Genomic DNA, 40479 nt, shown 5'->3' on the forward strand with positions numbered 1-40479 from the left:
GGCAAATATCGTCATCAGATAGGCAGCAAACAGCGCCAGGTGCGCCGCGCCGTTTAACACGTTGGTGCGTCCGGTAGAGAACGAGATCTGGCACAGCAGCAGCGAGGCCAGCATCACAATCATCTCCGGCCCGCCGAGGGCAAAGACCAGGTCGTTGCCGGTCGCCCAGGCAATCAGCGTTACCACCGGCACCGTCAGGGAGATAGTCGCCAGCACCGAGCCAAAGAAGAGGTTCATCGCACGCTGCACCTGGTTATTCAGCACCGCTCTCAGTGCACCCAGTCCCTCAGGAGAGAGGATCAGCAGCGCCACCAAGAAGCCGGTAAAGGCCACCGGGGCATTCATCTCCGTCAGCAGCGCCTCCAGCGGATTGGCGTTCATCTTCGTTACCGCAATTACCGCCACCAGATGGACAATCAGCCACACCGCATGCCAGAGGCTGCTATGCGCCGACGGCTTGCCGTGGTGCGGATCGCTGTCGTCTCCCTCATCTTCATGTTCATAAACAAACAGGCTCTGGTGAGTTTTGGTCTGGATCAGCAGGAAGACGCCGTACATGGCCGCTGAAATCAGGGCAACCAGCAGCGCCTGGCCGGTGGAGAAGTTGGCCCCTGGCAATGCCATCGGGAAGACCAGTACAATCACCGCCAGCGGAAAGAGGGCGATAAGATACTGTTTGATACCGAACAGGTTCATATACTGGGTGGCAAACTTTTGCCCGCCCAGCAGCAGCGAGAAGCCTACCAGACCGCCGGTAACAATCATGATGATGGAGTAGAGGGTGTCGCGCATCAGCGTCGGGGCTGCGTCGCCGGTGGCCATCAGGGCCGAGATAAGGCTAACTTCAAGGATCACCACTGAGAGACTTAAAATCAGCGAGCCGAAGGGTTCTCCCAGTCGGTGCGCCAGCACGTCCGCATGACGGACTACGCTAAAGGCACTGCTCAAGATCCCCACCAGCGCCAGCAGGTTGATCCCGATTACGGCTGGCAGCGACTGGGTCGAACCCCAGAAGAAAAGCACTGCCAGCGCCAGTACCGGGAAAATGAGCGTGGTCTCCTTATGGCGGGTTTTCACCGCCTCGTGCGTCGCTGTCATCGTGGATCTCCATATTGTGCAGTTGCTGATGAGTATAGTTAAGATTTTTCAGGGGATTAAAATAGCAGAATGGCGGCAGCTTTAAGCTAATGTTTACCTTTTTTTACGGCATTGACCATTTTTTTATTCATGACGTCCAGATTACGATGCTTTGTTGAAAATTGGTTTAATAAACAGGTTATTGTACTCAAGGGGATAGAGATTTACTCAGATTGTGGCGAGGCGCGGCATTGTCATCCACACTTAAGGTTTGTTAACTAAAAGGAGATATCTCATGCCCTATAAAGCAAAAGGCGATCTGCCTGATAACGTCAAAAACGTCCTTCCTGCCCACGCTCAGGATATCTATAAAGAGGCGTTCAACAGCGCCTGGGACCAGTACAAAGATAAAGACGACCGTCGCGGAGATGACAGCCGGGAAGAGACTGCCCATAAGGTCGCCTGGGCGGCGGTGAAGCATGAGTACGAGAAGGGCGATGATGATAAATGGCACAAAAAGAAATAAGCCGCTGAAATAACAATCGTAAACACCAGCTACCTCTTTTTACGCTGCCGCATTCGTGCGGCATGGCGCGCCATAGGCTTGCAAGCGGCCCGCGAATTGCATATCGTCTGCACAGGCTGCGCTTTTATTCAGCAGCGAAATACACGGAACGCAATATAACGGTCGCATGGAAGCACGCAGTGGTGGAGGTAGAAGGTGTTAACACGCGACTTTTTAATACAGGCGGACTGCAAAACCGCCTTTGGCGATATTGAAGCGGCGCTGCTCTGGTCGGCGGAACAGCGCGCGGCGTCGCTGGCGGCTACCCTGGCCTGCCGGCCCGACGGGGGTCCGGTTTGGATCTTCGGCTATGGCTCGCTGATGTGGAACCCGGCGCTGGAGTTTAACGAATCCTGCACCGGCACGCTGGTAGGCTGGCATCGTGCCTTCTGCCTGCGTCTCACCGCCGGTCGCGGCACGGCCTGCCAGCCGGGACGGATGCTCGCCCTAAAAGAGGGCGGGCGCACCACCGGCGTCGCCTACCGCCTGCCCGACGAGACGCTGGAGCAGGAGCTGACCCTGCTGTGGAAACGGGAGATGATCACCGGCTGCTATCTGCCCACCTGGTGCAGGCTCGCCCTGGATGATGGCCGGACGGTAAACGCCCTGGTGTTCATTATGGATCCACGGCATGCGCTCTATGAGTCAGATACCCGTGCTCAGGTCATCGCGCCATTGATCGCGGCGGCCAGCGGCCCGCTGGGCACCAACGCGCAGTATCTCTTCTCGCTTGAACAGGAGCTGATCAAGCTCGGGATGCATGACGACTGCCTGAACGATTTAGTGGGCAAGGTGCGGGGACTGATAAGCGGAGAAGAGCCGGGCCAGTCGATGCAGCCCGGTTTCGCCTGAGAAGTGATTAGGCAGCCACGTAGCTGATGGAGTGCTCCAGCGACTGGCTGTGGCTGTCGATCAACACGTTCCAGGTCCCGCTGTAGGGTACGGTCAGGTACGCGCTATTACGATCCTGTACGCTCAGAATATCGGTCTGGGCGTTCGCCGTGTGGCTTTTCGCACTCATCAAATGGATATGGCAGCTCTCCGAACAGCGTACCACTACCGTATCCCCACCAAACAACGTCAAACTTGCTTTCACCAGCGCCATGCTATTTACCCCGTTAATGACTATAAAGCGCTCCCTGCCGGACAATCCTCGTGTGATTTTGTTCACACTTGCTTCCTGCATCACACCAAACGGGCGGGGCAACGATGCTGATTTTGATCAAAAAATGACGCAACGTTTAAACAAAAGTGACATTGTTCGTTAAAGCGACTTCCCGACGCGCTAAATCGTTTCAAAAACGCGCCGGGAAGGGATTAAATGCGGAAATGGCCTGCGGTCTCCGCCAGCTCTCCCGCCTGCGACTGGAGCGCTCCGGCAGCGGCAGCGGACTGTACCACCAGCTCGGCATTCTGCTGTACCATCCTATCGAGGTCGATCACCGCATGGTTGATCTCCTGAATGCCTTTCATCTGCTCGCTGGTGGCGACGGTGATTTCGCGCATGATGACCGAGACGCTGTCGATGCTGGAGACGATATCGGTCATGCTGTCGCCGGCCAGGCGTACGTAGCGCGACCCGGTGGCCACGCTCTCGGTGGTCGATTCAATCAGGGTTTTGATCTCTTTCGCCGCCTGGGCGCTGCGGCTGGCGAGGGTACGAACCTCACCGGCGACCACTGCGAAACCGCGTCCCTGTTCACCAGCGCGCGCGGCCTCAACGGCGGCGTTCAGCGCCAGGATGTTGGTCTGGAAAGCGATCCCGTCAATCACGCTGGTGATATCACCGATCTTGGCCGACGCCTCTTCAATGGCCTGCATGGTCGCCTGCGATACGACGCTGCCCCCGCGCGATGCCGCTTCAGAGGCGGTATGCGCCTGACTGTTCGCCTGGGCGGCGGAGTCGGTTGACTGGGCCACCGAGGCGGTGATCTGCTCTACGGCGCTGGCGGTTTCCCGCAGGCTGGAGGCCGCCTGCTCGGTGCGACCAGAGAGATCCTGGTTACCGGCAGCAATCTCCTGCGCCGCATGCTGCACTGAGGTGCTGGAGTCTCGCAGCTTCACCATCACCACCGCCAGCTTATCGCTGAAGACGTTAAAGGCGTGGGCAATCTGCGCCACCTCATCGTTGCCGCTCTCCGGCAGCCGCTGGGAGAGATCGTCCGTGCCGTTGCCAATGGCATGCATCGCATCGCGAATGACCACCAGGCGTTGTAGCATCGTCTTCACCAGCCAGAGCATTACCGCCACGCCAATCAGCACCAGCACGATCAGCGACAGGGCCGAGGCCTTCAGCAGGGCGCGCATGCCGCTGGTGGCATCGTGGGTATCCAGCGCGACGACCAGCAGCCAGCTGGTTCCTTTAACCGGTTTCGCAATCAGCGTCTTCTGCGCCCCGTCAAACTCGCCCTCTGTCGGGCTACCCGCCTGCAGTACGCTAAGATCCGCCCCGGAGATCGCCTCGCCGAACGGCTTCAGGGTTAAATCGGCATTGCTGGCGGCAATCACCGTTCCGTCACTGTTGATCAACAGGCCGCTGCTCTGCGGCGTGGGCTGAATAGTGCGCACGTTGGCTACCACGCTGTCCATCGCCACGTCGCCCGCGACGACCCCGCTCAGCGTGCCGTTCTCTTTCACCGGTATGGCAAAGGTTACCACCAGCTTGCCGGAGGCGGCGTCTACATAGGGGGCGGTGACGATCGGTGCGTCGGCCTTCACCGCCTGCTGATACCAGGGGCGGATCGTCGGATCGTAGTCGGCAGGGATGCCGTTGGAGTCGGAGAACTTCGCCGTTTTGCTGGCGTAGCCGACATAGACGTTAATAAAGCCACCCGCCTGGGCAATCTGGGCGAAGTTTGGCACCGGGTCCGCCGTCAGCGCAGCGCTTTGCAGCGAGGCGATCATCGTCATCTTGTTGTTAACCCAGTCGGCGATAGCGCCGCTGTGGCTGATGCTGGTGCTGGAGAGAATATCCCGCTGGGCCTGCTGATTGTCGTGGCGTGTCACCTGGTAGTTGATAACGGTGTTGATCAGTAAAGCGATAGCCAGACAGCTTGCGGTGGCTGCGGTAATGCGTGCGCGAATAGACCTGAACATAATAGTTATACCTGCTGTGTTGTGTAAAAGCCTATCGGCAACGCAGCAGGTAAACTTGATGTTCGACGAGAAAGTATAAGAAAAATATATTTAAGTTAGGGGATTATTAGAAAGTTAATACTTTATCTGCCGCCAGCGTCCACTGGGCCAGCTCAACAAGGGTACCAATCTCTACGCCATCGATAAGCGGCAGGTCGGTGATGCCGCGCCCGTCGGTGCAGGTTTTACACAGCTTCACCGCCACGTTTTGCACGGTCAGGATCTCCAGCATCTGCTGAATATTGTAGCCCTCAGCAGGCTTCTGCCCGCGCAGCCCGGCGGTGACCGCATCCGACATCAGGAACAGGCGCAGATCCAGCTCCTCGGCCTGCTCGCGCAGGGCAATCGCCAGGCGCAGGCTGTTAAACAGGGACTCGCTGCCGTAGGCCGCACCGTTGGCGACAATCACGATCTTTTGCATTTTCTCTTCCTTATTAACGCTACTGCCCGAAGCGGCCAATCAGGCCAGTGGCGGCCAGCGCTTTACCTTTTAGCTTCTCTAGCAGCGCTTCACGGGTCAGGCCAGGGGGAAGATCCGGTGCCTGGCTGGTGGCGATAAGCGTAAAGGCATAGTGATGCGCGCCGCTACCGGGCGGCGGGCAGGGGCCATGCCAGCGATCGGAGCCGGGGCTATTCTTGCCGCCGGTAAACATTTTGCCATCGCGCAGGGCGTTAGCCGGAAAACCGGTGGCGGACGGGGCAATATTGTACGCCACCAGATGCGTCACGCCGAGACCTTTTGCCCCCTCTGGATCGTGAACAATGAGGGCAAAGCTTTTCGTCTCTTCCGGCGGATTGCTCCAGATCAATGCCGGGGAGTGGTTTTCACCGGTGCAGTTAGGGTTATCCTTAGCGTTTCCAGCGAATTTTTTATCCAGCAGGCCGTTGTCGGCAAACGCCGGGGATTGCAGGATGAACAGCTCGCTGGCCTGCGAGGCCGCGCCGTAAAATATTATTGAACTCAATAGGATCCATCGCAACCTTTTGCTCATAGTTACCACTCGTCATACCTTGCAATAAATAGATGCATTAAGAGATAACTTAACTGTAGACCTGACGAGACGGTAACAGTTAAGGTTTTTCCTGAAAATTTGCGTAAGGCTGAAAAGAGTCGTAAAAATCGATAAAATAACGCTTTAATCGCTGCTCAGACCGGAGGGGCTACCGCTGAATTTACGCTCTAACGCTCTGTTGAAAACCCCGCTTCTTCTACTCTTGCTGCTGGCAGGAGGCATACACGATGCCTGTGCTATTGCACAGCCGCCGCCGCATAACCCCTTTGACAACGACAGCCTGCCGGACCTGGGGCTGACCTCCACCGGTGACGCCCGGGTTAAAAGCGTGGCCGAAATGGCGAAAGCCTTTGGCGAAGCCAGCCAGACCGACAACGGCCTCACCGCCGGGCAGCAGGCGCGTCAGTTCGCCTTTGGTCAGATCCGCGATGCCGTCAGCGAGGACGTCAATGAGCAGCTGGAGTCGTGGCTCTCCCCTTGGGGTAACGCCAGCGTTAACGTGCTGGTAAACGATGAGGGGCGCTTCACCGGCAGTCAGGGAAGCTGGTTTATCCCCTGGCAGGATAACAACCGCTATCTGAGCTGGAGCCAGCTGGGACTCACCCAGCGGGACGAGGGGCTGGTGAGCAATGCCGGTATTGGCCAACGCTGGGTCGCCGGGCACTGGCTGCTGGGCTACAATACCTTCTACGATAACCTGCTGGATGAGAATCTGCAGCGCGCCGGGCTGGGCGCAGAGGCCTGGGGCGAGTACCTGCGCCTCTCCGCCAACTACTATCAGCCGCTCTCCGGCTGGGACTACTCCGGTGCGGCAGTTCAGCAGCGGCTGGCGCGCGGCTATGACGTCACTGCCCAGGCGCGGCTGCCGTTCTATGAGCATATCAATACCAGCCTGAGCCTGGAGCAGTACTTTGGTGACAATGTCGATCTCTTCGACTCCGGCTCGGGCTACCACAATCCTGTGGCGGTCAACGTTGGCGTCAACTATACCCCCGTGCCGCTGGTGACGGTGACCGCCCAGCATAAGCAGGGGGAGAGCGGAGAGACGCAGAATAACCTTGGCCTCAATCTGAACTACCGCTTCGGCGTGCCGCTTAAAAAACAGCTTACCGCCAGCGAGGTTGCGGAGAGCCGCTCCCTGCGCGGCAGCCGCTATGACAGCCCGGCGCGCAATAACCTGCCGGTGATAGAGTATCGCCAGCGAAAGACCCTGTCGGTCTTTCTGGCTACGCCGCCGTGGGATCTCAAGCCGGGTGAAACGGTACAGATGGTGGTGCAGGTGCGCAGCCGCTACGGTATCCGCTCTGTCGCCTGGCAGGGAGACACTCAGGCCCTAAGCCTGACTCCGCCGGTTAACGCCAATAGCAGCGAAGGCTGGAGCATTATCATGCCCGCCTGGGATAGCCGGGAGGGAGCCAACAATACGTGGCGTCTGTCGGTCACGGTGGAGGATGAGCAGGGGCAGCGCGTCTCCTCCAATGAGATCGCGCTCACGCTGGCCGAGCCGCTGGTGAGTACGCAGAACACCGCTCCGCGCTGGCCGCAGCTGCCGGAGGGGTGATCAGAAAATACGCTCCTGGTGCACCCAGACCGCGGCTTCCACGCGGGATTTGAGCTTCATCTTCTTCAGCATATGCTTAACGTGCACCTTCACCGTGCTCTCGGTGATATCCAGACGGCGGGCAATCATCTTGTTGGGCAGGCCCTGGGCAATCAGCTTCAGGATATCGCGCTCGCGCGGCGTCAGCTGGGTTACGTCCCGGTCGGAGGTGGCGCGGTTGGCGCGCAGGCTGGCGGCCAGCACCGGCGTCAGCGCTTCGCTCAGCACCATCTCACCCGCTGCCGCCTGCTGTAACGCCTTCAGCAGATCCTCTGGCTCCATATCCTTCAGCAGGTAGCCGTCTGCGCCGCGCTTGAGAGCGGTGACCACGTCCTCTTCATGATTGGAGACGCTGAAGACCACCACCCGCCCAGAGAGCGCCTTCTCCCGCAGCTTGTCCAGCGTCTCGAGGCCGTTCATGCCGGGCATATTTAAATCGAGCAGGATCAGATCGGGATCCAGCGTCTCTGCCAGCTCGATACCCTGCTCCCCATTGCTGGCTTCGCCGATCACGCGGATATCGCTGGCCATGCTGATAAGCTGCCTGACGCCGGTGCGCAGCATCGGATGATCGTCAATCAGCAGAATGGTGGCGGGGTCCTGATTATTCATGTTTATCTCCTTGTACGGATGAGAGAAGCTTTTCGGGTATAAATGTCACCACCACCTCGGTGCCGCCGGACTCTCGCCGCCGGACCCGACAATCTCCGCGCAGGCTCTGGGCGCGATCGCGCATGATAATTAAGCCATAGTGGTTGGTGCGTTCGGCGTTGTCCGGCACGCCGCAGCCGTTGTCGGTAATGCTCACCTTCACCTGCCGTCCCTGCTGAACCGCCGTAACGGTGACTTCACTTGCACCGGAGTGTTTCAGGGCATTGCTCAGCGCTTCGCGGGCAATCTGCAACAGGTGGATGGCCTGATGGGAGGGCACAAAGCGCGGCGGCAGCTGGTAGTCCAGCCTGACCGGGAAGCCAAAGTGAACGCTATACTCCTGGCAGCTCGCCTCCAGCGCCGGACGCAGGCCCGGCTCGTTGAGCTGCAGGCGGAAGGTGGTCAGCAGCTCGCGCAGCTGGGCCCAGGAGGTATTCAGCTCGTTGCGGATCTGCCCCAGCAGCTGCTGGCTGGAGTCGGGCAGGCTCGCACCCTGCATCTGTAGACAGCTGACCTGCATCTTCATACAGGAGAGGGACTGGGCGATAGAGTCATGCAGCTCCCGGGCAATGGTGGCGCGCTCCTCCATCACCATCAGCTGCTGCTGGCGCTCCTGATGTCGATCCAGCGCCAGCGTGGCGGTAAGCTGCTCCACCAGAGTATCCACCAGCTGCTGCTGATCGTGGCTCAGGTGCCGTCCGGCCGGCAGGGTCGCCAGCAGCAGACCGTACTGCATATGATTATCCGCCAGCCGCCACTTCAGGGTTGTGCCGCTGCCGCCCGTGGGCAGGATACCGCGCGGGCAGAGGTGGCAGCCGATATCATCGCAGGTCATGTCCGGCTGACAGGTAAACTCCTGGCGGTTCTCCTCATCTTCCACATCGTAGACGCGCAGCTCGATATCGTGCAGCAGGGTGAGATTTTGCAGGCCGTTAAGCACCGGCGAGAGGCGCTCGCACAGCGGAACCTGCATGTGCAGGCGGCGGTTGGCCTGCCAGAGGAAAGAGAGGATCTCGTTCTTTTGCTCCAGCCCGGCGGTCTTCTCCTTTACCCGCTGCTCCAGCACCGCATAGCTCTGGGCCAGCTCGCTGGACATGTTGTTAAGCGCCGTACCGAGCTTTGCCATCTCGTTACGCCCGCTGATATGCGCCCGCTGGGTAAAGTCCCGGTGGCTCACGGCCTGGGCCATGCTCAGCAGCTGCCGCCAGGGCTGAAGCAGCCGCGCCCGCAGCCAGATCACGGTAAAGACCAGCAGCAGGGCCATAAACACTGCCATACCACGCTGGAGGAGCAGAACGCGATCGATCCGCTGCTCGGTGCGGCGATCGAAGCTGCTCACCAGACGATCGATGCGATTCACAAAGGTGGCAATCTCGCCCGATACCGCCGCTGCGTCCTGAGCCTGCACCAGGCCAGGCGCAAGATTGCGCTGCCAGTAACGCTGTAGCGCCTGCAGCTGAGGCAGCTGACCATCACGCAGCGCAGCCTGGGTCAGCTCCGGGCTAAAGGCCGTGCGGGTCATCTCATCGATCAGCGGCTGGTCGGCATCCGTGAGCGGCATGGCGGCCAGCAGGCGATAGCTTTGCATTCGCAGCGATCCCGCCTTGTTAATGGCGTGGGCGCTGCCCTGTACGCCCTGCACCAGCCAGCCAGAGATAGCCATCCCGGTTACGCCAATGGCGGTAGAGAGCAGAACGATCAGCGCCAGTTGGTTAACCAGCGTTAGCGGTGAAAAGAGGCGTTTTAGCATAAACGGCATGACTCCTGACCCGGCAAGTCACCGGGAGTGGGGCTATTTTCGGCTATACCCTGGAGTATACCCATACCCCAAAAGAGTTACTCCTTTATTGTCGACCCAGACGCGGGCTGGAGAGTGACAACGCGTAAACGCGTCACCGGCGTGAAAAACCACAGCTTTTCTGCGAGTTTCAGCTGCTCATTTAGGGGTAGAGCGGTTTTAGCGTCGCTGAAATGGCAACTTTTCCTTTGATTTATATCAACTTAAGCGCTGGCGTAAACCCTATGGTGGCAGGGGTTAAATCCCTTATCAGAGGTGTCTATGAGTCACTCTTCCTTACCTGAAAGGACCACCGGAGCCGTCATTACCGACTGGCGACCGGAGGATCCTGCTTTCTGGCAGCAGCGTGGCCAGGCCGTGGCAAGCCGCAATCTGTGGATCTCCGTGCCCTGTTTGCTGCTGGCGTTTTGCGTCTGGATGCTGTTCAGCGCCGTGGCGGTTAATCTTAATAAAGTTGGTTTTAATTTTACGACCGATCAGCTCTTTATGCTGACCGCGCTACCTTCCGTCTCCGGGGCGCTGCTGCGGGTGCCGTACTCGTTTATGGTGCCCATCTTTGGCGGTCGCCGCTGGACCGCGTTCAGTACCGGGATCATGATCGTTCCCTGCGTCTGGCTGGGCATTGCCGTCCAGGATACCAGTACGCCGTTTAGCACTTTTATCATCATCTCCCTGCTCTGTGGTTTTGCCGGGGCGAACTTCGCCTCCAGCATGGCTAACATCAGCTTCTTCTTTCCCAAGCAGAAGCAGGGTAGCGCCCTGGGGATCAACGGCGGGTTGGGTAACCTCGGGGTGAGCGTGATGCAGCTGCTGGCCCCGCTGGCGATCACCTTCTCGCTGTTTGCCTTTTTTGGCGCGACCGGCGTGCAGCAGGAAGATGGCTCCATGCTCTACCTGGAGAACGCCGCCTGGATCTGGGTGCCATTCCTGATTGTCTTTACCCTCGCGGCCTGGTTTGGCATGAACGAGCTGGCGACCTCTAAGGCCTCGCTGCGCTCGCAGCTGCCGGTGCTTAAGCGGGTGCATCTGTGGATCCTGGGCTTCCTCTACCTGGCCACCTTTGGCTCATTTATTGGTTTTTCGGCAGGCTTTGCGATGCTGTCCAAAACCCAGTTTCCTGAGGTCAACGTGCTGCACTTTGCCTTCTTCGGTCCGCTGGTGGGCGCGCTGGCTCGTTCGGCAGGTGGGGCGCTCTCTGACCGTCTCGGCGGCGTTCGCGTCACGCTGGTGAACTTTGTGGCGATGGCGATCTTCAGCGCGCTGTTGTTCCTGACCCTGCCATCGGCGGGCAGCGAGGGGAACTTTAGCGCCTTCTTCGCCGTCTTCCTGATGCTGTTTCTTACCGCCGGGCTGGGCAGCGGCTCCAGCTTCCAGATGATCTCGGTGATCTTCCGCAAGATGACCATGGAGCGGGTGAAAGCGCAGGGCGGCAGCGAGGAGCAGGCGCTGCGTGAGGCGGCGACCGATACGGCAGCGGCGCTTGGGTTCATCTCGGCCATCGGCGCGATCGGCGGCTTCTTTATCCCGAAAGCCTTTGGTACGTCGCTGGCGCTGACCGGCTCTCCGGCCGGGGCAATGAAAGTCTTCCTCGTGTTCTATATCGCCTGCGTGTTTATCACCTGGGCGGTCTACGGACGTAAAGCTAAAACAAAATAAAGCACTGTTGATTATCCTTGCGCGGCGCAATGCCGCGCTTTTTTATCTCTTAGGCAGAGATCTACTCCTTAATACCTCCATGGTTGAAATGCCATTATTAAAAAAGCGGATTAAGAGATAAATACTTTTTAAATCAGTAACATAAAAAATATAGCGCTCTGCCACTTTGGAGGTAGGTGAAAAAAGCACCGCTTTTGCTATGCCTGCCTGCCTTGATCGCCATCAATTCTCACGTCCTTTCAGCGCGTTAACGTCGCCTCATTCGCAGCAATGTCGCTTTTTCAGAGAGCCAGCAGGCTCCACACAGGAGAAACCCGATGAGTAAATTCCTGGACCGGTTTCGCTACTTCAAACAGAAGGGCGAAACCTTTGCCGATGGGCATGGCCAGATCCATGAAACAAACCGGGACTGGGAGGATGGATACCGTAGCCGCTGGTCGCACGATAAAATTGTGCGCTCCACGCACGGCGTAAACTGCACTGGCTCCTGCAGCTGGAAGATCTACGTCAAAAACGGTCTGGTCACTTGGGAGACCCAGCAGACCGACTACCCGCGTACCCGTCCGGATATGCCTAACCATGAGCCGCGCGGCTGTCCGCGTGGGGCCAGCTACTCCTGGTACCTCTACAGTGCTAACCGCCTGAAATATCCTCTGATGCGCAAACGCCTGATGAAAATGTGGCGTGAAGCGAAAGTTCAGCACAGCGATCCGGTTGACGCATGGGCTTCTATTATTGAAGACGCTGACAAAGCGAAAAGCTTCAAGCAGGCGCGCGGACGCGGCGGCTTTGTCCGCTCCTCCTGGCAGGAGGTCAACGAGCTGATCGCCGCCTCTAACGTCTATACCGTTAAAACCTACGGCCCGGACCGCGTGGCGGGCTTCTCGCCGATCCCGGCGATGTCGATGGTCTCCTACGCCTCTGGTGCGCGCTACCTGTCGCTGATCGGCGGCACCTGCCTGAGCTTCTACGACTGGTACTGCGACCTGCCGCCGGCCTCCCCGCAAACCTGGGGCGAGCAGACCGACGTGCCGGAATCCGCCGACTGGTATAACTCCAGCTACATTATCGCCTGGGGCTCTAACGTTCCACAGACCCGTACCCCGGACGCCCACTTCTTTACCGAAGTACGCTACAAAGGTACCAAAACCGTTGCCGTCACCCCGGACTACGCCGAAATCGCCAAGCTGTGCGACCTGTGGCTGGCACCGAAACAGGGTACCGACGCCGCAATGGCGATGGCGATGGGCCATGTCATGCTGCGTGAATTCCATCTCGACAAGCCGAGCCAGTACTTTACCGACTACGTGCGTCGCTATACCGACATGCCGATGCTGGTCATGCTCGAAGAGCGCGACGGCTACTATGCTGCAGGCCGGATGCTGCGCGCCGCCGACCTGGTGGACGCTCTCGGTCAGGAGAATAATCCCGAGTGGAAAACCGTGGCCTACAACGACAGCGGCGAGCTGATTGCACCTAATGGATCCATTGGTTTCCGCTGGGGCGAAAAAGGGAAGTGGAACCTTGAGCAGCGTGACGGCACCAGTGGGGCAGACGCCGAACTGCGCCTGAGCCTGCTGGGCGGTCACGACGATATCGCTGAGGTGGGCTTCCCCTACTTTGGCAACGAAGGATCTGAACACTTCAACCGCGTAGAGCTGCAAAATATCCTTCTGCACAAGCTGCCGGTAAAACGCCTCCCGCTGGCGGATGGCAGCACCGCGCTGGTCACCACCGTTTACGATCTGACGATGGCGAACTACGGTCTCGATCGGGGTCTGGGCGACGCCAACGCCGCCGCCAGCTATGACGAAGTCAAAGCGTATACCCCGGCGTGGGCGGAAAAAATCACCGGCGTGCCGCGGGCGCACATCATCCGTACCGCCCGGGAATTTGCTGATAACGCCGATAAGACCCATGGCCGTTCGATGATCATTGTGGGTGCCGGTCTGAACCACTGGTTCCACATGGACATGAACTACCGGGGCCTGATCAACATGCTGGTGTTCTGCGGCTGTGTCGGCCAGAGCGGCGGTGGCTGGGCGCACTACGTGGGCCAGGAGAAGCTGCGTCCGCAGACCGGCTGGCAGCCGCTGGCGTTTGCCCTCGACTGGCAGCGTCCGCCCCGCCATATGAACGGCACCTCTTTCTTCTATAACCACTCCGGCCAGTGGCGCTATGAGACCCTGACCGCACAGGAGCTGCTCTCTCCGCTGGCGGATAAATCCCGCTACAGCGGCCACCTGCTCGACTTTAACGTCCGCGCTGAGCGCATGGGCTGGCTGCCTTCCGCGCCACAGCTGGGCACCAACCCGCTGCGCATCGCTGCGGACGCTGAAAAAGCAGGTATGTCGGCGGTGGATTACACCGTTAAGGCGCTGAAAGAGGGCACTATCCGCTTTGCGGCCGAGCAGCCGGAGAACGGCAAAAACCATCCGCGTAACCTCTTTATCTGGCGCTCAAACCTGCTTGGCTCCTCCGGGAAAGGCCATGAGTACATGCTGAAGTATCTGCTGGGGACTGAGAATGGCATTCAGGGTAAGGATCTGGGCGTGCAGGGCGGCGTGAAGCCGGAAGAGGTGGAGTGGCATGATAACGGCCTCGACGGCAAGCTGGATCTGGTGGTCACCCTCGACTTCCGCCTGTCGAGCACCTGCCTCTACTCCGATATCGTGCTGCCGACCGCGACCTGGTATGAGAAAGACGACATGAATACCTCGGATATGCATCCGTTTATTCATCCGCTCTCCGCTGCCGTCGATCCGGCCTGGGAGTCGAAAAGCGACTGGGAGATCTATAAGGGCATCGCTAAGAAATTCTCTGAAGTGTGCGTCGGCCACCTGGGCGTTGAAACTGACGTGGTGACCCTGCCTATTCAGCACGACTCCGCCGCCGAGCTGGCGCAGCCGCTGGACGTCAAGGACTGGAAGAAAGGCGAGTGCGATCTGATCCCCGGCAAAACCGCGCCGCATATCATTCCGGTAGAGCGCGACTACCCGGCGACCTACGAGCGCTTTACCTCCATCGGTCCGCTGCTGGATAAGGTGGGCAACGGCGGCAAGGGCATCGCGTGGAACACCGAGAGTGAGATGGATCTGCTGCGCAAGCTTAACTACACCAAGGCAGAAGGCCCGGCGAAAGGCCAGCCGATGCTTAACAGCGCCATCGATGCAGCGGAGATGATCCTGACCCTCGCCCCGGAGACCAACGGTCACGTGGCGGTTAAAGCTTGGGCGGCGCTGAGCGAGTTTACCGGCCGCGACCATACCCATCTGGCGACCAATAAAGAAGAGGAGAAGATCCGCTTCCGGGATATTCAGGCCCAGCCGCGCAAAATTATCTCCAGCCCCACCTGGTCCGGCCTTGAAGATGAGCACGTCTCCTACAACGCCGGTTATACCAACGTGCACGAGCTGATCCCATGGCGTACGCTCTCTGGCCGCCAGCAGCTCTACCAGGATCACCCGTGGATGCGTGACTTTGGCGAGAGCCTGCTGGTCTATCGTCCGCCGATTGACACCCGTTCGGTGAAAGCGGTGATGGGCGAGAAGTCCAACGGCAATCCGGAGAAGGCGCTGAACTTCATCACCCCGCACCAGAAGTGGGGGATCCACTCGACCTATAGCGACAACCTGCTGATGCTGACCCTGTCACGCGGCGGCCCGATCGTCTGGATGAGCGAGGTGGATGCCAAAGAGCTGGGCATTGAGGATAACGACTGGATCGAAGCTTTTAACAGCAACGGGGCGCTTACCGCCCGTGCGGTCGTGAGCCAGCGCGTGCCGGCCGGGATGACCATGATGTACCACGCCCAGGAGCGTATCGTGAATATTCCCGGCTCGGAGATCACCGGCCAGCGCGGCGGGATCCACAACTCGGTCACCCGTATCAGTCCGAAACCGACCCATATGATTGGCGGCTACGCCCAGCTGGCGTACGGCTTTAACTACTACGGCACGGTCGGTTCCAACCGCGATGAGTTTGTGGTGGTCCGTAAGATGAAGAACATTAACTGGTTAGATGGCGAAAACAATGACCAGGTACAGGAGAGCGCAAAATGAAAATTCGTTCACAGGTAGGCATGGTGCTGAACCTTGATAAGTGCATCGGCTGTCATACCTGCTCGGTCACCTGTAAAAACGTCTGGACCAGCCGGGAAGGGATGGAGTACGCCTGGTTCAACAACGTTGAGAGCAAGCCTGGCGTGGGTTTCCCGGACGACTGGGAGAACCAGGAGAAGTGGAAGGGCGGCTGGATCCGCAAAGTGAACGGCAAGCTGCAGCCGCGCATGGGTAACCGCGCCACGCTGCTGGGTAAAATCTTCGCTAACCCGCATCTGCCGGGGATCGATGACTACTACGAGCCGTTCGACTACGACTATCAGCATCTGCATACGGCCCCAGAGGGCAAGCATCAGCCTATCGCCCGTCCGCGGTCAAAAATCAGCGGTCAGCGGATGGATAAGATCGTCAGCGGTCCGAACTGGGAAGAGATCCTCGGCGGCGAGTTTGAGAAGCGCAGTCAGGATCGGAACTTCGAGAACATGCAGAAGGCGATGTACGGGCAGTTTGAAAACACCTTCATGATGTATCTGCCACGTCTGTGTGAGCACTGCCTCAACCCGGCCTGCGTCGCGACCTGCCCGAGCGGGGCGATCTACAAGCGTGAAGAGGATGGCATTGTGCTGATCGATCAGGACAAGTGCCGCGGCTGGCGGATGTGCGTCACTGGCTGCCCCTACAAAAAGATCTACTTCAACTGGAAGAGCGGCAAGTCCGAGAAGTGCATCTTCTGTTATCCGCGTATTGAGGCGGGGATGCCGACCGTCTGCTCCGAGACCTGCGTGGGGCGTATCCGTTACCTGGGCGTGCTGCTCTATGACGCGGACGCCATTGAAAACGCGGCGGCAGTTGAGAGCGAAAAAGATCTCTACCAGCGTCAGCTGGACGTCTTCCTCGACCCGAACGATCCGGCGGTGATTGAGCAGGCGCTGAAGGACGGCGTGCCGCAGAGCGTGATTGACGCCGCGCAGAGGTCGCCGGTCTGGAAACTGGCGATGGACTGGAAGCTGGCTCTGCCGCTGCACCCGGAGTATCGCACTCTGCCGATGGTCTGGTACGTGCCGCCTCTGTCACCGATCCAGTCGGCGGCCGACGCGGGCGAGCTGGGCAGCAACGGCATCCTGCCGGACGTCGAAAGCCTGCGCATTCCGGTGCAGTATCTCGCTAACCTGCTGACGGCAGGCGATACCCAGCCGGTGCTGCTGGCGCTGAAACGCATGCTGGCAATGCGTCACTACAAGCGTGCCGAGACCGTGGATAACGTTAACGATATTCGCGCCCTGGAAGAGGTGGGCTTAAGCGAAGCCCAGGCGCAGGAGATGTATCGTTACCTGGCGATTGCCAACTATGAGGATCGCTTCGTGATCCCGACCAGCCACCGCGAGCTGGCCCGGGATGCATTCCCGGAACGTAACGGCTGCGGCTTTAGCTTCGGCGACGGCTGCCACGGTAGCGACACTAAGTTCAACCTGTTTAACAGCCGCCGTATTGACGCCGTCGATGTGACGAAGAAAACGGAGCCGCGCCCATGATTGAACTCGTCGTGATTTCCCGCCTGCTGGAGTATCCGGATGCTGACCTGTGGCAGCATCAGCAGGCGCTGTTTGATGCCCTGGCGGAGACCGAGCACCTGTCGCTTAAGGATGCCCATCAGATAAGTGTCTTTATTCGTGACCTGATGAATCAGGATCTGCTGGATGCGCAGGCGGCCTATAGCGAGCTGTTCGATCGCGGTCGCGCCACTTCGCTGCTGCTGTTTGAGCATGTGCATGGCGAATCCCGCGATCGCGGCCAGGCGATGGTGGATCTACTGGCGCAGTATGAGCGCCAGGGCCTGGTTATCGACCGCCGCGAGCTGCCGGATCATCTCCCGCTCTATCTGGAGTATCTGGCGCAGCTCCCGGCAAGTGACGCGCTGGCGGGACTGGAGGATATCGCTCCGATACTGGCCCTGCTCAACGCCCGTTTGCAACAGCGCGAGAGCCGCTATGCCAGCCTGTTTGAGCTGCTGCTGCGGCTGGCCAAAACCGACGTCGATCGGCAGAAGGTCGGCGAGAAGATTGCCGGTGAAGCCCGGGACGATACCCCCCAGGCGCTGGATGCCGTCTGGGAGGAGGAGCAGGTGAAGTTCTTTGCCGACCAGGGCTGCGGTGAGTCTGAGATCGCCTCCCATCAGCGCCGCTTCGCCGGTGCGGTGGCCCCGCAATATTTGAATATCTCAACCGGAGGACAGCAATAATGCAGTTCCTTAATATGTTCTTCTATGACATCTATCCCTATATTGCAGGCACGGTGTTTCTTGTCGGCAGCTGGCTGCGCTATGACTATGGGCAGTACACCTGGCGGGCAGGCTCCAGCCAGATGCTGGATCGCAAAGGGATGAACCTGGCGTCGAACCTGTTCCATATTGGGATTATCGGGATCTTTGCCGGTCACCTGGTGGGGATGCTCACTCCGCACTGGATGTATGAGTCCTTTCTACCGATTGACGTTAAACAGAAGCTGGCGATGATCGCCGGGGGCGTGTTCGGCATCATGACGCTGGTAGGCGGCCTGCTGCTGCTTAAGCGCCGTCTATTTAGCCCCCGCGTGCGCGCCACCACGACGACGGCGGATATCCTGATCCTGACCCTGCTGATGGTGCAGTGTACGCTGGGCCTGCTGACGATTCCGTTCTCGGCCCAGCATATGGACGGGAGTGAAATGATGAAGCTGGTGGGTTGGGCGCAGTCTATCGTGACCTTCCACGGCGGCGCATCCCAGCATCTTGACGGCGTAGCGTTCATTTTCCGCGTGCATCTGGTGCTGGGGATGACGCTGTTCCTGCTCTTCCCGTTCTCGCGGCTGGTGCATATCTGGAGCGCGCCGGTAGAGTATCTGACGCGCAAATACCAGGTCGTACGCGCCCGTCGCTAATTAGCCTCCTGTTTAACGCCAACCTCGCTGCGGCGAGGTTTTTTTTCACCCCAGCCAAGATTGTTTCCCGCCGCCGCGAGGAGGATCAGCATCCCGCCTGCCAGCTGGGTGACGCTGAGCGTGTGTCCAAAGACCAGGTTATCTACCACAATCGCCACCACCGGATAGATAAACGACAGCGATCCAATAATCGGGGTAGGCAGTTTCTGAATCGCGCTATAGAGCAGCTGGTACATGACGCCGGTGTGGACGATGCCGAGGGTCAGCAGGATCCCCCAGGGAAACTCACGGGAGAAGACCGGCATCTGCGCCAGCGGCAGCAGCATCACCACGCCCGTAAGCACCTGAATAAACGCGATATGCTGCGGTGGAATAGGGCGCAGCTTGCGCGTAATCATCGCGGTGAGGGCGTAGAAGAAGGCTGCGCCCAGCGCCAGGGCGATCCCCATCAGCCAGCCGGCGGCATGGCCCTGCATTAGCTCGCTGGAGAGCAGGACTACCACGCCAACAAAGGCAAGGATCAGCCAGCCCCATTTTACCAGGCTGACCCGCTCCCCAAACAGCATACCCATCAGCACCAGCATAAAGGGTTGGGTGTTGTAGACCACGGTTGCCAGCCCAATAGAGACGTGCTCGTAGGCGGCGAATAGCAGTAGCCAGTTAATGACCAGCGCCACGCCACCCAGGATGGCGAGGGTCAGCGTTACCCGCGTTAAACGGCTGAAAGGCTGTTTACTGAGGCGGATAAAGAGATAGAGCGCAACAGCGCCGATCGCACAGCGCCAGAAAACGACTTCCGTTACCGGCAGGCCGGAGAGTAAAACAAAAGCACCGATGGAGCCGGAAATGAGCATTGCCAGGCTCATCTGCCAGACGCCTTTTTGTATATCGCGCATACCTACCACCTCGTTTTGATACGCTATTATCAGAAAACCAGAAGCGGTTTGATATAACCTTAATAAGGTGGTTAACGTAGTTATCTTTTATAAATTAGGTGAAAGCGATGGATTACCTTATCGATGAGATAGACCGCCAGATCGTAGGCTGTCTGGCAGAAGATGCACGCATGTCGCTGAAGGTGTTAAGCGCCCGGGTAGGGTTGACCTCTCCCAGCACGGCGGAGAGAGTAAAGCGTCTCGAAGAGCGCGGGGTAATTCAGGGATATGGCGCGCACGTTAACCTTGCCGCGCTGGGCTATACGCTACAGGCGCTGGTCCGGGTTCGGCCCATGCCGGGCATGCTGCATAAGGTCGATAAAATGATCCAGGCGATACCGGAGTGTATTGAGTGTGACAAGGTAACCGGGGAGGATTGCTTTGTAATGCGTCTGGTTGTGCGCTCAATAGAGCAGTTGGATGAGCTGCTGGACGGACTGGCGGAGTATGCCCAGAGCAACACCGCAATCGTCAAAAGCTCGCCGGTTAAACGCCGTCTGCCGCCGATATGATGAGTAGCTCGATCATGTAGCCCCGGTAAGCGCAGCGCCACCGGGGAGATCGGTATGCAACAACGAATGCAGGATAATTTATAGGGAAATTGGTTATATTTAGAGGTTTTTGAGGAGATGGTGGTGGGGGAAGGATTACTCGGTGCTTCGCACCTCGCCCTTCGGGTCGTTGCCTGAAGGCAACGCTTTCTCGCTGTCGCTCGAATCGAACCTTAGTCGAAGCTTCTCATCCTTCCCAGCACGGAATGGTATGTGGCTTTGTAGTTTGATTTAGATAGGGTGCTTTATAAGAAGATGGTGGTGGGGGAAGGATTCGAACCTTCGAAGTCTGTGACGGCAGATTTACAGTCTGCTCCCTTTGGCCGCTCGGGAACCCCACCAGGGGTAATAACTTGCTTGTAGAGATGGTGGTGGGGGAAGGATTATTCGTCGCTTCGCTCCTCACCCTTCGGGCCGTTGCCTGAAGGCAACGTTCTCTCGCTTTCGCTCGAGTCGAACCTTAGTCGAAGGTTCTTACCCTTCCCCAATAAGTGCCTACGTCAGCTTCACTCATCAGGTTTACCACGGTGCGTGGTGAATAATGGTGGTGGGGGAAGGATTCGAACCTTCGAAGTCGATGACGGCAGATTTACAGTCTGCTCCCTTTGGCCGCTCGGGAACCCCACCACGGGGTAATGCTGGTACTGGCCTGCTTCCCTTGGGAAGCGGGGCGCATCATATCAAATGACGCGCCGCTGTAAAGCATTCCTTTCATGAAAATGAATCGTTTGCATGCTTTTTACGCGTACTGCGCTAATGCTAAACAACTCATTTCATTAGTCGCTTACAGAATAATCGTCCGGTTGCCGTAGACAAATACCCGCTGGCCCAATACTTCGTATAACGCCCGGCTAAGCACATTCTTCTCAACGTCACGCCCGGCACGCATCATATCTTCAGCGGTATAGGTGTGATCGACGTGAATAACGTCCTGCATAATAATCGGACCCTCGTCGAGATTATCATTCACATAGTGCGCGGTCGCACCAATGATCTTCACGCCGCGCTCGTAGGCCTGGTGATAGGGGCGGGCACCAATAAACGCCGGTAAGAACGAGTGGTGAATATTGATGATCTTATTCGGGAAGCGGGCCACAAAGGTCGGCGTCAGCACGCGCATATATTTCGCCAGTACCACATAGTCCGGCTCATAGGCTTCAATTGCCTGAGCCATCCTCTCGTCATGATCTTCACGGGTCAGCCCTTCATGGCTTACCAGCTCGAAAGGAATATCAAAACGCTCTACCAGCGTACGCAACGTTTCATGGTTGCCAATCACGGCGGCAATCTCTACGTCGAGGCCGCCATAGTTAGCCTTCATCAACAGATCGCCCAGACAGTGAGCCTCTTTCGTCACCAGGATCACGATGCGGCGACGTCCGGCAGGGGTTAACTCCCGCACGGAACCTTCAGGCAGGGCGCTGTCGAGATCCGCCAGCAGTGTGGCATCGTTAAAGATCCCCTCAAGCTCGGTACGCATAAAGAAGCGCCCGGTACGGTGATCGACAAACTCATTGTTCTGCACAATGTTCAGTTCGTGCTTGTAACAGATATTGGTGATGCGTGCGATAAGCCCTTTCTGGTCGGGACAGATGGTACGCAGAACTTTTCGTTGTAGTGAATGCATTGCCGGGTAAATCCTTGACGTGTTTGCTATGAGGTGCCGCTGGGCTTATTGCCCGCAACACTTTTTAAATTTTTTTCCCGAGCCACAGGGGCAGGGATCGTTACGGCCAAACTGGGGCCGGGTGCCATCAATATAATACCACTGGCCATTTTCTTTTAAGAACCTGGAGCGCTCGATAATAGCACCCGTTTTGCCTTTCTCATTAAAGCGGGCCACAAAACTGACAAACCCCTCGCCGCTGTGGCTGCCCTCAGCCTGCTCAAAGAGAGTCAGACCCAACCACTCGGTGTTAGCAAAGCCTGCCTCGATCTCCTGACGGAACGTCCCAGCCTGACAGGAGGGATGCCAGGTCTGAATCAGGTAGTCGGCGCGCTTTTCAACAAAAGCCGTATAGCGCGAGCGCATTAGCTGCCCAGGATTGGACACAGTCAGTTTTCCAGACAGATAAGGCTGGCAACATAGGCTATACTCCAGAGCGCTACCGCAGGGACAACGGTTTGACAAAATAGGTATCCTGAATAAATGAGAGCGCAGACGCGCCTTTACAGCACTATGTTAACTGAGCGATGCCGATGACGCTATGCCAGGAGAGTTTGGGAGAAGAGATATTCCCCAGGACTGGTCATATGGTCAAAAATTTAGTACGTTTCGGCATAGATAATTGATATGTAGCGTTGAGAGATGCATTTTTGCCGCCGTGATGTCTTAGCATCATGACGTTTCTGGTTCAGGCACTTACGCATGGCGTATCACTGCCGTTATGCGCAAGACGGGCCTGGGATCCTGATGAACCTATTTGTCCTGTCTTTTTTGCCGGCCTGGTGCGCGGCAGCGCGTATTGCTGTTTTTGAGCAGGCCGAGGGATGTTATTGGGCGAATTGTAACCACTCGGTGCACATAAAATGTTTGAGCACGTAGTTTTTCGCTTTCTTAAGCAAAATCTGACAGGCGGTAGTCGCAATAGCGTGCCACTATTGAACTATCGTAAGGCAGGGGAGAGAACATGACGCAGCCATTGGCCGGAAAACATATGTTAATCGTTGAAGACGAACCCGTTTTCCGCTCACTGCTGGACTCATGGCTGCTGTCTCTTGGCGCATCCACCACCTTAGCGGGTGACGGAGTTGAAGCGCTGGAGATGATGGCCAGAGTCAGACCAGATCTGATGATCTGTGATATCGCAATGCCGCGGATGAACGGCCTTAAGCTGGTTGAACACCTGCGTAACGAAGGCGACCAAACGCCAATTCTGGTCATTTCCGCAACGGAGAACATGGCTGACATTGCTAAGGCGCTTCGCCTCGGCGTGCAGGATGTTTTACTGAAGCCGGTAAAAGATTTTAGTCGCCTGCGGGAGACCGTGCTGGCCTGCCTCTATCCTAATATGTTTAATTCGCGGGTAGAGGAGGAGGAGCGACTCTTTCAGGACTGGGATGCGCTAGTGAGCGATCCGCACGCGGCAGCAAAGCTGCTACAGGAATTACAGCCTCCCGTTCAACAGGTCATATCCCAGTGCCGCGTTAATTATCGCCAGCTTGTTGCTGCCAATCAGCCCGGTCTGGTTTTAGATATTGCGCCACTATCCGATCACGATCTCGCCTTTTATTGCCTCGATGTGACTCGTGCTGGGGATAACGGTGTATTAGCCGCGCTGTTATTACGTGCGCTCTTCAATGGCCTGCTGCAGGAGCAGCTCTCTCAGCAGCGACAGCGCTTGCCTGAACTGGGGGCGTTGTTAAAACAGGTCAATCAATTACTGCGCCAGGCAAATTTACCCGGACAGTTCCCGCTGCTGGTTGGTTATTATCACAGCGAACAAAAAAATTTGATATTAGTCTCCGCAGGGCTTAACGCAACGCTGAATACCGATGCACAGCAGGTTCAGATTAGCAGCGGCGTGCCGTTAGGGACGTTGGGTAATGCTTACCTAAATCAAATAAGCCAGCGTTGTGAAGCCTGGCAGTGCCAGGTTTGGGGAATGGGTGGCCGGCTGCGCTTAATGTTGTCTGCGGAATGAGCGATCGCGCTGCGTTACTCATTTTTGCTTTACCGCAAAAACGGGCCGGGTGCTACTATCGCGATAGTCTTATAGGTAATTGTCTTAATTACATGTCAAGGTGCTCGATTCAGACCAGGCTCACAGTTTGATACTGATATACTCAATGCACTATTCATTGACGAACGTGTTCTAAGTATGAACAGTCCAGGAGATTTTAAATGGCTGCCGTTAATTCAAAAGTAACAAAAGCAGTTATCCCGGTCGCAGGATTAGGTACCAGGATGCTGCCCGCCACGAAAGCTATCCCTAAGGAGATGCTGCCGCTGGTTGATAAGCCCTTAATTCAATACGTAGTGAATGAATGTATTGCGGCGGGTATTACGGAAATCGTTTTAGTTACTCATTCATCTAAAAACTCCATCGAAAACCACTTCGATACCAGTTTTGAGCTGGAAGCCATGCTGGAAAAACGCGTTAAGCGCCAGCTGCTGGAAGAAGTACAGTCTATTTGCCCTCCGCACGTGACTATTATGCAGGTTCGTCAGGGGCTGGCTAAAGGGTTAGGCCATGCTGTACTGTGCGCACATCCGGTAGTGGGTGACGAACCCGTGGCCGTTATTCTGCCTGACGTTATTCTTGATGAATATGAATCCGATCTCTCCCAGGATAACCTGGCGGAAATGATCAAACGCTTCGATGAAACCGGCTGCAGCCAGATTATGGTTGAGCCTGTTGAAGATGTGACCGCATACGGCGTTGTAGACTGCAAAGGCGCAGAGCTGAAGCCAGGTGAAAGCGTGCCTATGGTTGGCGTAGTTGAGAAGCCTAAGGCGAACGTCGCACCTTCTAACCTTGCTGTGGTAGGCCGTTACGTCCTGAGCGCTGAGATTTGGCCTCTGCTGGCGAAAACCCCTCCGGGAGCGGGTGATGAGATCCAGCTGACCGACGGTATCGATATGCTGATCGAGAAAGAGACCGTTGAAGCGTACCATATGAAAGGCAAGAGCCACGACTGCGGCAACAAGCTGGGCTATATGCAAGCCTTTGTCGAATATGGCATTCGTCACAACACGCTGGGCGAAGAATTTAAAAGCTGGCTGGAAGATGAGATGGGCTTTACCAAGTAAGGCTTTTCTAACCGCTGTCTGAACCAGGCCGGAGATAACCGTACATACGTGTTATCTCCGGCTTTTTTATTACGAGTTGTTTCTAAATGCAAACATAAACCAGAACGGGAGTCGTTTAAGTACAAATAAAAAATCCCGCCGGAGCGGGATGTTTTTGCATCAGGAGAAGCGTTATTCCTTGATCAGGAAGTCTTCCAGCTGTTTGCCTTGCTCATCCATGGCTTTCTTAATTACTGCTGGGGTACGGCCCTGGCCAGTCCAGGTTTTAGTTTCGCCGTTTTCGTCAACGTAGCTATATTTAGCAGGACGTGCCGCACGCTTAGCTTTAGTACCGACTTTCGCGGCTGCCATGCTGTTCAGCAGCTCGTTCGGGTCAATACCGTCAGCAATCAGCATTTCGCGATACTGTTGCAGTTTACGCGTACGCTCTTCAATTTCAGCAGCTGCAGCATTATCTTCTTCACGACGCTCGTTAACAACAACTTCTAATTTCTCCAGCATTTCTTCGAGGGTTTCGAGAGTGCATTCTCTTGCCTGTGCACGAAGAGTACGGATGTTGTTCAGAATTTTAAGTGCTTCGCTCATTGTAGTAATCTCAAACTTATAATGGGGTGGTTTGTTGAGCTAATAATAGAGCGATAATTTGAGTTGTGCAATACCCGACAATGTAAGGAATTCAAAATTACGCGTTATTTGCCCATTTTATTAATTCCGCTATCTTAAATTCTCCTTCAGGGATCGCGCCTGCAAAGCTTATCCAAAGCATTAACCCCAGTCTGCTCGGGGTTGGATAAAGAGAAGCATGCTACCCAACATTTTTCGATTAATCCTGGTATTACTATAGCGGGCGTGGATAAATATCAACCTTTCCTATTAGTCTGACATAAGCGTGCTGAGCTTAAATTACTAATATTTTCTGGAGCCTAAGTTAGAAGCCTAAGTTAAAAGGCTCTACGCTAAAGTCCGCGCTGACGGCGGGGATGTGCATTAACCGGCAGGTCACAAGCCGTTTAGATGATAGCCTGACAAAATATGGTACAATCCGTACGGTAAAAATTACATTTTGATTGGGGTCTTTAGACCGATGGCACAGCTTTATTTCTACTACTCGGCAATGAACGCCGGCAAATCGACGGCGCTTTTACAATCTTCCTACAATTACCAGGAAAGGGGGATGCGCTCGCTGGTCTACACTGCTGAAATTGATAACCGTTTCGGTAGTGGAAAAGTCAGCTCCCGTATCGGACTCTCATCACCGGCAAAATTATTCAATCAGCAAACCTCGCTGTTTGATGACATTCGTGATGAGCATGCCCGTGAACCCGTTCACTGCGTGCTGGTGGATGAGAGCCAATTTTTAACGCGCGATCAGGTCTACGCACTCTCTGAAATTGTCGATAAGCTTGATATTCCCGTCCTATGTTACGGGCTACGCACAGATTTTCGCGGCGAGCTCTTTACCGGTAGCCTCTATTTACTGGCATGGTCAGATAAACTCGTGGAGTTAAAAACTATCTGTTTCTGTGGCCGTAAGGCCAGCATGGTATTACGTCTCGACCAGGATGGGCACCCTTACAATGAGGGAGAGCAGGTGGTCATTGGCGGCAATGAGCGTTATGTCTCGGTGTGCCGCAAGCACTACAAAGAGGCGCTCGCAGAAGGCTCTCTGACGGCAATTCAGCGTCGTATCCGTGGGTAGGTACGGTTAAGGGCTTAAATCGGCTCAGCGCGCCGTTGAGGCCATAAAAAAACCCGCCATGAGGCGGGTTTTTGTTAGTAAGATAAATTAAGCGGGTTTTTTCACTTTCTTATCCGCTTTTACCGGGACAGCAACGTCAACCTGCGCAGGCGCAGCGTCACCTTCTCTGTACTCACGACCGTAGTAGGTATCCAGCAGGATCTGTTTCAGCTCGGCGATCAGCGGGTAGCGCGGGTTAGCGCCGGTGCACTGGTCATCGAAGGCGTCTTCAGACAGCTTATCTACATGCGCAAGGAAGTCAGCTTCCTGCACGCCTGCTTCGCGGATGGATTTCGGGATACCCAGTTCGGCTTTAATGTTTTCCAGCCATCCCAGCAGTTTCTCAATCTTCGCTGCGGTGCGATCGCCCGGTGCGCTCAGGCCCAGGTGGTCAGCAATCTCTGCGTAGCGACGGCGAGCCTGCGGACGGTCATACTGGCTGAAGGCGGTCTGTTTGGTTGGGTTATCGTTCGCATTATAGCGGATAACGTTGCCAATCAGCAGGGCGTTGGCCAGGCCGTGCGGAATGTGGAACTGCGAGCCGAGTTTGTGCGCCATAGAGTGGCACACGCCCAGGAAGGCGTTAGCAAACGCAATACCCGCGATGGTAGCTGCACTGTGTACGCGCTCACGAGCAACCGGGTTTTTAGAACCCTCGTGGTAGGAGGCCGGCAGGTTCTCTTTCAGCAGCTTCAGCGCCTGCAGGGCCTGACCATCAGAGAACTCAGACGCCAGTACCGATACATAAGCTTCCAGCGCGTGAGTTACCGCATCCAGACCACCGAACGCACAGAGTGATTTCGGCATATCCATAACCAGGTTGGCATCAACGACTGCCATGTCCGGGGTCAGGGCATAGTCTGCCAGCGGATATTTCTGGCCGGTGGCATCGTCGGTTACCACGGCGAACGGCGTGACTTCAGAACCCGTACCGGACGTGGTGGTGATCGCGACCATTTTTGCTTTCACGCCCATTTTCGGGAACTTGTAGATACGTTTACGGATATCCATAAAGCGCAGCGCCAGCTCTTCGAAGTGGGTTTCTGGGTGCTCGTACATGACCCACATGATTTTTGCTGCGTCCATCGGGGAGCCGCCACCGAGGGCGATGATCACGTCAGGCTTGAATGCGTTCGCCAGCTCTGCGCCTTTACGAACAACGGAGAGGGTAGGGTCAGCTTCAACTTCAAAGAACACGTCTACTTCAACGCCAGCCGCTTTCAGCACGGAGGTAATCTGGTCCGCATAGCCGTTGTTGAACAGGAAACGATCGGTAACAATCAGCGCACGTTTGTGACCATCGGTAATCACTTCATCCAGCGCGATAGGCAGGGAACCACGGCGGAAGTAGATTGATTTCGGAAGTTTATGCCACAGCATGTTTTCAGCTCGCTTAGCAACGGTTTTCTTGTTGATCAGGTGCTTCGGACCCACGTTTTCAGAGATGGAGTTACCACCCCATGAGCCGCAGCCCAGGGTCAGGGACGGGGCAAGTTTGAAGTTGTACAGGTCACCGATACCACCCTGAGAGGCCGGGGTGTTGATCAGAATACGGGCGGTTTTCATCTTCTCGCCGAACAAGGAGACGCGTTCCGGCTGGTTATCCTGGTCGGTATAGAGACAGGAGGTGTGGCCGATCCCGCCCATGGCGACCAGTTTCTCAGCCTTAACAACGGCGTCATCGAAATCTTTCGCGCGGTACATCGCCAGCGTCGGAGAGAGTTTCTCGTGTGCGAACGGCTCGCTCTCATCTACGTTGGTCACTTCACCAATCAGGATTTTGGTGCTGGACGGGACGGTGAAGCCTGCCAGTTCAGCAATTTTAACCGCCGGTTGGCCCACGATGGCTGCGTTCAGCCCGCCGTTTTTCAGGATAATATCCTGAACGGCTTTCAGCTCCTGGCCCTGCAACATGTAGCCGCCGTGGCTGGCAAAGCGTTCACGCACTTTGTCGTAAACGGAGTCGACAACGACGACCGACTGCTCGGAGGCACAGATTACGCCGTTATCGAAAGTTTTCGACATCAGTACGGAGGCTACCGCACGCTTGATATCGGCAGTTTCGTCGATAACGACCGGGGTGTTACCTGCACCAACGCCGATGGCGGGTTTACCAGAGCTATAAGCCGCTTTTACCATGCCTGGACCACCGGTCGCGAGGATCAGGTTGATATCCGGATGGTGCATCAGCGCGTTGGAAAGCTCGACGGAAGGTTGGTCAATCCAGCCAATCAGATCTTTTGGTGCGCCCGCGGCGATAGCGGCCTGCAGAACGATATCAGCTGCTTTATTGGTAGCATCTTTAGCGCGCGGATGGGGAGAGAAGATGATAGCGTTGCGAGTCTTAAGGCTAATGAGCGATTTAAAGATTGCGGTAGAGGTTGGGTTAGTGGTTGGAACGATACCGCAAATAATGCCGATAGGTTCGGCGATAGTGATGGTGCCAAAGGTGTCATCGGTAGAAAGAACACCGCAGGTCTTCTCATCTTTGTACGCGTTATAAATATATTCAGAAGCAAAGTGGTTTTTTATCACCTTATCTTCCACAATACCCATACCGGATTCTGCGACGGCCAGTTTGGCGAGGGGAATTCGCGCATCGGCGGCAGCCAGAGCGGCGGCACGGAAGATTTTATCAACTTGTTCTTGAGAAAAGTTGGCATATTCACGCTGGGCTTTTTTCACGCGTTCAACGAGTGCGTTAAGTTCAGCGACATTAGTAACGGCCATAATGATCTCCTGATAATGTTAAAACTCTTTTAGTAAATCAGTTGCTCAATGGATCAATAGAACAGTATAGTAAGACCCTTCGCAGCCTGCGTTACCGTTTCAAAAACAAGTACTTATCTACGAATCCTGCACCCATGATTTACTAAAAGAGCCTCGCCTCAGCATCATACCGTTTGATACTTTTTTTCTCCCTGGCGGCATAAACAAGGTTACTCACTTCTGAGTAGTGATTACGTGATCCAGATCAAGAATAGTCTAAGCTGACACCTTTCAGCAGGCACTTTTTGACGCTTTGCATCAAATGTTAATAATTTCAGGGGCGTAGTAGAAATAAGTCATCATACTTTCTACAATTAAATAACATACCGCTTTCATCACCTTTTTCAGAATAATTCTGGTGAAGTATGCTGAAATTAAACGTATATTTAGCATGGTTTTTTTAGGGCTATAATTTTGCCTTCGGCGTTGATTCCCTGCGGAGCTTACCGTGATCCATACGTTGTTCGATTTTCCGACCTACCTAAAATTTTTCATTGGTCTTTTTGCCCTGGTTAACCCGGTCGGGATTATTCCTGTATTTATCAGCATGACCAGCTATCAGACGGCGGCGGCAAGAAACAAAACCAACATGACGGCCAGCGTCTCGGTGGCCATTATTCTGCTCACTTCGCTCTTTCTGGGCAGCACTATCCTGCAACTGTTTGGCATCTCAATTGACTCCTTCCGCATTGCCGGGGGTATCCTGGTGGTCACTATTGCAATGTCGATGATCAGCGGCAAGCTGGGGGAAGATAAGCAGAACAAACAGGAGAAGTCAGAGACGGCTATTCGCGAAAGTATCGGCGTGGTTCCGCTCGCGCTGCCGTTGATGGCGGGGCCGGGGGCCATTAGCTCTACTATCGTCTGGGGAACCCGTTTTCACAGCTGGCCGCATCTGCTCTGCTTCTCAATCGCCATCGCCCTGTTTGCATGCTGCTGCTGGGGACTATTTCGCATTGCCCCCTGGCTGGTTCGTTTATTAGGGCAGACAGGTATCAACGTTATTACCCGTATCATGGGTCTGCTGCTGATGGCGCTGGGCATAGAGTTTATCGTTACCGGGATAAAAGCCATTTTTCCCGGACTGCTGGGCTAAATCCTTTCTCACCCGCGCTGTTTTTACCATTATTAGTAAAACATATAACTAATGTTGAAAAATGGCGCAGTCATAATAAATTATGCTGGCTTGATTAATGCGTTAATAATCAGCGGGTTGAATCTGCACCTTTGACATGTTTGCTTACATTTACCCCTTTCTGCCTGTTATTTTACTCACATGATACTCTGGGGCTTGCTGTCCGTTTATTGAAATGATATTAGTAAATTAATCACCCCGGCAGATTAATGTGCTAGAAAATGCGCGCTTGTTACGTTTTTGTGTAAAAAACACTCAGCCTTAACGTAAACAAGGGAGAAAGAACGGTAAATGCACTATGTTATTGATTGTTTTAAAATTAACCTGTTCTTTCCACGCATTACACCTCGCGCATACCCTCTCCAGGATCGCATAAAAGAGAAATGCTTAACAAATTTGCAAATTGAGTTGGCGGTCAATAAAGGCATTTGATACTTTCCGGCCCACTCTTTGCGAAATAATAAATGCAGATGAGAATCATTTACATAAATGAATCTTGTCAGGATATTAAAAGGCGCCTCAAACAGGGGAGGCGTTAACGAATCGACGCCAGGCTGCCGCCATGAGCAGCCAGTAATAATAAAAGTCGGTGATAGCAAGCAGTAAAACCTGACGGACGCAAAAACTCCTGCGACGCACAGGAACCCCTCAGGGGGAATGAAACAGGCTGGCATAAAAGCCAGTAATTATAATGAGTGGAGTACCAACACAATGTCCATCATCACAAAAAAAAGCTTGGTAGCGGCAGGGATTTTGACTGCGCTAATCGCGGGTAACGTTGCTATGGCAGCAGATGTACCCGCAGGTGTTCAACTGGCAGAGAAGCAAACCCTAATTCGTAATAACGGTGCCGAGCCACAGTCGCTTGACCCGAATAAGATCGAAGGGGTACCGGAAGCCAACGTTAGCCGCGATCTCTTTGAAGGCCTGCTGATTACCTCTCCGGTCGACGGCCACCCCATTCCTGGCGTTGCCGAATCCTGGGATAATAAAGATTTTAAAGTCTGGACTTTCCATCTGCGTAAAGATGCCAAGTGGTCCAACGGCGAGCCTGTGACCGCCCAGGATTTCGTCTATAGCTGGCAGCGCCTGGTCGATCCGAATACCGCCTCGCCTTATGCAAGCTATCCGCAGTATGGCCATATCGTAAACGTTGATGCGATCATCGACGGCAAAATGAAGCCGAGCGAGCTGGGTGTTAAGGCGATTGATGACCACACGCTGGAAGTGACCCTCAGCGAGCCGGTCCCTTACTTCTATAAGCTTCTGGTCAACCCGGCAATGTCCCCGGTAAATAAAACCGCCATCGAAAAATTTGGCGAAAAGTGGACCCAGCCAGCAAATATCGTGACCAACGGCGCATTTAAACTGCAGGATTGGGTGGTTAACGAACGTATTGTGATGGTGCGTAACACCAACTATTGGGATAACGGTAAAACCGTTCTCGATCAAATTACCTATCTGCCGATCTCCTCCGAAGTAACGGACGTTAACCGCTACCGCAGCGGCGAGATTGACATGACCTATAACAACCTGCCGATCGAGCTGTTCCAGAAGCTGAAAAAAGAGATCCCGCAGGAGGTGCACGTTGACCCGTATCTGTGCACCTACTACTACGAAATTAATAACCAGAAAGCACCGTTTACCGATGCCCGCATCCGTACCGCCCTGAAGCTGGGCCTGGATCGCGATATCATCGCTAATAAAGTAAAAGCGCAGGGCGATCTGCCAGCCTATGGCTACACCCCGCCGTACGCCGACGGTGCGAAGCTGACCAAGCCGGAGTGGTTCGGCTGGACGCAGGAAAAACGCAACGAAGAGGCGAAAAAACTGCTGGCTGAAGCAGGCTACACCAAAGACAAGCCGCTGACCTTCAATCTGCTGTACAACACCTCCGATCTGCACAAGAAGCTGGCTATTGCCGCCGCGTCAATCTGGCAGAAAAACCTCGGCGTGAACGTCAAGCTGGTGAACCAGGAGTGGAAAACCTTCCTCGATACCCGTCACCAGGGTAACTTCGACGTAGCGCGCGCAGGCTGGTGTGCAGACTATAACGAGCCGACCTCGTTCCTCAACACCATGCTCTCCGGCAGCTCAATGAACACCGCGCACTATAAGAGCGAGGCGTTTGACCGCATCATGGCCGATGCCGTGAAAGCCAGCGACGATGCAAAACGCAGCGAGCTGTACGATCAGGCTGAACAGCAGCTGGGCAAAGACTCGGCGATCGTGCCGGTTTACTACTATGTAAACGCACGTCTGGTGAAACCATGGGTTGGTGGCTATACCGGTAAAGACCCAATGGATAACGTCTACGGTAAAGATCTCTACGTTATCAAACATTAATGGCAATATGTGGGGCAGGGCGTAACCGTGCTAAGACGCGGCGTCGCACTGCCCCATCGTGTCTTATTTTATCGCACTGCATACACAAGCGTTATTACGCTACGTGTATAAGGCACAGGCCAGAAGGTACGGGCAATGTTGAAATTTATTTTACGTCGCTGTCTGGAAGCAATTCCGACGCTGCTGATTCTTATTACGATCTCCTTCTTTATGATGCGCCTTGCGCCGGGTAGTCCGTTTACCAGCGAGCGCGCGCTGCCGCCGGAAGTTATGGCGAATATCGAAGCGAAATATCACTTAAACGATCCGATCATGACCCAGTATTTCAGCTACCTGAAACAGCTGGCGCACGGTGACTTCGGGCCGTCATTTAAATATAAAGACTATTCGGTCAACGATCTGGTGGCCTCAAGCTTTCCGGTCTCGGCAAAATTAGGCGCGGCCGCCTTTTTCCTCGCCGTGGTGCTGGGCGTAGCGGCGGGCGTTATTGCGGCGCTTAACCAGAATACCAAGTGGGACTATACGGTCATGGGCTTTGCGATGACCGGGGTAGTTATTCCCAGCTTCGTGGTCGCCCCGCTGCTGGTGCTTATTTTCGCCATTACGCTGAAGTGGCTGCCGGGGGGTGGCTGGAACGGCGGGGCACCGAAATATATGATCCTGCCGATGGTGGCGCTCTCTCTCGCTTACATCGCCAGCATTGCGCGTATTACCCGTGGGTCAATGATCGAAGTGCTGCACTCTAACTTCATTCGTACCGCCCGCGCTAAAGGTTTGCCCCTGCGCCGCATCATCATGCGCCACGCCCTGAAGCCCGCGCTGCTGCCGGTTCTCTCCTATATGGGCCCTGCGTTTGTCGGCATCATCACCGGCTCGATGGTTATCGAAACCATCTATGGTCTGCCGGGTATCGGCCAGCTGTTTGTTAACGGCGCGCTGAACCGTGACTACTCGCTGGTGTTGAGCCTGACCATTCTGGTCGGCACGCTGACTATTTTGTTCAACGCGATCGTAGACGTGCTCTATGCCGTTATCGATCCGAAAATCCGTTACTAACGCTGGGGTACGCCATGATGTTAAGCAAGAAAAACAGCGAGGCGCTGGAAAACTTCAGTGAGAAACTGGAAGTCGAGGGGCGTAGCCTGTGGCAGGACGCGCGCCGTCGCTTTATGCATAACCGCGCGGCGGTAACCAGCCTTGCGGTGCTGGTGCTGATCGCGCTGTTCGTCGCCTTTGCCCCGCTGCTGTCGCAGTTTACCTATTTCGATACCGACTGGGGTATGATGTCCAACGCGCCGGATATGGAGTCTGGCCACTACTTCGGCACGGACTCCTCGGGCCGCGACCTGCTGGTGCGCGTCGCGATCGGCGGCCGCATCTCCCTGATGGTAGGCATCGCCGCCGCGCTGGTGGCGGTTATTGTCGGCACGCTCTACGGGTCGCTCTCCGGCTATCTCGGCGGCAAAGTCGACTCGGTGATGATGCGTCTGCTGGAGATCCTCAACTCCTTCCCGTTCATGTTCTTTGTGATCCTGCTGGTGACCTTCTTTGGTCAAAATATCCTGCTGATCTTTGTCGCCATCGGCATGGTCTCCTGGCTCGACATGGCGCGTATCGTGCGCGGCCAGACGCTGAGCCTGAAGCGCAAAGAGTTTATTGAAGCGGCGCAGGTTGGCGGCGTATCGACGGCCAGCATTGTGGTGCGCCATATCGTGCCGAACGTGCTGGGCGTGGTGGTGGTCTATGCCTCGCTGCTGGTCCCGAGCATGATCCTGTTCGAATCCTTCCTGAGCTTCCTTGGTCTCGGTACCCAGGAGCCGCTCAGCAGCTGGGGCGCGTTGCTCAGCGATGGCGCAAACTCAATGGAAGTATCGCCGTGGCTGCTGCTCTTCCCGGCGGTATTCTTAGTCGTCACCCTGTTCTGTTTTAACTTTATCGGCGATGGCCTGCGTGATGCCCTCGACCCGAAAGATCGTTAAGGAGTGCTGTTAATGAGCATCATTGAAACCTCAGCGTCGACGGTGACGCAGCAGCAATCTAACGTTCTGCTGGATGTCAACGACCTGCGGGTCACCTTTAAAACGCCGGACGGAGACGTGACGGCGGTTAATGACCTGAACTTTAGCCTGAGCGCAGGGGAGACCCTCGGGATCGTTGGCGAATCCGGCTCTGGTAAATCGCAAACTGCCTTTGCGCTGATGGGCCTGCTGGCCGCCAACGGCGTTATCGGCGGCTCGGCAAAATTCAACGGCAGAGAGATCCTCAACCTGCCGGAGCGCGAGCTGAACAGGCTGCGTGCCGAACAGATCTCGATGATATTCCAGGATCCGATGACTTCGCTGAACCCGTACATGCGCGTCGGCGAGCAGCTGATGGAAGTGCTGATGCTGCACAAAGGCATGGGTAAAGCCGAAGCCTTTGAAGAGTCGGTGAAAATGCTCGATGCGGTAAAAATGCCGGAAGCGCGTAAGCGCATGCGCATGTATCCGCATGAGTTCTCCGGCGGGATGCGCCAGCGCGTGATGATCGCCATGGCGCTGCTGTGCCGTCCGAAGCTGCTGATCGCCGATGAGCCAACCACGGCGCTGGACGTGACCGTGCAGGCGCAGATCATGACCCTGCTCAACGAGCTGAAGCGCGAGTTTAATACCGCCATCATTATGATCACCCATGACCTTGGCGTCGTTGCGGGCATCTGCGATAAGGTGCTGGTGATGTATGCGGGCCGCACCATGGAGTACGGTGCCGCGCGCAACGTCTTCTATCAGCCTGCGCACCCGTACTCCATCGGCCTGCTGAATGCCGTACCGCGCCTGGATGCGGAAGGGGAGTCTCTGCTGACGATCCCAGGTAACCCGCCAAACCTGCTGCGGTTGCCGAAAGGCTGCCCGTTCCAGCCGCGCTGCCCGCACGCGATGGAAATTTGTAACACGGCTCCGCCGCTGGAGGAGTTTGCCCCAGGCCGCCTGCGCGCCTGCTTTAAGCCGGTGGAGGAGCTGGTATGACTATCCAGACCGAAGAGAGAAAGGTTTTGCTCGAAATTGCTGACCTGAAAGTGCATTTCGATATCAAAGACGGCAAGCAGTGGTTCTGGCAGCCCGCCAAAACCCTGAAGGCGGTAGACGGCGTCACGCTGCGCCTCTACGAAGGGGAGACCCTTGGCGTAGTAGGCGAGTCCGGCTGCGGTAAATCGACCTTTGCCCGGGCCATTATCGGCCTGGTGAAGGCCACTGACGGTAAAGTCGCCTGGCTGGGTAAAGATCTGCTGGGGATGAAGCCGGACGAGTGGCGCGACGTGCGCAGCGATATCCAGATGATTTTCCAGGATCCGCTGGCGTCGCTGAACCCGCGAATGAATATCGGCGATATCATTGCCGAGCCGCTGCGCACCTACCATCCGAATATGCCGCGCCAGGAAGTACGCGACCGCGTTAAGGCGATGATGATGAAGGTCGGCCTGCTGCCCAACCTGATCAACCGCTACCCGCATGAATTCTCCGGCGGCCAGTGCCAGCGTATCGGCATTGCCCGGGCGCTGATCCTTGAGCCGAAGCTGATCATCTGCGACGAACCGGTCTCCGCGCTGGATGTGTCAATCCAGGCGCAGGTGGTTAACCTGCTGCAAAAATTGCAGCGGGAGATGGGCCTGTCGCTGATCTTTATCGCCCATGACCTGGCGGTGGTGAAACACATCTCCGACCGCGTGCTGGTGATGTATCTGGGCCACGCGGTAGAGTTGGGAACCTATGATGAGGTCTACAACAATCCGCTGCACCCCTACACCAAAGCGCTGATGTCGGCCGTGCCGGTTCCCGATCCCGATCTGGAGAAGAACAAGCAGATCCAGCTGCTGGAGGGGGAGTTGCCATCGCCGATTAACCCGCCGTCAGGCTGCGTGTTCCGCACCCGCTGTCCGATTGCTGGACCGGAGTGCGCGCAGACGCGTCCGGTGCTGGAGGGCAGCTTCCGCCACGCCGTTTCCTGTCTTAAGGTTGACCCGTTATAAATAAAAAGGGCTGGCACAATACCAGCCCTTTTTTTACTCACGCCACAGGATGTGGCAAATCTTGTGATCTTTTTCGCGGCAAAGCAGCACGCGGGCAAAGATGTCGTTGATCTCACCGCCGTCGGTATCTGCCAGGCCGATAACCACTTCTGAAAAGAAGTCGGGGTTCAGATCGTAATCGACATGTTCCTGCCAGTCCTCGGCCGGATCGAACAGCTCCGCACCGCCGCGCTCTTCAAACTGCAAATTAAAAAGAATCACGTCTGCCGGATCGAGATTATCCATCGCCAGCTCAAGAAAAATATCGTAGGCCTGCTCAAGCGTTTCATCTTCAGTCAGGCGATTGTTCAGATCCATTTCCATAGTAACACCCTGGTTTAACCGCTGATGGGCACGTTTTACAGCAACGGACTAAAGAAGTAAAACAGTCGCTCGACGATCCGCTGCCATAGCGGACGTTTCAACCAGCGCTTTACGTCCAGCAGCCGGGAGCGGGAGATATAGTCATCCTGCACCGCTGCCAGATCGCCGCCGAAACCGGCGTCATCAATGACCAGCGTAATCTCAAAGTTGAGCCACAGGCTGCGCATATCGAGGTTCACTGTACCCACGAGGCTCAGCTCGCCGTCCACCAGCACGCTTTTAGTATGCAGCAGGCCGCCCTCGAACTGATAAATTTTCACTCCGGCCGCCAGCAGCTCGCTGAAGAAGGCCCGGCTGGCCCAGCCGACCAGCAGTGAGTCGTTCTTGCGCGGCAGAATAATGCTCACGTCCACGCCGCGCTGGGCGGCGGTACAGATGGCGTGCAGCAGATCGTCACTCGGCACAAAGTAGGGCGTCGTCATGATCAGATATTCCCGCGAGGCGTAGACGGCGGTCAGCAGCGCCTGGTGGATCAGATCTTCCGGAAAGCCGGGACCGGAGGCGATCGTGTGGATCGTGTGGCCGCTGGCCTGCTCAAACGGCATGATATTGCCGTCCGGCGGCGGGGGGAGGATGCGTTTACCGGTCTCGATCTCCCAGTCGCAGGAGTAGACTACCCCCATCGAGGTGGCGATCGGCCCCTCCATGCGCGCCATCAGATCCACCCACTGACCGACACCGGCATCCTGTTTGAAAAAGCGCGGATCCACCAGGTTCATGCTGCCGGTGTAGGCGATATAGTTATCAATCATCACCATTTTACGGTGCTGGCGCAGGTCCATCCGGCGCAGGAAAACACGCATCAGGTTAACCTTCAGCGCCTCCACGACCTCGATGCCCGCGTTGCGCATCATCGTCACCCACGGGCTGCGGAAGTAGTTAACGCTGCCTGCCGAGTCGAGCATCAAACGGCAGTGAACGCCGCGCCGAGCCGCCGCCATCAGCGACTCGGCCACCTGATCCGCCATTCCGCCGGGATGCCAGATATAGAACACCATCTCGATATTGTGGCGGGCAAGCTGAATATCGCGGATCAGCGCCTGCATCACATCGTCCGAGGAGGTCAGGAGCTGAAGCTGGTTACCCTTCACGCCAGCAATACCCTGGCGGCGCTCGCAGAGTTGAAACAGCGAGGCGGCCACCGGGCTATTCTCTTCGGCAAAGATATGCTTGCAGGCTTTAAGATCGTGGAGCCACTTGGCGGTGGAGGGCCACATCGCGCGGGCGCGCTCGGCCCGCCGCTTGCCGAGATGAAGCTCGCCAAACGAGAGGTAAGCGATGATCCCCACCAGCGGCAGAATATAGATGATTAACAGCCAGGCCATGGCCGAGGGAACGGCGCGGCGCTTCATCAGGATACGTAATGTTACCCCGGCAATCAGCAGCCAGTATCCCAAAATGACCAGCCAACTCACGACGGTGTAGAAGGTTGTCATAGTTAAAAAAATCCTTTTTAGAGCGCCATACACTGAGTGTACGCATAAGCATCCATCTGGCAAATAAAAACGGCAGAGAAAGCGCTGGTGCCGCGTCGGCGAGGGTCTATAATGAAACCTTCATTATTATCAGAGCTACTGTCATGAAGCGTAGTAGAACGGAAGTGGGGCGCTGGCGGATGCTTCGCCAGGCGAATCGACGCAAAGCCCGCTGGTTGGAAGGCCAGTCGCGTCGTAATATGCGCATCCACTCAATCAGAAAGTGCATGCTAAACCGCCAACGTAATTCGTTGCTGTTTGCCATCGCCGAGTACTGAGATTGTCTGAGGGCACGTTCTGGTGCCCTCAGCGTTAAAACTTAAAACACTTTCTTGTACGGTTTAACCGACACGTTCTGGTAAACACCCGCCGCCACGTAAGGATCGGCTTCTGCCCAGGCTTTCGCCTCGTCCAACGACTCAAATTCAGCAATGACCGTTGAACCGCTAAAACCCGCCGCGCCCGGATCGTTACTGTCTACCGCAGGCATCGGACCCGCCGTCAGCAGGCGGCCCTCGTCGCTCAGCAGCTGCAGACGCGCCAGGTGCGCTGGACGCACCGAGAGGCGTTTTTCAAGTGAATTGGCAATATCTTCAGCGTAAATCACATAAAGCACGAGTAGAGTTCCTTAAATGATAAAATGACTCCGGGACGCTAACACACCTTGCAGGCTGCACGCTACCCTCATGATTTTATGCATCCTGAAAAGCCAAAGCTGGATCAGAAAAATTGTCCGCAACGGCTAAAATGAGCGATAGATGCCATGGCTTATTGAATATGATTGCTATTTGCATTTAAAATCAGGGCCTGGCTTTTCAACTGAAACGATTATGACTGCAATGACCCTTGATCTACCTCGCCGCTTTCCCTGGCCGACACTGCTGTCCGTTGGTATTCATGGTGCTGTCGTGGCGGGCCTGCTCTACACGTCAGTACATCAGGTTATTGAACTGCCCGCACCCGCGCAGCCCATTGCCGTCACTATGGTCACGCCTGCCGAGCTGGAGCCGCCTCAGGTTGTACAGCCGCCCCCCGAGCCGGTGGTAGAGCCTGAGCCGGAGCCGGAGCCGGAGCCGATCCCTGAGCCGCCAAAAGAGGCGCCGGTGGTGATTGAAAAGCCAAAACCGAAGCCCAAGCCGAAGCCAAAACCGAAGCCAGAGAAAAAGGTCGAGAAGAAGGTTGAGCAGCCGAAGCGTGAGGTCCGCCCGGTCGAGACGCGTCCGACCGCACCGCTGACTAATACCGCGCCGTCGCGCCCGCTGACCAGTTCCGCGCCTGCTACCAGCAAGCCGGTGACGTCTGCGCCGACAGGCCCACGTGCGTTGGCGCGTAACCAGCCGCAGTATCCAGCCCGCGCCCAGGCGCTGCGCATTGAAGGCCGCGTGCGCGTGAAGTTTGATGTTACCGCCGACGGTCGCGTGGAGAACGTGCAGATCCTCTCTGCCCAGCCGTCAAATATGTTTGAGCGCGAGGTGAAATCGGCGATGCGTAAATGGCGCTACGAAGCGGGCAAACCCGGTTCAGGTCTGGTTGTGAATATCGTCTTCCGCCTTAACGGCGGGGCGTCCGTGGACTAAGCGGCAACCGTGAACGTTATAAAAAAGCCTCCATTCGGATAATGCTTATCAGTTAAGCTGAAGAAGAGAAATATGTGACTCTGGTATATGTGTTCCGTTCACCTCATGGAGGGCAGAACATATAACGGTCGTCACACGTGAACGGGATAAGGGGGCCACCGCGGCCCCCTTATCGATCCCCGCGGCCCCGCGGGGAAACCGGTGCTGCGCACTGCGCTCACCTCCCGCCCGGCTGACCGACGGTCGGCTCGACTCGACGTCCTGTCTCGTTTCGCCTCTGGCCGCCCTCCCTGGCGTCC

General features: G+C 56.0%; 35 protein-coding genes, 2 tRNA genes and 2 other RNA genes. 20 read left to right on the plus strand and 19 right to left on the minus strand.

The genetic code is table 11. The features are described 5' to 3' along the window. A partial coding sequence (gene chaA / locus RTP97_RS15635; protein WP_312415291.1) for a sodium-potassium/proton antiporter ChaA occupies nt 1-1098 on the minus strand: 1098 nt, incomplete at its 3' end. Between the two features lie 274 nt (nt 1099-1372). On the opposite strand from chaA, the gene chaB reads away from it, so the two are divergent. Beyond that, the gene (gene chaB, locus RTP97_RS15640; RefSeq protein WP_042396109.1) at nt 1373-1603 is read left to right on the plus strand and encodes a putative cation transport regulator ChaB; all 231 of its coding nucleotides are present in this window, start codon (nt 1373-1375) and stop codon (nt 1601-1603) included. Between the two features lie 195 nt (nt 1604-1798). Further along, entirely contained in the window at nt 1799-2494 is a 696-nt protein-coding gene (locus tag RTP97_RS15645) for a gamma-glutamylcyclotransferase (protein ID WP_312209455.1), read from the plus strand. Nucleotides 2495-2501: 7 nt separating this feature from the next. On the opposite strand, the gene RTP97_RS15650 is transcribed toward RTP97_RS15645, so the two are convergent. The 4 genes from RTP97_RS15650 to RTP97_RS15665 all read right to left on the minus strand — a co-directional run bounded on the left by RTP97_RS15650 (nt 2502) and on the right by RTP97_RS15665 (nt 5769). Further along, nucleotides 2502-2747, minus strand: a complete 246-nt coding sequence (locus tag RTP97_RS15650; RefSeq protein ID WP_312210108.1) for a DUF1883 domain-containing protein — start codon at nt 2745-2747, stop codon at nt 2502-2504. Nucleotides 2748-2959: 212 nt separating this feature from the next. After that, nucleotides 2960-4738 (minus strand): methyl-accepting chemotaxis protein, encoded by a 1779-nt coding sequence (locus RTP97_RS15655; protein WP_312415294.1) that lies wholly within the window; start codon nt 4736-4738, stop codon nt 2960-2962. A gap of 106 nt (nt 4739-4844) precedes the next feature. After that, nucleotides 4845-5198: a DsrE/DsrF/TusD sulfur relay family protein gene (locus RTP97_RS15660; RefSeq protein WP_103819989.1), complete on the minus strand. Its 354-nt coding sequence runs from the start codon at nt 5196-5198 to the stop codon at nt 4845-4847. A gap of 19 nt (nt 5199-5217) precedes the next feature. After that, entirely contained in the window at nt 5218-5769 is a 552-nt protein-coding gene (locus tag RTP97_RS15665; RefSeq protein ID WP_312415297.1) for a YbhB/YbcL family Raf kinase inhibitor-like protein, read from the minus strand. A gap of 199 nt (nt 5770-5968) precedes the next feature. Here RTP97_RS15665 and RTP97_RS15670 point away from each other — a divergent pair, with 199 nt between their 5' ends. Further along, nucleotides 5969-7351, plus strand: a complete 1383-nt coding sequence (locus tag RTP97_RS15670; RefSeq protein ID WP_409455954.1) for a YchO/YchP family invasin — start codon at nt 5969-5971, stop codon at nt 7349-7351. On the opposite strand, the gene narL is transcribed toward RTP97_RS15670, so the two are convergent. Continuing rightward, the gene (gene narL / locus RTP97_RS15675; RefSeq protein ID WP_312209463.1) at nt 7352-8002 is read right to left on the minus strand and encodes a two-component system response regulator NarL; all 651 of its coding nucleotides are present in this window, start codon (nt 8000-8002) and stop codon (nt 7352-7354) included. It lies immediately after the preceding gene. Continuing rightward, entirely contained in the window at nt 7995-9791 is a 1797-nt protein-coding gene (gene narX, locus RTP97_RS15680; RefSeq protein ID WP_312415300.1) for a nitrate/nitrite two-component system sensor histidine kinase NarX, read from the minus strand. Before narX ends, narL begins: the two co-directional genes overlap by 8 nt. Nucleotides 9792-10100: 309 nt before the next feature. Here narX and RTP97_RS15685 point away from each other — a divergent pair, with 309 nt between their 5' ends. The 5 genes from RTP97_RS15685 (at nt 10101) to narI (ending at nt 18472) form a co-directional block, all read left to right on the plus strand. Continuing rightward, on the plus strand, nt 10101-11495 hold the full coding sequence (locus tag RTP97_RS15685; protein ID WP_312415302.1) for a NarK family nitrate/nitrite MFS transporter: 1395 nt from the start codon (nt 10101-10103) through the stop codon (nt 11493-11495). Between the two features lie 317 nt (nt 11496-11812). Next, a complete protein-coding gene (locus tag RTP97_RS15690) occupies nt 11813-15556 on the plus strand; it encodes a nitrate reductase subunit alpha (RefSeq protein ID WP_312415304.1) in 3744 nt (1247 codons plus the stop codon). Beyond that, on the plus strand, nt 15553-17088 hold the full coding sequence (gene narH, locus RTP97_RS15695; RefSeq protein WP_312415306.1) for a nitrate reductase subunit beta: 1536 nt from the start codon (nt 15553-15555) through the stop codon (nt 17086-17088). The genes RTP97_RS15690 and narH overlap by 4 nt, the downstream gene beginning before the upstream one ends. Continuing rightward, complete coding sequence (gene narJ, locus RTP97_RS15700) at nt 17085-17795, plus strand: nitrate reductase molybdenum cofactor assembly chaperone (RefSeq protein ID WP_312415307.1); 711 nt, start codon at nt 17085-17087, stop codon at nt 17793-17795. Before narH ends, narJ begins: the two co-directional genes overlap by 4 nt. Further along, nucleotides 17795-18472, plus strand: a complete 678-nt coding sequence (gene narI, locus RTP97_RS15705) for a respiratory nitrate reductase subunit gamma (protein ID WP_312415308.1) — start codon at nt 17795-17797, stop codon at nt 18470-18472. Before narJ ends, narI begins: the two co-directional genes overlap by 1 nt. Here narI and RTP97_RS15710 read toward each other — a convergent pair. Next, nucleotides 18469-19368, minus strand: a complete 900-nt coding sequence (locus RTP97_RS15710) for a DMT family transporter (RefSeq protein WP_312415311.1) — start codon at nt 19366-19368, stop codon at nt 18469-18471. The genes narI and RTP97_RS15710 overlap by 4 nt on opposite strands. Before the next feature lie 107 nt (nt 19369-19475). Here RTP97_RS15710 and RTP97_RS15715 point away from each other — a divergent pair, with 107 nt between their 5' ends. Continuing rightward, the gene (locus RTP97_RS15715) at nt 19476-19919 is read left to right on the plus strand and encodes an Lrp/AsnC family transcriptional regulator (RefSeq protein WP_042396076.1); all 444 of its coding nucleotides are present in this window, start codon (nt 19476-19478) and stop codon (nt 19917-19919) included. A 118-nt stretch (nt 19920-20037) separates the two neighbouring features. Here the strand turns inward: RTP97_RS15715 and RTP97_RS15720 are convergent. The 6 genes from RTP97_RS15720 to RTP97_RS15745 all read right to left on the minus strand — a co-directional run bounded on the left by RTP97_RS15720 (nt 20038) and on the right by RTP97_RS15745 (nt 22089). Next, nucleotides 20038-20170, minus strand: a non-coding RNA gene (locus RTP97_RS15720) — RtT sRNA. Nucleotides 20171-20214: 44 nt separating this feature from the next. Continuing rightward, nucleotides 20215-20299 (minus strand) — tRNA-Tyr (locus RTP97_RS15725). A 25-nt stretch (nt 20300-20324) separates the two neighbouring features. Next, a non-coding RNA gene (locus tag RTP97_RS15730) (RtT sRNA) lies at nt 20325-20457 on the minus strand. Between the two features lie 43 nt (nt 20458-20500). Further along, nucleotides 20501-20585, minus strand: a tRNA-Tyr gene (locus RTP97_RS15735). Nucleotides 20586-20742: 157 nt separating this feature from the next. Then, nucleotides 20743-21585 carry a formyltetrahydrofolate deformylase gene (gene purU / locus RTP97_RS15740; protein ID WP_312209480.1) on the minus strand — a complete coding sequence of 281 codons (843 nt, stop codon included), beginning with the start codon at nt 21583-21585 and terminating at the stop codon, nt 20743-20745. A 45-nt stretch (nt 21586-21630) separates the two neighbouring features. Beyond that, on the minus strand, nt 21631-22089 hold the full coding sequence (locus RTP97_RS15745) for a YchJ family protein (protein ID WP_312415315.1): 459 nt from the start codon (nt 22087-22089) through the stop codon (nt 21631-21633). A gap of 499 nt (nt 22090-22588) precedes the next feature. Here RTP97_RS15745 and rssB point away from each other — a divergent pair, with 499 nt between their 5' ends. Then, a complete protein-coding gene (rssB, locus tag RTP97_RS15750) occupies nt 22589-23602 on the plus strand; it encodes a two-component system response regulator RssB (protein WP_312415317.1) in 1014 nt (337 codons plus the stop codon). Between the two features lie 200 nt (nt 23603-23802). Further along, the gene (galU, locus tag RTP97_RS15755) at nt 23803-24711 is read left to right on the plus strand and encodes a UTP--glucose-1-phosphate uridylyltransferase GalU (protein ID WP_312415320.1); all 909 of its coding nucleotides are present in this window, start codon (nt 23803-23805) and stop codon (nt 24709-24711) included. A gap of 171 nt (nt 24712-24882) precedes the next feature. Here galU and hns read toward each other — a convergent pair whose 3' ends face one another. Then, a complete protein-coding gene (gene hns, locus RTP97_RS15760; RefSeq protein WP_103820001.1) occupies nt 24883-25296 on the minus strand; it encodes a histone-like nucleoid-structuring protein H-NS in 414 nt (137 codons plus the stop codon). 499 nt (nt 25297-25795) lie between these two features. Between hns and tdk the strand changes: the two genes are divergently transcribed. Beyond that, nucleotides 25796-26410, plus strand: coding sequence for a thymidine kinase (tdk, locus tag RTP97_RS15765; protein WP_312415323.1), 615 nt, complete (start codon nt 25796-25798; stop codon nt 26408-26410). Between the two features lie 87 nt (nt 26411-26497). Here tdk and adhE read toward each other — a convergent pair whose 3' ends face one another. Beyond that, nucleotides 26498-29179: a bifunctional acetaldehyde-CoA/alcohol dehydrogenase gene (gene adhE, locus RTP97_RS15770; protein ID WP_312415326.1), complete on the minus strand. Its 2682-nt coding sequence runs from the start codon at nt 29177-29179 to the stop codon at nt 26498-26500. A gap of 487 nt (nt 29180-29666) precedes the next feature. Here adhE and RTP97_RS15775 point away from each other — a divergent pair, with 487 nt between their 5' ends. From RTP97_RS15775 to oppF, 6 genes are all read left to right on the plus strand, one after another. After that, nucleotides 29667-30314, plus strand: a complete 648-nt coding sequence (locus RTP97_RS15775; RefSeq protein WP_312415329.1) for a YchE family NAAT transporter — start codon at nt 29667-29669, stop codon at nt 30312-30314. 750 nt (nt 30315-31064) lie between these two features. After that, entirely contained in the window at nt 31065-32699 is a 1635-nt protein-coding gene (gene oppA, locus RTP97_RS15780; protein ID WP_312209490.1) for an oligopeptide ABC transporter substrate-binding protein OppA, read from the plus strand. 135 nt (nt 32700-32834) lie between these two features. Then, complete coding sequence (gene oppB / locus RTP97_RS15785; RefSeq protein ID WP_312415330.1) at nt 32835-33755, plus strand: oligopeptide ABC transporter permease OppB; 921 nt, start codon at nt 32835-32837, stop codon at nt 33753-33755. A 14-nt stretch (nt 33756-33769) separates the two neighbouring features. Next, nucleotides 33770-34678, plus strand: coding sequence for an oligopeptide ABC transporter permease OppC (oppC, locus tag RTP97_RS15790; protein WP_312209494.1), 909 nt, complete (start codon nt 33770-33772; stop codon nt 34676-34678). Between the two features lie 12 nt (nt 34679-34690). After that, the gene (locus RTP97_RS15795) at nt 34691-35704 is read left to right on the plus strand and encodes an ABC transporter ATP-binding protein (protein WP_312415331.1); all 1014 of its coding nucleotides are present in this window, start codon (nt 34691-34693) and stop codon (nt 35702-35704) included. After that, nucleotides 35701-36705, plus strand: coding sequence for a murein tripeptide/oligopeptide ABC transporter ATP binding protein OppF (gene oppF / locus RTP97_RS15800; RefSeq protein WP_312415332.1), 1005 nt, complete (start codon nt 35701-35703; stop codon nt 36703-36705). The genes RTP97_RS15795 and oppF overlap by 4 nt, the downstream gene beginning before the upstream one ends. Before the next feature lie 33 nt (nt 36706-36738). On the opposite strand, the gene RTP97_RS15805 is transcribed toward oppF, so the two are convergent. Then, on the minus strand, nt 36739-37068 hold the full coding sequence (locus RTP97_RS15805; protein WP_042394392.1) for an HI1450 family dsDNA-mimic protein: 330 nt from the start codon (nt 37066-37068) through the stop codon (nt 36739-36741). A 35-nt stretch (nt 37069-37103) separates the two neighbouring features. Beyond that, nucleotides 37104-38564, minus strand: coding sequence for a cardiolipin synthase (gene cls, locus RTP97_RS15810; protein WP_312415334.1), 1461 nt, complete (start codon nt 38562-38564; stop codon nt 37104-37106). A gap of 143 nt (nt 38565-38707) precedes the next feature. On the opposite strand from cls, the gene RTP97_RS15815 reads away from it, so the two are divergent. Continuing rightward, nucleotides 38708-38881 (plus strand): YciY family protein, encoded by a 174-nt coding sequence (locus tag RTP97_RS15815; RefSeq protein WP_312415337.1) that lies wholly within the window; start codon nt 38708-38710, stop codon nt 38879-38881. 41 nt (nt 38882-38922) lie between these two features. On the opposite strand, the gene RTP97_RS15820 is transcribed toward RTP97_RS15815, so the two are convergent. Then, nucleotides 38923-39219, minus strand: coding sequence for a YciI family protein (locus RTP97_RS15820; RefSeq protein WP_312209502.1), 297 nt, complete (start codon nt 39217-39219; stop codon nt 38923-38925). A 223-nt stretch (nt 39220-39442) separates the two neighbouring features. On the opposite strand from RTP97_RS15820, the gene tonB reads away from it, so the two are divergent. Beyond that, nucleotides 39443-40180, plus strand: a complete 738-nt coding sequence (gene tonB / locus RTP97_RS15825; protein ID WP_312210109.1) for a TonB system transport protein TonB — start codon at nt 39443-39445, stop codon at nt 40178-40180. Nucleotides 40181-40479: the final 299 nt, after the last annotated feature.

The organism is Pseudescherichia sp., from assembly GCF_031998825.1.
Classification (GTDB): Bacteria; Pseudomonadota; Gammaproteobacteria; order Enterobacterales; family Enterobacteriaceae; genus Pseudescherichia.

Excerpts from the sequence above, each read along its gene's own strand:
- rssB (WP_312415317.1), top strand. The coding sequence starts at position 22,589 with ATGACGCAGCCATTGGCCGGAAAACATATGTTAATCGTTGAAGACGAA.
- narJ (WP_312415307.1), top strand. The coding sequence starts at position 17,085 with ATGATTGAACTCGTCGTGATTTCCCGCCTGCTGGAGTATCCGGATGCT.
- RTP97_RS15655 (WP_312415294.1), bottom strand. The coding sequence starts at position 4,738 with ATGTTCAGGTCTATTCGCGCACGCATTACCGCAGCCACCGCAAGCTGT.
- tonB (WP_312210109.1), top strand. The coding sequence starts at position 39,443 with ATGACCCTTGATCTACCTCGCCGCTTTCCCTGGCCGACACTGCTGTCC.
- RTP97_RS15660 (WP_103819989.1), bottom strand. The coding sequence starts at position 5,198 with ATGCAAAAGATCGTGATTGTCGCCAACGGTGCGGCCTACGGCAGCGAG.
- narH (WP_312415306.1), top strand. The coding sequence starts at position 15,553 with ATGAAAATTCGTTCACAGGTAGGCATGGTGCTGAACCTTGATAAGTGC.
- oppB (WP_312415330.1), top strand. The coding sequence starts at position 32,835 with ATGTTGAAATTTATTTTACGTCGCTGTCTGGAAGCAATTCCGACGCTG.
- narX (WP_312415300.1), bottom strand. The coding sequence starts at position 9,791 with ATGCTAAAACGCCTCTTTTCACCGCTAACGCTGGTTAACCAACTGGCG.
- oppC (WP_312209494.1), top strand. The coding sequence starts at position 33,770 with ATGATGTTAAGCAAGAAAAACAGCGAGGCGCTGGAAAACTTCAGTGAG.
- chaB (WP_042396109.1), top strand. The coding sequence starts at position 1,373 with ATGCCCTATAAAGCAAAAGGCGATCTGCCTGATAACGTCAAAAACGTC.
- purU (WP_312209480.1), bottom strand. The coding sequence starts at position 21,585 with ATGCATTCACTACAACGAAAAGTTCTGCGTACCATCTGTCCCGACCAG.
- narI (WP_312415308.1), top strand. The coding sequence starts at position 17,795 with ATGCAGTTCCTTAATATGTTCTTCTATGACATCTATCCCTATATTGCA.
- RTP97_RS15650 (WP_312210108.1), bottom strand. The coding sequence starts at position 2,747 with ATGGCGCTGGTGAAAGCAAGTTTGACGTTGTTTGGTGGGGATACGGTA.
- narL (WP_312209463.1), bottom strand. The coding sequence starts at position 8,002 with ATGAATAATCAGGACCCCGCCACCATTCTGCTGATTGACGATCATCCG.
- RTP97_RS15665 (WP_312415297.1), bottom strand. The coding sequence starts at position 5,769 with ATGAGCAAAAGGTTGCGATGGATCCTATTGAGTTCAATAATATTTTAC.
- RTP97_RS15685 (WP_312415302.1), top strand. The coding sequence starts at position 10,101 with ATGAGTCACTCTTCCTTACCTGAAAGGACCACCGGAGCCGTCATTACC.
- galU (WP_312415320.1), top strand. The coding sequence starts at position 23,803 with ATGGCTGCCGTTAATTCAAAAGTAACAAAAGCAGTTATCCCGGTCGCA.
- RTP97_RS15805 (WP_042394392.1), bottom strand. The coding sequence starts at position 37,068 with ATGGAAATGGATCTGAACAATCGCCTGACTGAAGATGAAACGCTTGAG.
- RTP97_RS15795 (WP_312415331.1), top strand. The coding sequence starts at position 34,691 with ATGAGCATCATTGAAACCTCAGCGTCGACGGTGACGCAGCAGCAATCT.
- RTP97_RS15815 (WP_312415337.1), top strand. The coding sequence starts at position 38,708 with ATGAAGCGTAGTAGAACGGAAGTGGGGCGCTGGCGGATGCTTCGCCAG.
- oppA (WP_312209490.1), top strand. The coding sequence starts at position 31,065 with ATGTCCATCATCACAAAAAAAAGCTTGGTAGCGGCAGGGATTTTGACT.
- RTP97_RS15715 (WP_042396076.1), top strand. The coding sequence starts at position 19,476 with ATGGATTACCTTATCGATGAGATAGACCGCCAGATCGTAGGCTGTCTG.
- hns (WP_103820001.1), bottom strand. The coding sequence starts at position 25,296 with ATGAGCGAAGCACTTAAAATTCTGAACAACATCCGTACTCTTCGTGCA.
- RTP97_RS15690 (WP_312415304.1), top strand. The coding sequence starts at position 11,813 with ATGAGTAAATTCCTGGACCGGTTTCGCTACTTCAAACAGAAGGGCGAA.
- RTP97_RS15710 (WP_312415311.1), bottom strand. The coding sequence starts at position 19,368 with ATGCGCGATATACAAAAAGGCGTCTGGCAGATGAGCCTGGCAATGCTC.
- adhE (WP_312415326.1), bottom strand. The coding sequence starts at position 29,179 with ATGGCCGTTACTAATGTCGCTGAACTTAACGCACTCGTTGAACGCGTG.
- cls (WP_312415334.1), bottom strand. The coding sequence starts at position 38,564 with ATGACAACCTTCTACACCGTCGTGAGTTGGCTGGTCATTTTGGGATAC.
- oppF (WP_312415332.1), top strand. The coding sequence starts at position 35,701 with ATGACTATCCAGACCGAAGAGAGAAAGGTTTTGCTCGAAATTGCTGAC.
- tdk (WP_312415323.1), top strand. The coding sequence starts at position 25,796 with ATGGCACAGCTTTATTTCTACTACTCGGCAATGAACGCCGGCAAATCG.